General features: G+C 61.0%; 51 protein-coding genes, 3 tRNA genes and 1 pseudogene (2 of these 55 cut by a window edge). 37 read left to right on the top strand and 18 right to left on the bottom strand.

Annotated features, from left to right (window positions below):
* The 3 genes and pseudogenes from HGP31_RS21630 to HGP31_RS21620 form a co-directional block, all read right to left on the bottom strand.
* A pseudogene (locus tag HGP31_RS21630) lies at positions 1 to 39 on the bottom strand (PAAR domain-containing protein); it reaches 1,425 nt to the left of the window's first position.
* A gap of 273 nt (positions 40 to 312) precedes the next feature.
* A complete protein-coding gene (locus HGP31_RS21625; protein ID WP_020795492.1) occupies positions 313 to 3,591 on the bottom strand; it encodes a PAS domain S-box protein in 3,279 nt (1,092 codons plus the stop codon).
* Positions 3,592 to 3,656: 65 nt separating this feature from the next.
* On the bottom strand, positions 3,657 to 4,547 hold the full coding sequence (locus HGP31_RS21620; protein WP_020795491.1) for a LysR family transcriptional regulator: 891 nt from the start codon (positions 4,545 to 4,547) through the stop codon (positions 3,657 to 3,659).
* Positions 4,548 to 4,695: 148 nt separating this feature from the next.
* On the opposite strand from HGP31_RS21620, the gene leuC reads away from it, so the two are divergent.
* From leuC to HGP31_RS21525, 19 genes are all read left to right on the top strand, one after another.
* Complete coding sequence (gene leuC / locus HGP31_RS21615) at positions 4,696 to 6,114, top strand: 3-isopropylmalate dehydratase large subunit (RefSeq protein ID WP_020795490.1); 1,419 nt, start codon at positions 4,696 to 4,698, stop codon at positions 6,112 to 6,114.
* An 11-nt stretch (positions 6,115 to 6,125) separates the two neighbouring features.
* Entirely contained in the window at positions 6,126 to 6,770 is a 645-nt protein-coding gene (gene leuD, locus HGP31_RS21610; protein WP_008056361.1) for a 3-isopropylmalate dehydratase small subunit, read from the top strand.
* 138 nt (positions 6,771 to 6,908) lie between these two features.
* Positions 6,909 to 7,676 (top strand): class I SAM-dependent methyltransferase, encoded by a 768-nt coding sequence (locus HGP31_RS21605; protein WP_020795489.1) that lies wholly within the window; start codon positions 6,909 to 6,911, stop codon positions 7,674 to 7,676.
* Positions 7,677 to 7,738: 62 nt separating this feature from the next.
* The gene (gene leuB, locus HGP31_RS21600) at positions 7,739 to 8,821 is read left to right on the top strand and encodes a 3-isopropylmalate dehydrogenase (protein WP_020795488.1); all 1,083 of its coding nucleotides are present in this window, start codon (positions 7,739 to 7,741) and stop codon (positions 8,819 to 8,821) included.
* 69 nt (positions 8,822 to 8,890) lie between these two features.
* Positions 8,891 to 10,003: an aspartate-semialdehyde dehydrogenase gene (gene asd, locus HGP31_RS21595; protein WP_007975660.1), complete on the top strand. Its 1,113-nt coding sequence runs from the start codon at positions 8,891 to 8,893 to the stop codon at positions 10,001 to 10,003.
* Between the two features lie 254 nt (positions 10,004 to 10,257).
* A complete protein-coding gene (locus tag HGP31_RS21590; protein WP_020795487.1) occupies positions 10,258 to 11,268 on the top strand; it encodes an aspartate-semialdehyde dehydrogenase in 1,011 nt (336 codons plus the stop codon).
* A gap of 177 nt (positions 11,269 to 11,445) precedes the next feature.
* Complete coding sequence (locus HGP31_RS21585; RefSeq protein ID WP_020795486.1) at positions 11,446 to 14,133, top strand: motility hub landmark protein FimV; 2,688 nt, start codon at positions 11,446 to 11,448, stop codon at positions 14,131 to 14,133.
* A 285-nt stretch (positions 14,134 to 14,418) separates the two neighbouring features.
* Positions 14,419 to 15,243, top strand: coding sequence for a tRNA pseudouridine(38-40) synthase TruA (gene truA, locus HGP31_RS21580; protein ID WP_033039317.1), 825 nt, complete (start codon positions 14,419 to 14,421; stop codon positions 15,241 to 15,243).
* A gap of 63 nt (positions 15,244 to 15,306) precedes the next feature.
* Positions 15,307 to 15,933 (top strand): phosphoribosylanthranilate isomerase, encoded by a 627-nt coding sequence (locus tag HGP31_RS21575; protein WP_020795484.1) that lies wholly within the window; start codon positions 15,307 to 15,309, stop codon positions 15,931 to 15,933.
* Positions 15,934 to 16,118: 185 nt separating this feature from the next.
* Positions 16,119 to 17,039, top strand: a complete 921-nt coding sequence (gene accD / locus HGP31_RS21570) for an acetyl-CoA carboxylase, carboxyltransferase subunit beta (protein ID WP_020795483.1) — start codon at positions 16,119 to 16,121, stop codon at positions 17,037 to 17,039.
* Positions 17,036 to 18,343 (top strand): bifunctional tetrahydrofolate synthase/dihydrofolate synthase, encoded by a 1,308-nt coding sequence (gene folC, locus HGP31_RS21565; RefSeq protein ID WP_168758622.1) that lies wholly within the window; start codon positions 17,036 to 17,038, stop codon positions 18,341 to 18,343. Before accD ends, folC begins: the two co-directional genes overlap by 4 nt.
* Entirely contained in the window at positions 18,327 to 18,995 is a 669-nt protein-coding gene (locus HGP31_RS21560) for an SPOR domain-containing protein (protein WP_020795481.1), read from the top strand. The genes folC and HGP31_RS21560 overlap by 17 nt, the downstream gene beginning before the upstream one ends.
* A 98-nt stretch (positions 18,996 to 19,093) precedes the next feature.
* Positions 19,094 to 19,654: a CvpA family protein gene (locus HGP31_RS21555; RefSeq protein WP_020795480.1), complete on the top strand. Its 561-nt coding sequence runs from the start codon at positions 19,094 to 19,096 to the stop codon at positions 19,652 to 19,654.
* A 41-nt stretch (positions 19,655 to 19,695) separates the two neighbouring features.
* On the top strand, positions 19,696 to 21,201 hold the full coding sequence (purF, locus tag HGP31_RS21550) for an amidophosphoribosyltransferase (protein WP_020795479.1): 1,506 nt from the start codon (positions 19,696 to 19,698) through the stop codon (positions 21,199 to 21,201).
* Between the two features lie 73 nt (positions 21,202 to 21,274).
* Positions 21,275 to 22,486 (top strand): O-succinylhomoserine sulfhydrylase, encoded by a 1,212-nt coding sequence (locus tag HGP31_RS21545; RefSeq protein ID WP_168758620.1) that lies wholly within the window; start codon positions 21,275 to 21,277, stop codon positions 22,484 to 22,486.
* Entirely contained in the window at positions 22,483 to 23,256 is a 774-nt protein-coding gene (locus HGP31_RS21540) for an SDR family oxidoreductase (RefSeq protein WP_020795477.1), read from the top strand. The genes HGP31_RS21545 and HGP31_RS21540 overlap by 4 nt, the downstream gene beginning before the upstream one ends.
* A 215-nt stretch (positions 23,257 to 23,471) precedes the next feature.
* Positions 23,472 to 23,547 (top strand) — tRNA-Val (locus HGP31_RS21535).
* A gap of 53 nt (positions 23,548 to 23,600) precedes the next feature.
* Positions 23,601 to 23,677, top strand: a tRNA-Asp gene (locus HGP31_RS21530).
* Positions 23,678 to 23,769: 92 nt separating this feature from the next.
* Positions 23,770 to 23,846 (top strand) — tRNA-Asp (locus tag HGP31_RS21525).
* Between the two features lie 232 nt (positions 23,847 to 24,078).
* Here the strand turns inward: HGP31_RS21525 and aldA are convergent.
* The 4 genes from aldA to HGP31_RS21505 are packed head-to-tail and all read right to left on the bottom strand — an operon-like array spanning position 24,079 to position 28,841.
* Complete coding sequence (gene aldA, locus HGP31_RS21520) at positions 24,079 to 25,509, bottom strand: aldehyde dehydrogenase (protein WP_168758619.1); 1,431 nt, start codon at positions 25,507 to 25,509, stop codon at positions 24,079 to 24,081.
* A 19-nt stretch (positions 25,510 to 25,528) separates the two neighbouring features.
* On the bottom strand, positions 25,529 to 26,329 hold the full coding sequence (locus HGP31_RS21515) for an HpcH/HpaI aldolase family protein (protein ID WP_020795475.1): 801 nt from the start codon (positions 26,327 to 26,329) through the stop codon (positions 25,529 to 25,531).
* Positions 26,330 to 26,343: 14 nt separating this feature from the next.
* Positions 26,344 to 27,528 carry an L-rhamnonate dehydratase gene (gene rhmD, locus HGP31_RS21510; RefSeq protein WP_168758618.1) on the bottom strand — a complete coding sequence of 395 codons (1,185 nt, stop codon included), beginning with the start codon at positions 27,526 to 27,528 and terminating at the stop codon, positions 26,344 to 26,346.
* A 17-nt stretch (positions 27,529 to 27,545) separates the two neighbouring features.
* On the bottom strand, positions 27,546 to 28,841 hold the full coding sequence (locus tag HGP31_RS21505; protein ID WP_020795473.1) for an MFS transporter: 1,296 nt from the start codon (positions 28,839 to 28,841) through the stop codon (positions 27,546 to 27,548).
* A 124-nt stretch (positions 28,842 to 28,965) separates the two neighbouring features.
* On the opposite strand from HGP31_RS21505, the gene HGP31_RS21500 reads away from it, so the two are divergent.
* The 6 genes from HGP31_RS21500 (at position 28,966) to HGP31_RS21475 (ending at position 36,238) form a co-directional block, all read left to right on the top strand.
* The gene (locus tag HGP31_RS21500) at positions 28,966 to 29,907 is read left to right on the top strand and encodes a LysR family transcriptional regulator (protein WP_020795472.1); all 942 of its coding nucleotides are present in this window, start codon (positions 28,966 to 28,968) and stop codon (positions 29,905 to 29,907) included.
* A 175-nt stretch (positions 29,908 to 30,082) separates the two neighbouring features.
* Complete coding sequence (locus HGP31_RS21495; protein WP_168758616.1) at positions 30,083 to 32,914, top strand: xanthine dehydrogenase family protein molybdopterin-binding subunit; 2,832 nt, start codon at positions 30,083 to 30,085, stop codon at positions 32,912 to 32,914.
* Entirely contained in the window at positions 32,907 to 33,446 is a 540-nt protein-coding gene (locus HGP31_RS21490) for a (2Fe-2S)-binding protein (RefSeq protein ID WP_007982256.1), read from the top strand. The genes HGP31_RS21495 and HGP31_RS21490 overlap by 8 nt, the downstream gene beginning before the upstream one ends.
* A 2-nt stretch (positions 33,447 to 33,448) precedes the next feature.
* The gene (locus HGP31_RS21485; RefSeq protein ID WP_168758614.1) at positions 33,449 to 34,684 is read left to right on the top strand and encodes a c-type cytochrome; all 1,236 of its coding nucleotides are present in this window, start codon (positions 33,449 to 33,451) and stop codon (positions 34,682 to 34,684) included.
* Position 34,685: 1 nt separating this feature from the next.
* Complete coding sequence (locus HGP31_RS21480) at positions 34,686 to 35,657, top strand: XdhC family protein (protein ID WP_033042444.1); 972 nt, start codon at positions 34,686 to 34,688, stop codon at positions 35,655 to 35,657.
* Between the two features lie 272 nt (positions 35,658 to 35,929).
* Positions 35,930 to 36,238: a hypothetical protein gene (locus tag HGP31_RS21475; RefSeq protein ID WP_020795467.1), complete on the top strand. Its 309-nt coding sequence runs from the start codon at positions 35,930 to 35,932 to the stop codon at positions 36,236 to 36,238.
* A gap of 14 nt (positions 36,239 to 36,252) precedes the next feature.
* On the opposite strand, the gene greB is transcribed toward HGP31_RS21475, so the two are convergent.
* From greB to HGP31_RS21460, 3 genes are read right to left on the bottom strand one after another with little or no spacing between them, the layout of a single operon-like run.
* The gene (greB, locus tag HGP31_RS21470) at positions 36,253 to 36,750 is read right to left on the bottom strand and encodes a transcription elongation factor GreB (RefSeq protein WP_020795466.1); all 498 of its coding nucleotides are present in this window, start codon (positions 36,748 to 36,750) and stop codon (positions 36,253 to 36,255) included.
* 36 nt (positions 36,751 to 36,786) lie between these two features.
* The gene (locus HGP31_RS21465) at positions 36,787 to 39,291 is read right to left on the bottom strand and encodes an ABC transporter permease (protein WP_168758613.1); all 2,505 of its coding nucleotides are present in this window, start codon (positions 39,289 to 39,291) and stop codon (positions 36,787 to 36,789) included.
* Positions 39,291 to 39,974, bottom strand: a complete 684-nt coding sequence (locus HGP31_RS21460) for an ABC transporter ATP-binding protein (protein WP_020795464.1) — start codon at positions 39,972 to 39,974, stop codon at positions 39,291 to 39,293. The genes HGP31_RS21465 and HGP31_RS21460 overlap by 1 nt, the downstream gene beginning before the upstream one ends.
* Positions 39,975 to 39,984: 10 nt before the next feature.
* Between HGP31_RS21460 and HGP31_RS21455 the strand changes: the two genes are divergently transcribed.
* From HGP31_RS21455 to HGP31_RS21440, 4 genes are all read left to right on the top strand, one after another.
* Entirely contained in the window at positions 39,985 to 40,590 is a 606-nt protein-coding gene (locus HGP31_RS21455) for an arylesterase (RefSeq protein ID WP_020795463.1), read from the top strand.
* 56 nt (positions 40,591 to 40,646) lie between these two features.
* Positions 40,647 to 40,940 (top strand): hypothetical protein, encoded by a 294-nt coding sequence (locus HGP31_RS21450; protein ID WP_008055299.1) that lies wholly within the window; start codon positions 40,647 to 40,649, stop codon positions 40,938 to 40,940.
* A 1,062-nt stretch (positions 40,941 to 42,002) separates the two neighbouring features.
* Positions 42,003 to 43,172: an IS4 family transposase gene (locus HGP31_RS21445; RefSeq protein ID WP_168757130.1), complete on the top strand. Its 1,170-nt coding sequence runs from the start codon at positions 42,003 to 42,005 to the stop codon at positions 43,170 to 43,172.
* 541 nt (positions 43,173 to 43,713) lie between these two features.
* Positions 43,714 to 44,685 (top strand): L,D-transpeptidase family protein, encoded by a 972-nt coding sequence (locus HGP31_RS21440; RefSeq protein WP_020800381.1) that lies wholly within the window; start codon positions 43,714 to 43,716, stop codon positions 44,683 to 44,685.
* Between the two features lie 124 nt (positions 44,686 to 44,809).
* Here HGP31_RS21440 and oprI read toward each other — a convergent pair whose 3' ends face one another.
* Positions 44,810 to 45,061 (bottom strand): outer membrane lipoprotei OprI, encoded by a 252-nt coding sequence (gene oprI / locus HGP31_RS21435; protein WP_003183784.1) that lies wholly within the window; start codon positions 45,059 to 45,061, stop codon positions 44,810 to 44,812.
* A gap of 640 nt (positions 45,062 to 45,701) precedes the next feature.
* Between oprI and HGP31_RS21430 the strand changes: the two genes are divergently transcribed.
* A complete protein-coding gene (locus HGP31_RS21430) occupies positions 45,702 to 45,989 on the top strand; it encodes a GNAT family N-acetyltransferase (RefSeq protein WP_020800382.1) in 288 nt (95 codons plus the stop codon).
* A 72-nt stretch (positions 45,990 to 46,061) separates the two neighbouring features.
* On the opposite strand, the gene HGP31_RS21425 is transcribed toward HGP31_RS21430, so the two are convergent.
* Both HGP31_RS21425 and HGP31_RS21420 read right to left on the bottom strand, forming a co-directional pair.
* Positions 46,062 to 47,138: a 3-deoxy-7-phosphoheptulonate synthase gene (locus tag HGP31_RS21425; RefSeq protein ID WP_020800383.1), complete on the bottom strand. Its 1,077-nt coding sequence runs from the start codon at positions 47,136 to 47,138 to the stop codon at positions 46,062 to 46,064.
* Positions 47,139 to 47,265: 127 nt separating this feature from the next.
* Positions 47,266 to 47,709, bottom strand: coding sequence for a PilZ domain-containing protein (locus tag HGP31_RS21420; protein WP_020800384.1), 444 nt, complete (start codon positions 47,707 to 47,709; stop codon positions 47,266 to 47,268).
* Here HGP31_RS21420 and HGP31_RS21415 point away from each other — a divergent pair.
* The 5 genes from HGP31_RS21415 to cysB all read left to right on the top strand — a co-directional run bounded on the left by HGP31_RS21415 (position 47,708) and on the right by cysB (position 51,663).
* The gene (locus tag HGP31_RS21415) at positions 47,708 to 48,094 is read left to right on the top strand and encodes a thioredoxin family protein (RefSeq protein ID WP_033041854.1); all 387 of its coding nucleotides are present in this window, start codon (positions 47,708 to 47,710) and stop codon (positions 48,092 to 48,094) included. The two genes, HGP31_RS21420 and HGP31_RS21415, sit on opposite strands and share 2 nt — an antisense overlap.
* The gene (locus tag HGP31_RS21410; RefSeq protein ID WP_020800386.1) at positions 48,091 to 49,047 is read left to right on the top strand and encodes a putative 2-dehydropantoate 2-reductase; all 957 of its coding nucleotides are present in this window, start codon (positions 48,091 to 48,093) and stop codon (positions 49,045 to 49,047) included. Before HGP31_RS21415 ends, HGP31_RS21410 begins: the two co-directional genes overlap by 4 nt.
* Before the next feature lie 25 nt (positions 49,048 to 49,072).
* Positions 49,073 to 49,978: a 5'-nucleotidase gene (locus HGP31_RS21405; protein WP_020800387.1), complete on the top strand. Its 906-nt coding sequence runs from the start codon at positions 49,073 to 49,075 to the stop codon at positions 49,976 to 49,978.
* A 94-nt stretch (positions 49,979 to 50,072) separates the two neighbouring features.
* Entirely contained in the window at positions 50,073 to 50,576 is a 504-nt protein-coding gene (locus HGP31_RS21400; protein ID WP_020800388.1) for a universal stress protein, read from the top strand.
* A gap of 112 nt (positions 50,577 to 50,688) precedes the next feature.
* Positions 50,689 to 51,663, top strand: a complete 975-nt coding sequence (gene cysB / locus HGP31_RS21395; protein ID WP_008057010.1) for an HTH-type transcriptional regulator CysB — start codon at positions 50,689 to 50,691, stop codon at positions 51,661 to 51,663.
* Positions 51,664 to 51,696: 33 nt separating this feature from the next.
* On the opposite strand, the gene HGP31_RS21390 is transcribed toward cysB, so the two are convergent.
* Positions 51,697 to 52,179, bottom strand: a complete 483-nt coding sequence (locus HGP31_RS21390) for a GreA/GreB family elongation factor (RefSeq protein WP_168758611.1) — start codon at positions 52,177 to 52,179, stop codon at positions 51,697 to 51,699.
* Positions 52,180 to 52,181: 2 nt separating this feature from the next.
* Positions 52,182 to 52,592, bottom strand: a complete 411-nt coding sequence (locus HGP31_RS21385; RefSeq protein WP_168758609.1) for a hypothetical protein — start codon at positions 52,590 to 52,592, stop codon at positions 52,182 to 52,184.
* Positions 52,593 to 52,716: 124 nt separating this feature from the next.
* Between HGP31_RS21385 and earP the strand changes: the two genes are divergently transcribed.
* Positions 52,717 to 53,859, top strand: a complete 1,143-nt coding sequence (earP, locus tag HGP31_RS21380; RefSeq protein ID WP_168758608.1) for an elongation factor P maturation arginine rhamnosyltransferase EarP — start codon at positions 52,717 to 52,719, stop codon at positions 53,857 to 53,859.
* 48 nt (positions 53,860 to 53,907) lie between these two features.
* Positions 53,908 to 54,477 (top strand): elongation factor P, encoded by a 570-nt coding sequence (gene efp / locus HGP31_RS21375; RefSeq protein ID WP_008057003.1) that lies wholly within the window; start codon positions 53,908 to 53,910, stop codon positions 54,475 to 54,477.
* Between the two features lie 77 nt (positions 54,478 to 54,554).
* Here efp and HGP31_RS21370 read toward each other — a convergent pair whose 3' ends face one another.
* From HGP31_RS21370 to HGP31_RS21360, 3 genes are all read right to left on the bottom strand, one after another.
* Entirely contained in the window at positions 54,555 to 55,565 is a 1,011-nt protein-coding gene (locus HGP31_RS21370; protein WP_168758607.1) for an alpha/beta hydrolase, read from the bottom strand.
* 36 nt (positions 55,566 to 55,601) lie between these two features.
* Complete coding sequence (locus tag HGP31_RS21365) at positions 55,602 to 56,021, bottom strand: organic hydroperoxide resistance protein (RefSeq protein WP_033041858.1); 420 nt, start codon at positions 56,019 to 56,021, stop codon at positions 55,602 to 55,604.
* 270 nt (positions 56,022 to 56,291) lie between these two features.
* Positions 56,292 to 56,640 carry the 3' portion of a MarR family winged helix-turn-helix transcriptional regulator gene (locus tag HGP31_RS21360; protein ID WP_020800394.1) on the bottom strand. The gene runs 113 nt beyond the window's last position, so the window shows 349 of its 462 coding nt (coding positions 114-462); the start codon falls outside the window, past its right edge; the stop codon is at positions 56,292 to 56,294.

Genomic DNA, 56,640 nt, shown 5'->3' with positions numbered 1-56,640 from the left:
GGTCTTGTCACCCTTGCGAATGAAATATCCCTTAGCCATAGCTGCAACTCCTTGTCTGTTGACCATCAAATTGCGCCTGCCTCCGAAGGATTGGAGACAGGGCAAAGTGCAGAGCAAGGGTTCTACACGAAGCTGTCAGGCGTAAATCAGACGTTTCCGGAATGTATGTAGGAAAGGGGGATTGAATCGAAGGTGGGGATTTTTGTAGGAGCGAGCATGCTCGCGATGAACCTGAGAGCGCCACGGGGCGTCAGGTTTCCCGCATCATCGTTGACGACCATCGTCGGAACGCCGCCCGGAGCATGCTCGCTCCTACAACAGGAGCTTTTGCAGTTCCTCCACCGGCAGCGGCCGGCTATGCAGGTACCCCTGATAGAGATGGCAGCCCAGCCCCTGCAGGAATTCCAGCTGTTCCGAGGTCTCCACCCCTTCGGCGATGATTTTCAGCCCGAGGCTGCGGGCCATGGCGACGATGGCGCGGATGATCTCGGCGTCGTTGGGGTCGGTGGTAGCGTCGCGAATGAATGACTGGTCGATTTTCAGGGTGTCGACCGGCAGGCGCTTGAGGTAGGTCAGCGAGGAATAACCGGTGCCGAAATCGTCCATGGCAAAGCTCACGCCGAGCTTTTTCAGGCGCAGCATCTTGTTGATGGTGTCTTCCAGGTTCTGGATGACGATGCCTTCGGTGATTTCCAGTTTCAGCAGCGAACTGGGCAGGCCGTAGGTGGCGAGGCTGTTTTCGATGCGCTCGACGAAGTCATTCTGGCGGAACTGGCGCGGGCTGATGTTGACGCATAGGCTGAATTTCAGCGGGTCCACCCGGCCATCGGCGATCAGTTGCCTGAAGGCCTGGCAGGCTTCGTCGACGATCCAGGTGCCAACTTCCAGGATCAACCCGCTGTCTTCCAGCACCTTGATGAACTCGGTGGGCGACTGCGCGCCGAGCTCCGGATGGTTCCAGCGCACCAGCGCTTCGGCACCGACAATGCGGTTATCCCGGGCGTCCACCTGGGGTTGGTAGTGCACGCGAAACTCGCCGCGCGAAAGCGCCAGGCGCAGGTCGGTTTCCATGCGCAGGCGCTCGCTCGCCGCTTTCTGCATGGTGTTGTGGTACATCTGCGCGGTATTGCGTCCTGAATCCTTGGCGCGATACAGGGCGATATCGGCACGCTTTAGCAGGTCGGTCGGCGTGGACCCATGGTCGGGAATCAACGCAATGCCGATACTCGGTGTCACCTGCAGGCGCTGACCGTCGAGGAACATCGGTTCAGACAGCAGCTCACGAATGGTATCGGCCAGTTCACAGACCTGAGCGCTGACCTCGTTGCGCGAGCCTTCGAGGCCGCTGAGCAGCACCACGAATTCATCGCCGCCCAGGCGCGCGACGGTGTCTTCCATGCGCACGCTGGCTTCCAGGCGTGCGGTGATGATTTTCAGCACCGTATCGCCCACCGGATGACCGAGGGAATCGTTGATGTGCTTGAAGTGGTCGAGGTCGAGGAACATCAAGGCGCCGCGCAGGTTGTGGCGCTTGAGCAGGGCGATCTGCTGGCTCAGGCGATCCATCAGCAGTGCGCGGTTGGGCAGGTTGGTCAGCGGGTCGTGGTAGGCCAGGTGGCGGATCTGCGCCTCGGCATTTTTCAGCAGGCTGACGTCCCGCGCGGTCAATAGTAGGCACGCGGTTTCGTTGAGGGTGATCGGCTCTACCGACACTTCTACCGTCAGCAATTCGCCGCGCTTGTTGCGCCCGAGCATTTCCTGGTGATGTACCCGGCCCTTGATCTGCAGTTCGGCCAGCAACGCCGAGCGTTGTTTTTCTTCAGCCCAGATCCCTACCTGATACACGGTACGGCCGATCACTTCATCGGCGCGGTAGCCGGTCAGGCGGCAAAAGCCGTCGTTGACCTCCAGATAGCGTCCGGTATCGCGTTCGGTGATGGTGATGGCGTCGGGGCTTGAGTGGAAGGCCTTGGCGAACTTCTCTTCGCTGGCCTTGAGCGCCGCTTCCGAGCGTTGCTGTTGGGTGATGTCGCGCAAGGTGGTGACGATGCAGGGCTGTTCGCTGACGCTGATCTGACGGCTGGAAATCACGCAAGTCAGCGACTGCCCATCCTTGTGCTGGACGAGGATTGCCACATTGTTCAGGCCTTGTTCGCGGATCACCTGTTCGATCCGCTGCAGGCTTTTTGCCGAAGCGTCCCACAGGCCGATTTCGTCGGCACTGCGGCCGATCACGTCGGCGGCGCTCCAGCCAAAGGTCTGGGTGAAGCTGGAGTTGATCTCGATGAATTGCCCGGTGTCCTGGCGCGTCACGCAGATCGGGTCCGGGCTGACCTGGAACAGGGTAGCGAATTTCTCTTCGGAAGCTATCAGGCGCTGTTCGCGCTCGACCTGGTCGGTGATGTCGAGCAAGGTGCCGGCCATGCGCAGGGGGACACCGTTTTCATCGCGGTAGAGGCGGGCGCGGCTCTCCAGGTAGCGAGAGCTGCCATCCGGCATTTGCACCCGATAGGTCAGCTGATAGTTGCCGGCGGGGCCTTCGCGCAGGCTGCGGTAGGCATCGCGCATGGTGTCGCGTTCTTCGCCGGGCACGCCTTCGAAAAAGTCGTCGAAGGATTCATGGAATGGAATGGGCTCCATGCCGTGTAACTGGGCGGCGCGCGCCGAGCCATACAGCATGCCGCTGGGGATGTGCCAGTCCCAGGTGCCCAGTTGTGCCGAGTCCAGGGCCAGGTCGAGGCGCTCCTGGCTGTCTTTGAGGGCGTGTTCGGCCGCTTTGCGTTCGGTGGTGTCGAGGAAAGTGCTCAGCAGGTAGGGCTGGCCTTCGAGTTCGACCTTTTGCGCACTGAGGATGCCATCGTGGACCTGCCCGTTGCTGGCGCGAAACTGCACCTCCATATTGGTCAGCTCGCCCTTGGCCTTGGTCGCCTTGACCAGTTGCGCGCGTTGCTCGGGGTGCACCCAGAGGCCCAGTTCCAGCGTGGTGCGGCCGATCGCGTCCTGCACCGGCCAGCCGAACAGGCTTTCGAAATACTGGTTGGCTTCGGTGATCAGGCCGTCTTCCTGGCGCGTCAGCAGGACCATGTTCGGACACAAGTGAAACAGCGTCGCGAAGCGTTTTTCCGAACTGCTCAGCGCCTGTTCGCGCAGACGCTGGTGGGTGATTTCGCGGATCACGCCAATCATTCGGGGACGGCCGAGCTTGTCCGGCAGCAGGCTGCCGCTGATCTCCAGCCAATGCAGGCTGCCGTCGGGCCAGCGAACGCGGTGGTGCATCGCTTGCTCGAGCGGTGCGCCTGCGATCACGGCATGGAAGGCGCGAAGGGTCTTTGCCCGATCTTCGGCAGGCAACAAGTCGAGGTATTCCAGGTCGGCCGGCAACGGTTGCCGGGGGTCGAAGCCAAACAGCGCCTGCGTGCCCCGGGACCAACTGATCTGCCCACGCTCGATATCCCAATACCACGCGCCCAGCCGCGCGCCATTGAGCGCGGCCAGCAATTGCGAGGCACTTTCCCAGCTTTGTTCGGAGCTTTTCGGGTCAAGCGCCTGGATGCGCGGCATCGGCGGAATACGGTCAACAGATTTCGGCATTGGCAAGCCTTGAGCTGAATTGGGTCTCGGGTACAGAAATTCGGGCTCTATAGGAGTAGCACAAGTTAGCCTTGAGTCCCTGGCAGATCGATCTGGGCATCTAGTAAGGCCATGAAGGCCCGCGCTGCATTCGATAGCGTCCTTTCTGTGTGCAGGATATAGCCTAGCTGGCGAGTCAGTTGTATGCCCGGTAAAGGTATTCGCGCAACCTGGTCGTCGAGCATGGTGCGTGGCAAGACACTCCAGGCCAGGCCGATCGACACCATCATCTTGATGGTTTCGAGGTAATTGGTACTCATGGCGATGTTCGGCGTCAGGCCTTGGGCCTCGAACAGGCGTTGGACAATGTGATGGGTGAACGTGTTGCCGCCGGGGAACACCGCCGGGTGTCGGGCGATGTCCGCGAGGCTGACCTTGCCGTTGCCGAGCAACGAATGCTCCGGGGCGACCACAAAGTCCAGCGGGTCGTCCCACACCGGTGTGGCCTTGACCAAGGCATGGGGCTCCGGCGCCAGGGTGATGACCGCCAGTTCAGCCCGACCATGGAGGATTTCTTCGTAGGCCACTTCCGAATCGAGAAACTGGATATCCAGCGCCACCTCGGGATAACGCCGAGTGAACTCTCTCAATAAAGGCGGCAAACGGTGCAGGCCGATATGGTGACTGGTGGCCAAGGTCAGACGACCGGTCACCTCCCCGGTGAGGTTGGTCAGGGCGCGGCGCGTATCATCAAGGACATTCAGGATCTGATAGGCCCGGGGCAGCAGGGCGCGGCCGGCCTCGGTCAGGCCGACTTCGCGGCCCAGCCGATCGAACAGGCGCACCTTCAATTGCTGCTCCAGGCCAGCGATGCGCTTGCTGATCGCCGGTTGGGTCAGATGCAGTCGCTCGCCGGCGCCGGAGAAGCTTCCGGTCTCGGCGATGGCAATAAAGGCATTGAGATTGGCGAGGTCCATTGCTGTATTCCAGTTGGTTATCCAAAGCATAAAAAATATGAATTTGAGTTATTTAATCTAACCCCATAGGATCAGCCTCACAAGCCAAAGGGTTATTGAACCACTCAAGACCCAGGGCATAGAAACAAGCTGATGAGGAAACCGTCTGATGGCCGGCAAAACGCTCTACGACAAGCTCTGGGATTCGCATTTGGTCAAACAGCGCGACGATGGCTCGGCGCTGATCTATATCGATCGTCACATCATCCACGAAGTGACTTCGCCGCAAGCTTTCGAAGGGCTGCGACTGGCCGGGCGCAAGCCATGGCGCATCGATGCCAACATCGCGACCCCGGACCACAACGTACCGACCACCCCGGAGCGCAAGGGCGGCATCGCAGCCATTGCCGACCAGGTCTCGCGTTTGCAGGTCCAGACCCTCGACGATAACTGCGATGAATACGGCATCGTCGAATTCAAGATGAATGACGTCCGCCAAGGCATCGTCCACGTCATCGGCCCGGAGCAGGGCGCTACTTTGCCGGGCATGACCGTGGTCTGCGGCGACTCCCATACCTCGACCCACGGCGCGTTCGGTGCCCTGGCCCATGGTATCGGCACTTCCGAGGTCGAGCACGTGCTCGCCACCCAGTGCCTGGTCGCCAAGAAAATGAAGAACATGCTGGTTCGCGTCGAAGGCCAATTGCCGTTTGGCGTGACTGCCAAGGACATCGTGCTCGCCGTGATTGGCAAGATCGGTACCGCCGGTGGTAACGGCCACGCCATCGAATTCGCCGGCAGCGCGATTCGCGACCTGTCCGTTGAAGGCCGCATGACCATCTGCAACATGTCCATCGAGGCCGGTGCTCGCGTTGGCCTGGTAGCCGCCGATGAAAAAACCGTGGCTTACGTGAAGGGCCGTCCATTCGCCCCGAAAGGCGCGGAATGGGATTTGGCCGTCGAAGCCTGGAAAGACCTGGTATCCGATGCCGACGCGGTGTTCGACACGGTTGTCGAACTCGACGCGACCCAGATCAAGCCGCAAGTCAGCTGGGGCACTTCGCCCGAGATGGTCCTGGCGGTCGACCAGCACGTTCCGGACCCTGCGAAGGAAATGGACCTGGTCAAGCGCGGTTCCATCGAGCGCGCCCTGAAGTACATGGGTTTGACCGCCAATCAGGCGATCACCGACATTCAGTTGGACCGTGTGTTCATCGGCTCCTGCACCAACTCGCGGATCGAAGACCTGCGCGCAGCGGCGGTGATCGCCAAGGGCCGCAAGGTGGCCTCCACCATCAAGCAGGCCATCGTGGTGCCGGGTTCGGGCCTGGTGAAAGCACAGGCCGAATCGGAAGGCCTGGACAAGATTTTCCTCGAAGCCGGTTTCGAATGGCGCGAGCCGGGTTGCTCGATGTGCCTGGCGATGAACCCGGACCGCTTGGAGTCTGGCGAGCATTGCGCTTCCACGTCGAACCGCAACTTCGAAGGCCGCCAGGGTGCCGGTGGTCGTACCCACCTCGTGAGCCCGGCCATGGCCGCCGCCGCCGCGGTGAACGGTCGTTTCGTCGACGTCCGTGAATTGATCTAAAGGAGCGCAGCATGAAAGCTTTTACCCAGCACACTGGACTTGTCGCGCCTCTGGATCGTGCCAACGTCGACACCGACCAGATCATCCCGAAACAATTCTTGAAGTCGATCAAGCGCACCGGTTTCGGTCCGAACCTGTTCGACGAATGGCGTTACCTGGACGTGGGTCAGCCCTATCAGGACAACTCCAAGCGCCCATTAAACAAGGACTTCGTCCTCAACGCCGAGCGTTACCAAGGCGCCAGCGTGCTGCTGGCCCGCGAGAACTTTGGCTGCGGCTCCAGCCGCGAGCACGCGCCATGGGCGCTGGAAGAGTACGGTTTCCGCAGCATCATCGCGCCGAGCTATGCCGACATTTTCTTCAACAACAGCTTCAAGAACGGCTTGCTGCCGATCATCTTGAGCGACGCTGAAGTCGACGAGCTGTTCCAGCAGGTCGAGGCCAATCCGGGCTACCAGCTGCAGATCGACCTGCAGGCCCAGACTGTGACCCGCCCGGACGGCAAAGTGCTGAGCTTTGAAATCGACGCGTTCCGCAAGCACTGCCTGCTCAATGGCCTGGACGATATCGGTTTGACCTTGCAAGACGGTGATGCGATCGCGGCGTTCGAGGCCAAGCACCGGGCGAGCCAGCCGTGGTTGTTTCGCGACGCTTGATTTTGCGTAGGACGTGATGACGCCTTCGCGAGCAGGCTCGCTCCCACATTTGAAATGCATTCCACTGTGGGAGCGAGCCTGCTCGCGAAGAGGCCCGAACAAACACCACAAGACTCAACCCCAAAAAGGAAGTCCCCCATGACCAGCACCGCCCAGCACAGCCAGGTAGTCCAAAAGCAATTCGGTGAACAGGCCGCGGCCTACCTGAGCAGCGCCGTACACGCTCAAGGCACCGAATTTGCGCTGCTACAGGCCGAACTGGCGGGACAGGGCGAGGCGCGGGTCCTGGACCTGGGGTGCGGCGCCGGTCACGTGAGTTTTCAGGTGGCCTCGCTGGTCAAGGAAGTGGTGGCCTACGACCTGTCGCAGCAAATGCTCGACGTGGTCGCCGCCGCAGCCATTGATCGGGGCCTGAGCAATATTTCCACGATCAACGGCGCCGCCGAGCGCCTGCCGTTCGCCGATGGCGAGTTCGATTTCGTTTTCAGCCGCTATTCGGCGCACCATTGGAGCGATCTCGGCCTGGCCTTGCGGGAAGTGCGCCGGGTGCTGAAACCGGGTGGCGTAGCGGCTTTCATCGACGTGTTGTCACCAGGCAGCCCATTGTTCGACACTTACCTGCAAAGCGTCGAAGTGCTGCGCGACACCAGCCATGTGCGCGACTATAGCGCCGGTGAGTGGTTGCGCCAGGTCAGTGAGGCGGGGCTGCATACCCGCAGCACTAGCCGCCAGCGGCTGCGCCTGGAATACAGCTCCTGGGTCGAGCGCATGCGCACGCCAGAGGTGATGCGCGCGGCGATCCGCGAGTTGCAGCAGTCGATGGGTAACGAGGTGCGCGAATATTTTGAGATTGAAGCCGATGGATCGTTCAGTACCGATGTGCTGGTGCTGATGGCTGAAAGATAAGCGACTAACAGACTTTTTCCGGGAGCGCCCGAGGGCGCACCGACTGATGACATGAGGAACGCATGAGCAAGCAGATTCTGATTCTCCCAGGTGACGGTATTGGCCCGGAAATCATGGCCGAAGCGGTCAAGGTGCTGGAACTGGCCAACGACAAGTACGCCCTGGGCTTCGAGCTGAGTCACGACGTGATCGGTGGCGCGGCCATCGACAAGCACGGCGTACCTTTGGCCGATGAAACCCTGGAGCGTGCCCGCGCGGCGGACGCCGTACTGTTGGGCGCGGTGGGCGGCCCGAAATGGGACACCATCGAGCGTGATATCCGTCCTGAACGCGGCCTGCTGAAAATTCGTGCGCAACTGGGCTTGTTCGGCAACCTGCGTCCGGCGATCCTGTACCCGCAACTGGCCGAGGCTTCCAGCCTGAAACCGGAAATCGTTGCCGGCCTGGACATCCTGATCGTTCGCGAGCTGACCGGCGGTATCTACTTCGGCGCGCCACGTGGCACCCGGACCCTGGAAAACGGCGAGCGTCAGTCCTACGACACCCTGCCATACAGCGAAAGCGAAATCCGCCGCATCGCCCGTGTCGGTTTCGACATGGCCATGGTCCGCGGCAAGAAGCTCTGCTCGGTGGACAAGGCCAACGTGCTGGCCTCCAGCCAGCTGTGGCGTGAAATCGTCGAGGAAGTGGCCAAGGATTACCCACAAGTCGAGCTGAGCCACATGTACGTCGACAACGCTGCCATGCAACTGGTGCGGGCACCGAAGCAGTTCGACGTGATCGTCACCGACAACATGTTCGGCGATATCCTGTCCGACCAGGCGTCGATGCTCACCGGTTCCATCGGCATGCTGCCGTCGGCATCCCTGGACACCAATAACAAAGGCATGTACGAGCCGTGCCACGGTTCGGCACCGGACATCGCAGGTAAAGGCATCGCCAACCCGTTGGCGACCATTTTGTCGGTGTCGATGATGTTGCGCTACAGCTTCAACCAGCAGGCCGCCGCCGATGCCATCGAAAAAGCGGTAAGCCTGGTATTGGACCAGGGCTTGCGCACCGGTGACATCTGGTCGAACGGTTGCACTAAAGTCGGTACGCAGGAAATGGGCGACGCAGTAGTCGCCGCGCTGCGGAATCTGTAATCTCTCGGGCCCGCTGCCTGATTTCACCCCCTAAAGCAGCGGCCCACATTTCAAGAAGGTGTAGTTGCGATGAAACGTGTAGGTCTGATCGGTTGGCGCGGTATGGTCGGTTCCGTGCTCATGCAGCGGATGCTGGAAGAGCAGGATTTCGATCTTATCGAGCCGGTGTTTTTCACCACTTCCAATGTCGGTGGCCAAGGCCCGTCCGTGGGCAAGGACATTGCTCCGCTCAAGGACGCTTACAGCATTGAAGAGCTGAAGACCCTCGACGTGATCCTGACCTGCCAGGGTGGCGACTACACCAGCGAAGTCTTCCCGAAACTGCGCGAAGCCGGCTGGCAGGGTTACTGGATCGATGCCGCCTCCAGCCTGCGCATGCAGGATGACGCCGTCATCGTGCTGGACCCGGTGAACCGCAAGGTCATCGATCAGCAGCTGGACGCGGGCACCAAGAACTACATCGGTGGCAACTGCACCGTCAGCCTGATGCTGATGGGCCTGGGCGGCCTGTTCGAGGCTGGCCTGGTGGAGTGGATGAGCGCCATGACTTATCAGGCGGCCTCCGGTGCCGGCGCGCAGAACATGCGTGAACTGATCAAGCAAATGGGTGCGACCCATGCCGCTGTTGCCGATCAACTGGCCGATCCGGCCAGTGCGATCCTCGACATCGATCGTCGTGTGGCGGAAGCCATGCGCAGCGACGCGTACCCGACCGAAAACTTCGGCGTACCGCTGGCTGGCAGCCTGATCCCGTGGATCGACAAGGAACTGCCGAACGGTCAAAGCCGTGAAGAGTGGAAGGCCCAGGCCGAGACCAACAAAATCCTCGGTCGCTTCAAGAGCCCGATCCCGGTGGATGGCATCTGCGTGCGCATCGGCGCCATGCGCTGCCACAGCCAGGCGCTGACCATCAAGCTGAACAAAGATGTACCGATCGCCGATATCGAAGGGCTGATCAGCCAGCACAACCCTTGGGTCAAGCTGGTGCCGAACAGCCGTGAGACCAGCATTCAGGAACTGAGCCCGAACAAGGTTACCGGCACCCTGAACATCCCGGTTGGCCGCCTGCGCAAGCTGAACATGGGCTCGCAGTTCGTCGGCGCGTTCACCGTCGGCGACCAGCTGTTGTGGGGCGCGGCCGAGCCGCTGCGTCGCATGCTGCGGATCTTGCTCGAGCGTTGATCGATTGAAGCCATTAAAGAACCCGCGCCTTGAAAGAGGTGCGGGTTTTTTTATTCCGGCAATCTGATGTTGATGGGGTGTTTATACCGACCCCTTCGCGAGCAGGCTCGCTTCCACATCAGACCGCAATCAACTGTGGGAGCGGGCTTGCCCGCGAAGGGGTCGGTACAGCCACAGCAAAAATCCGGCAGAATTGCCTGCATGCCCCCCACCCGGTAAAGTGCCGCTCCCCCCGTTTCGCCAGAGGTAAAACCATGAGCCAGACCCTTGATATTGCCGTGATCGGCGCCACCGGTACTGTCGGCGAAACGCTGGTGCAGATCCTCGAAGAACGTGATTTTCCGATCGGCAGCCTGCATCTGCTGGCCAGCAGTGAATCCGCCGGCAGTTCGGTGCCGTACCGCGGCAAGAACGTACGGGTGCGTGAAGTCGATGAGTTCGATTTTGGCAAGGTCCAGTTAGTATTTTTTGCCGCCGGTCCAGCGGTGACATTGAGTTACACCGCGCGTGCCACGGCGGCCGGTTGCTCGATCATCGATCTGTCTGGCGCCTTGCCGGCCGAGCAAGCGCCACAGGTGGTCCCGGAAGCGAATGCTTCAGTGCTGGCCGGCCTGAAAAAGCCCTTCCAGGTCAGCAGCCCGAGCCCGGCGGCCAGCACCCTGGCGGTGCTGCTCGCACCCCTGCTGGGGCTGCTCGATTTGCAACGCATCAACCTGACCGCCTGCCTGGCAGTATCGGCCCAGGGCCGCGAAGCCGTGACAGAGCTGGCCCGGCAAACCGCCGAATTGCTGAACGTTCGCCCACTGGAGCCAACCTTCTTTGACCGGCAGATGGCTTTTAACCTGCTGGCCCAGGTCGGCAAGCCGGACGAACAGGGCCATACCCTGCTGGAAAAGCGCCTGGTGCGTGAACTGCGTCAAGTCATGGCGTTGCCTTCATTGAAGATTTCCGTCACTTGCATTCAAGCCCCGGTGTTTTTTGGCGATAGCTATAGCGTGACCTTGCAGTGTGCGAGCGATATCGACCTGGCAAAGGTCAACGCCGCGCTCGAGGACGCTCCCGGCATCGAGTTGGTGGAAGCCGGCGATTACCCGACGGCGGTCGGCGATGCGGTAGGGCAGGATGTGGTCTACGTTGGTCGGGTGCGCTTGGGGATCGACGAACCGTCGGAACTTAATGTGTGGCTGACGTCAGATAACGTACGCAAAGGCGCGGCGCTCAATGCTGTGCAGGTCGCCGAGTTGTTGATAAAAGACCTGCTGTAAAAGATACTTCCAAACGAGCGTCATGCTTGGCCGTAATGTCGAAGGCGAGCCGCCCTGAAGGGCTTTGCAGGGCATGCATGAAACGATCGCGCGCGGCGACCTTCGCCCGCGCGCAATGCCTTACGGCAGCGGCTATCTGCCTCGCTGGCCGAGGAATGTGAAAACTAAGGATAAGCTATGGTTCAAGTTCGCAAACTGGTGTTAGCAATAGCGGCCGCCTCGGCGCTGTCCTCCGGTATGGCGCATGCCCTCGGGCTCGGGGAACTGACCCTGAAGTCGACGCTGAACCAGCCGCTGGTGGCGGAAATCGAGTTGCTCGACGTCAAGGAACTCACCGCTGCCGAAGTGGTGCCGAGCCTGGCTTCTCCTGACGATTTCGCCAAGGCCGGTGTCGACCGCCAGGCGTTTCTCAACGACCTGACCTTTACTCCGGTACTCAACGCCAGCGGCAAAAGCATCCTGCGCGTCACCTCCAGCAAACCCCTGACCGAACCGATGGTGAAATTCCTGGTTCAGGTGATGTGGCCCAACGGTCGACTGCTGCGCGATTACAGCGTGCTGCTCGATCCGTCCAAATTCTCGCCGCAGACCGCTGACGCGGCTGCGCAAGCTGCACCTGTTCAAACCGGTACCACGCCCGTCACTGGCGCGACCAAACCGTCCGAATACACCACCACGCGGCGCGACACCCTGTGGGAAATCGCCGCGAAGGCGCGTAATGGCGGTTCGATTCAACAAACCATGCTGGCCATCCAGGCGCTGAACCCGGATGCCTTCATCGATGGCAACATCAACCGGCTCAAAACCGGCCAGGTATTGCGTCTGCCCGATCAGGCGCAAAGCACGAGCTTGCCGCAATCGAAGGCCATCGCCGAAGTGGCTGCACAAAATACCGCCTGGCGTCAGGGGCGTCGTTATGTCGCCAAGCCTGGAGCAGGCCAGCAGCAGCTTGACGCCACCAATCGGGGTCGCGGTGAAGCCACTTCATCGCAAGCTGGCCAGGATAAGCTGAGCCTGGTTTCCGCCGAATCCGGAAAAGCCAAGGGCAAGGGCGTCGCAGGCGATGCCAAGGCCTTGAACAACCAGTTGGCGGTAACCCAGGAAAGTCTCGATACCAAGCGCCGCGACAGTGCTGAGCTGAAAAGCCGCATGACCGATCTGCAAAGCCAGATGGACAAGCTGCAACGCCTCATTGAGCTGAAGAACAACCAACTGGCCAAATTGCAGGCCGAAGGTGCGGCAGGAGCGCCTGCGACAACTGCGACCGCTGCGGCGATCCCGGCTGAGCTGCCCGCTGATCCTGCGGCAACGCCTGCCGAAGCGCCGGCTCCGGTTCCGGCCGAAGCAACGGCCCCCGCGCCTGTTCCGGCTGAAGCGACGCCTGCTGCGGCTCCGGCAGAAACACCGATCGAATCGAAACCTGCAGCCTCCGATGAGCAGAAATTCAATGAGTTGCTGACCAATCCGTGGCTGCTGGGTCTGGCGGGTGGCGGGGCAGTGGTGGTGTTGCTGTTGCTGCTGTTGCTGGCCCGTCGCCGCAAAGCCCAGCAGGAAGCCGAGAAACATCTGCGCATGGCCCGCGCCCTGGCCGAAGAGCAGGCGTTTTCCTCCGAGCTTGACCTGTCAAAAGGCATCTTCGATGACCTGGAGGATGCGCCACCGAGCCCGAAACTGGCCACTGCACCGACTCCAGCGCCAGCTCCCGCCCCCGCCCCCGCTCCGGTGATTGCTCCGGTCGTGGTCACGCCGCCGATTGCCGCGCCACTGGTATCGCCCGCCGCCGAGCATTCCGACGATGTGTTGGGTCGCGCGCAGTCGCACATCGACGGCGGTCGGTTGAACCAGGCTGCCGCGCTGCTTGAAGAGGGCGTCAAGCAGGAGCCTCAACGCAGCGATTTGCGCCTCAAGCTGATGGAAGTCTACGGTTTGCAGGGTGATCGCGACGCGTTCGTGGTCCAGGAGCGGCAGTTGGTCGCCAATGGCGACAATTATGCCCAGGTGGAAAAACTCAAGAGCCGCTTCCCGGCCATGGCGCTGGTCGCTGCGGGCGGTATCGCCGCTGCCGCCGCTGCTGCCGAGCTGGACGCACAGTACGTCAAGGACCTGTTGCTCGACGAGCCTCAGGCGCCGGCTGCATTCGATGACGATTTTGACAGCGCGTTCGACTTGAGTCTGGATGACCTGGAAAATGTCACGCCGGTAACGCCGGTCGCGGTTGAGCCGGCACCCGTACCAGCGCCTGAGCCTGAGCCTGAGCCGGAAACAACCCTGGCCGATCTGGAAGATTTCCCGCTGGACGATGACCTGAGCTTCGAGTCGGTCTTGCAGCAGCAGACTGAAATCAAGGAAAACCTCGATGACCTGTCGGAGTTCGATCTGGATATGGACCTCGGTGGCGAGCCAACGCCCGCGATCCTGGCCGAGGACGACTTCCTGCTGAGCCTGGATGAAGATGTCAAGGACCTGCCGGCGGCGCCAGCGCCGGACGTGCCACAAGTGACCCTGGACGATCTGGACCTGCCGGCGGATTTCGATTTGTCGCTGGCCGATGAGATGGACGTTCCGGCGCCTGAGCAGGCATTTGGTACTGAGCTGGATGACGTCAGCGCCGAATTGGAAAGCCTGTCCCAGAGCATCAGTGAGCCAAGCTTCACGGTGGATGACGCCCTGGCAACCGTGGATGATGAGCCGGAATTCGATTTCCTGTCCGGTACCGACGAGGTCGCCACCAAGCTCGATCTGGCCCAGGCCTACATCGACATGGGCGATAACGATGGCGCGCGTGACATCCTCAACGAGGTGGTGACCGAAGGCGACGACGGGCAGAAGAGCGAAGCGAAGGAGATGCTTGCGCGCCTGGCTTGAGTGATTGAGCGGTTGGTTGTAAGCAAAGCGGCAGCCCATTGAGGCTGCCGTTTTTGTTTGCCGCGGTGATGCGATGGCGTCTGCGAGGCCGCTTTCGCGAGCAGGCTCGCTCCCACAGACACCAATCCCCCTGTGGGAGCGAGCCTGCTCGCGAAGGCGACAGCCGATTCGCCACAGTACCTGCTGTTGTACTGGCGTCCCCGCTCGGCAGCCTTATAATGCCCCCCTTTGCGTACATCAGCAGGCTGTCACTCCTTGGCAAACATAGATAACCCGGCCGCCGAAATGGCGGCCGACGGCTTTTTCCGGATCGCGTTGGGCGTTGAATACAAGGGCTCGCGTTATCGTGGCTGGCAGCGCCAGGCCTCCGGCGTGCTCACGGTGCAGGAAACCCTCGAAAACGCCTTGTCGAAGGTGGCCGACTCTCCCGTTTCGCTGCTGTGCGCCGGGCGTACCGATGCCGGCGTGCATGCGTGTGGCCAAGTGGTGCACTTCGATACGCAAGTCGAGCGTTCGATGAAAGCCTGGGTCATGGGCGCCAATATCAATTTGCCGCACGATGTCAGCGTCAGTTGGGCCAAGGTCATGCCGGCGCATTTTCATGCCCGGTTCAAGGCCATTGCCCGGCGATATCGGTATGTGATCTACAACGACCAGATCCGTCCGGCGCACCTGAACGAGGAAATCACCTGGAACCACCGTCCACTGGACGTCGAGCGCATGGCCGAAGCGGCCCGGTACCTGGTGGGCACGCACGATTTCAGCGCTTTCCGAGCCGGCCAGTGCCAGGCCAAGTCGCCGATCAAAGAGCTGCATCACCTGCGAGTCACGCGCCACGGCAAGATGATCGTGCTGGATATTCGCGCCAGCGCCTTCCTGCACCACATGGTGCGCAACATCGCCGGCGTGCTGATGACCATCGGTGCTGGCGAGCGTCCGGTGGAGTGGATGAAGGAAGTGCTGGAGAGCCGGATTCGCCGTTCCGGCGGGGTGACGGCGCATCCGTTCGGCCTGTATCTGGTGCAGGTCGAGTACCGCGACGAGTTCCAGTTGCCCGAGCGTTACATCGGCCCACATTTCCTTACCGGTTTCAGCGAACTTGACGGCTGACGCCTTCGAACGCTTTTGTTACCATCCGGGACTTTCCCGGATTTACCGTGAGGATTTATCGACATGCCAGCCGTTCGCAGCAAGATTTGCGGGATTACCCGCATAGAAGATGCGTTGGCGGCGGTCGAGGCCGGGGCCGATGCCATCGGCTTTGTGTTCTACGCCAAGAGCCCGCGGGGCGTGACGTTCCAGCAGGCGCGCGCGATCATCAAGGCGTTGCCGCCGTTCGTCACCACCGTGGGCTTGTTCGTCAACGCCAGCCGCTGCGAGCTGGGAGAAATCCTCGACGCCGTGCCACTGGACCTGCTGCAGTTCCATGGCGATGAAAGTGCAGCGGATTGCGAGGGCTGGCATCGTCCTTACATCAAGGCGCTGCGGGTCAAGGCGGGGGATGATATCGCGGCCGCTTGCGCTGCTTATCCGAGTGCCAGCGGTATTTTGCTCGACGCCTATGTCGAAGGTGTTCCCGGTGGAACCGGCCAGGCGTTCGACTGGTCATTGATACCGCAAGGCTTGAACAAGCCGATTATCCTGGCGGGCGGCCTGACTCCGGAAAACGTCGCCGAGGCGGTGGCGCGGGTTCGACCTTATGCCGTGGATGTGAGTGGCGGGGTAGAGTCGAGCAAGGGCATCAAGGATCACGCAAAGATTCAGGCGTTTATCAAGGCAGTCCGTGGCAGCTTGATGTGACGGCTGGCAGACTGCCGCCGTCCACTGCACTGTACAAAACGGCTGAGGATTGATGGGTTGTACGCAGGTCACGCTGCACTGACCCGGCACCCATCGAACATCGCCGCACACATGAATTTAGCTCAAGGGCATACGCGGGGCTGCGAACCAGAGCGTTCGGGCCGCCGGTACTGGAGAAAGAAAGCATGAGCAACTGGTTAGTAGACAAACTGATCCCTTCGATCATGCGTTCCGAGGTCAAGAAGAGCTCGGTGCCTGAAGGTCTTTGGCACAAATGCCCGTCTTGCGAGGCTGTGCTGTATCGTCCGGAGCTGGAAAAAACCCTGGACGTTTGCCCCAAGTGCAATCATCACATGCGCATCGGCGCGCGCGCGCGCATCGACATTTTCCTCGACGCCGAAGGTCGTACCGAGCTGGGCGCTGACCTGGAGCCGGTTGACCGCCTGAAGTTCCGCGACGGCAAGAAGTACAAGGATCGCCTGACCGCGGCGCAGAAGCAGACTGGCGAAAAAGACGCGCTGATCTCGATGAGCGGCACCCTGCTGGGCATGCCTGTCGTGGTATCGGCGTTCGAATTCTCGTTCATGGGCGGCTCGATGGGCGCCATCGTCGGTGAGCGCTTCGTGCGCGCGGCCAACTACGCGCTGGAAAAACGCTGCCCGATGATCTGCTTCTCCGCCTCCGGTGGCGCGCGGATGCAGGAAGCCCTGATCTCGCTGATGCAAATGGCCAAGACCTCCGCGGTGCTGGCGCGTCTGCGTGAAGAAGGCATTCCGTTCATTTCCGTGCTGACCGATCCGGTCTACGGCGGTGTTTCCGCCAGCCTGGCGATGCTGGGCGACGTGATCGTCGGCGAGCCCAAGGCCCTGATCGGCTTTGCCGGTCCGCGCGTGATCGAACAAACCGTTCGCGAAAAACTGCCCGAAGGCTTCCAGCGCAGCGAGTTCCTGCTGGAGCACGGCGCGATCGACATGATCATTCACCGTCAGGAGCTGCGTCCGCGCCTGGGTAACCTGCTGGCGCAAATGATGGGCCTGCCGACGCCGAAGTTCGTCGCTGCGCCAATCGAGCCAGTCGTGGTTCCACCGGTACCTGCCAACCTATGACCGAACGTACCCTTGGCGAGTGGCTCGCCTACCTTGAGCAGTTGCACCCTTCGGCCATCGACATGGGGCTTGAGCGCTCGCAGCAGGTAGCGTCCCGTATGGGACTGGGCAAGCCGGCGCCTCGGGTGATCACGGTCACCGGCACCAATGGCAAGGGCTCTACCTGTGCGTTCGTGGCTTCATTGCTGCGGGCGCAGGGCCTGCGCGTCGGTGTCTACAGCTCTCCGCACCTGCTGCGTTACAACGAGCGGGTGCAGGTCAATGGCGTCGAAGCCACTGACGCCGAGCTTTGCCAGGCTTTTGCTGCGGTCGAAGCCGGTCGCGGCGATACCTCCCTGACCTATTTCGAGATGGGGACCCTGGCGGCGTTCTGGCTGTTTCAACAGTCCGGGCTTGACGCCGTGGTCCTGGAAGTGGGTCTGGGCGGGCGCCTGGACACCGTCAATGTGGTAGACGCCGACATGGCGTTGGTCACCAGCATTGGCGTGGATCATGCGGATTACCTGGGTGATACCCGCGAGTCCGTGGCCTTCGAGAAGGCTGGCATCTTCCGTCAGGACGCGCCTGCGCTCTGCGGCGACTTGAATCCTCCGCAACCCCTGCTGGACAAGGCGCGCGAGCTCAATTGCCCGTTTTTCCTGCGTGGGCGCGATTTCGACCTGGGTGTTACCGATCAGCATTGGCAATGGCGCGGCGTCGATGCCAGGGGGCAAGTGGTCGAATTGCACGACCTGCCGCTGCTCGACCTGCCGATGGAAAACGCCGCCCTGGCGCTGCAAGCCTATCTGTTGCTCGGGTTGCCTTGGGTAAACGCGCAGATTGTCCAGGCGCTGCAAGCGACGCGGATAGTGGGTCGACTCGATCGCCGGCAGGTCGACTGGCAGGGTAAGCGCCTCAATTTGTTGCTGGATGTGGGGCATAACCCCCATGCCGCAGAGTATCTGGCCCGGCGCCTGGCCAGTCGTCCACCGGCGGGCAAGCGTCTGGCGGTATTCGGGTTGCTGGCTGACAAGGATCTGGAGGGTGTCATTGGCGAATTGAGTGCTAGTGTCGAGCATTGGGCCGTCGCGCCGCTGGATTCGCCCCGGGCGCGACCGGTGACCGACTTGCGTGAAGCGCTGGACAAGCGCGGTGCTTCGGTGACGTCGTATGATAGTGTGGCCACCGCTCTGGAAGGGCAGTGTGCGCAGGCGACGAGTGACGACGAGATTCTGTTGTTCGGATCATTCTATTGTGTTGCCGAGGCCCTTGAGTGGCTGGCCCGGCACTCCACGGAGGAAGCGGCAAATGGCATTGCTGGATAAGGCTTACAAGCAACGCATGGTCGGTGCCCTGGTCCTGGTCGCCCTGGCCGTGATTTTCCTGCCGATGCTGTTTTCTCGCCAGGATGAACAGCGCCAGGTGGAGGTCCAGGCTCCGGCCGCGCCACAAGCGCCGGCGATGCCGCAAGTGCAGGTGGAGTCCGTGGTGGTGCCTGAGCCCCAGGCCCTGCCGCAGGAACCTGTGCCGAGCGACGAAGAAATCGCCCAGCAGGAAGCGCCGGTTGCACCGGTTGCGCCTGTCGCTCCGGCACCCGCCGCCAAGCCGGTCACGCCGCCCCCTGCGCCAGCCCCTGTTCCGGCGCTGGCGGCCAAGCCCGCCACGCCACCGTCGCAACCGATCAGCGCCGCACCCGGCAAGCCGGATACCAGCCAAAGCCGCGTCGACGCCAATGGCCTGTCGGTCAGTTGGTCGGTGCAATTGGCCAGCCTGGCCAATCGCGAAAGCGCGGAAAAGCTGCAAAAAAACCTGCGCAGCCAGGGTTATAATGCCTATATCCGCACAGCCGACGGCAAGAATCGCGTGTTTGTCGGGCCACTGATCGAGCGTGCAGAGGCTGATCGCCTGCGTGACCTGTTGAACCGCCAGCAGAACCTCAAGGGGTTTGTCGTGCGCTTTCAACCAGAGCGTGGCTAAATCTATCGCCGCGATTTGAAATGCACTGACAATCGCAGCTTACCGATAAGCATGGGCTCTGCTAAAATGCGCCGCCTTATCCGTCTGTAGGCTGCACTGTGCCATTTACCTGGGTTGACTGGGCGATCGTTGCAATCGTCGCCATCTCCGCTTTGATCAGTCTGAGCCGCGGCTTCGTCAAGGAAGCACTGTCGCTGGTGACCTGGATCATCGCAGGAGCCGTTGCCTGGATGTTCGGTGGCTCATTGTCCGAGTACCTCGTCGGATATATCCAGACCCCATCGGCTCGTATAATCACGGGCTGTGCCATCATGTTTGTCGCCACGCTGATCGTAGGCGCAATGATCAATTATCTTATCGGCGAGTTGGTTCGCGTCACCGGGTTGTCCGGGACCGATCGATTCCTCGGCATGGCTTTCGGCGCAGCGCGTGGCGTGCTGCTGGTGGTCGTGGCGGTCGGGCTGTTGAGCCTGGGGCCGGTACAACAGGACGAGTGGTGGAAACAGTCGCAGCTCGTGCCAAAATTTCTATTGGTCGCAGATTGGTCCAAAAACCTGATTCTTGGGTGGAGCAGTCAGTGGCTTGCCAGCGGTATCAGCGTACCCGCTGATATTCCGTTCAAGGAGCAGCTCTTGCCGATGGCCAAAACGCCTCAGTGAGTGTTGTTCAGTTCAGATCCATTAAGTAGGGGTTGCGTCGCATGTGTGGCATCGTCGGTATCGTCGGTAAGTCGAACGTCAATCAGGCGCTGTATGACGCGCTAACCGTCCTCCAGCACCGCGGCCAGGACGCTGCCGGTATCGTGACCAGCCATGATGGCCGGTTATTCCTGCGCAAGGACAATGGCCTGGTGCGTGACGTGTTCCATCAGCGTCACATGCAGCGCCTGGTCGGCCACATGGGCATTGGCCATGTGCGCTACCCGACCGCGGGCAGCTCGACCTCGGCCGAAGCTCAACCGTTTTACGTCAACTCGCCTTACGGCATCACCCTGGCGCATAACGGTAACCTGACCAACGTTGAACAACTGGCCAAGGAGATTTACGAATCTGACCTGCGCCACGTCAACACCAGTTCCGATTCGGAAGTACTGCTGAACGTGTTCGCGCACGAGCTGGCCCAGCGCGGCAAGCTGCAGCCGACTGAAGAAGACGTATTTGCTGCCGTCACCGACGTGCACAATCGTTGCGTCGGTGGCTATGCGGTCGTGGCCATGGTGACCGGTTACGGCATCGTCGGTTTCCGTGACCCCCACGGCATCCGTCCGATCGTGTTCGGCCAGCGTCACACCGACGAAGGCGTCGAATACATGATCGCCTCCGAGAGCGTGTCCCTGGACGTGCTCGGTTTCACGCTGATTCGCGACCTGGCACCGGGCGAAGCGGTCTACATCACCGAAGACGGCAAGCTGCACACTCGTCAGTGCGCAACCAACCCGTCCCTGACCCCTTGCATCTTCGAGCACGTCTACCTGGCGCGTCCGGACTCGATCATCGACGGCGTGTCGGTGTACAAGGCCCGCCTGCGCATGGGTGAGAAGCTCGCCGAGAAGATCCTGCGCGAGCGTCCGGATCACGACATCGACGTGGTCATCCCGATCCCGGACACCAGCCGCACCGCGGCCCTGGAGCTGGCGAACCACCTGGGCGTGAAGTTCCGCGAAGGTTTCGTGAAGAACCGCTACATCGGCCGCACCTTCATCATGCCGGGCCAGGCGGCACGGAAAAAATCCGTACGCCAGAAGCTCAACGCCATCGAGCTGGAATTCCGCGGCAAGAACGTGATGCTGGTGGACGATTCCATCGTGCGCGGCACCACCTGCAAGCAGATCATCCAGATGGCACGCGAAGCAGGCGCCAAGAACGTTTACTTCTGCTCCGCAGCCCCGGCCGTGCGTTTCCCGAACGTCTACGGCATCGACATGCCGAGCGCCCACGAGCTGATCGCCCACAACCGTTCGACCCAGGACGTTGCGGACCTGATCGGTGCCGACTGGCTGATCTATCAGGACTTGCCTGACTTGATCGAAGCGGTCGGTGGCGGCAAGATCAAGATCGACAAGTTCGATTGCGCGGTGTTCGACGGCCAGTACGTCACCGGCGACGTCGACGAGGCTTACCTGAACAAGATCGAGCAGGCGCGTAACGATGCCTCCAAGGTCAAGACCCAGGCAGTCAGCGCGATCATCGATCTGTACAACAACTGAGTAACTACCGGCCCTGAGGGGCCGGTTTTGTATCTGGCTTTTAATTTACGAGAATAGGGAAAGGAGTGACAGCATGAGTCAGGATTGGGATGCCGGTCGGTTGGACAGCGACCTCGAAGGCGTAGCGTTCGATACCCTGGCCGTTCGTGCCGGTCAGCACCGTACGCCGGAAGGCGAACACGGTGATCCGATGTTCTTCACTTCGAGCTATGTATTCCGTACCGCCGCCGATGCGGCCGCGCGTTTTGCCGGGGAAGTGCCGGGTAACGTTTATTCGCGCTACACCAACCCCACCGTACGCGCCTTCGAAGAGCGTATTGCCGCTCTGGAAAACGCCGAGCAGGCCGTGGCAACTGCCACCGGCATGGCTGCGATCATGGCGGTTGTGATGAGCCTGTGCAGTGCCGGCGATCACGTGCTGGTGTCGCGTAGCGTGTTCGGCTCGACCATCAGCCTGTTCGAGAAGTACTTCAAGCGCTTCGGCATCGAAGTCGACTACGTACCCCTGGCGGATTTGTCCGGCTGGGATGCGTCGATCAAGGCCAACACCAAATTGCTGTTCGTCGAATCGCCGTCCAACCCGTTGGCTGAGCTGGTGGATATCGCCGAACTGGCGAAAATCGCTCACGCCAAGGGCGCGATGCTGGTGGTCGACAACTGCTTCTGCACCCCGGCGCTGCAACAGCCGTTGAAAATGGGTGCGGACATCGTCGTGCACTCGGCAACCAAGTTCATCGACGGCCAGGGCCGTTGCATGGGCGGTGTCGTGGCCGGACGCAGCGAGCAGATGAAAGAAGTGGTCGGCTTCCTGCGCACCGCCGGGCCGACTTTGAGCCCGTTCAACGCCTGGATCTTCCTCAAGGGCCTGGAAACCCTCAACCTGCGGATGAAGGCCCATTGCGCCAACGCCCAGCAATTGGCCGAATGGCTGGAGCAGCAGGACGGCATCGAGAAAGTCCATTACGCCGGCCTCAAGAGCCATCCACAGCACGAGCTGGCCCTGCGTCAGCAAAAGGGCTTCGGCGCGGTGGTGAGTTTCGAGGTCAAGGGCGGTAAAGAGGGCGCCTGGCGCTTTATCGATGCGACCCGCCTGATTTCGATCACTGCCAACCTGGGCGACAGCAAGACCACCATCACCCACCCGAGCACCACCTCCCACGGCCGCCTGACGCCGCAAGAGCGTGAGGCTGCGGGCATTCGTGACAGCCTGATCCGCATTGCGGTCGGCCTGGAGGACGTGGCAGACCTGCAAGCCGACCTGGCGCGCGGTTTGGCTGCCCTGTGATCGAGTTGTCCACGCCATCGGGCACCAATGGCCGCGTGGCACTGGTGACCGGTGCGGCGCGGGGCATTGGCCTGGGAATTGCGGCCTGGTTGATCAGCGAAGGCTGGCAGGTGGTGCTGACGGACCTGGACCGGGTGCGCGGGTCGAAAGTGGCGAAGGTACTGGGCGACAACGCCTGGTTCATCGCCATGGACGTCTCGAACGAAGGGCAGGTGGCGCTGGGTGTTGCCGAGGTGCTGGGGCAGTTCGGGCGCCTGGACGCGCTGGTGTGCAATGCCGCGGTTGCCGATCCGCACAACATCACCCTGGAAAGCCTCGACCTGGCTTACTGGAACCGGGTACTGGCGGTGAACCTCAGTGGGCCGATGCTGTTGGCCAAGCACTGTGCGCCGTACCTGCGGGCCCATAGCGGGGCGATCGTCAACCTGGCCTCGACCCGTGCTGCACAGTCGGAACCCGATACCGAGGCCTACGCCGCGAGCAAGGGCGGCCTGCTGGCCTTGACTCACGCGCTGGCCATCAGCCTTGGCCCGGAGATTCGGGTCAATGCGGTCAGCCCTGGCTGGATAGATGCGCGGGACCCGTCGGTGCGCCGTGCCGAGCCGCTGACCGATGCCGACCATGCCCAGCATCCGGCGGGCAGGGTAGGGACAGTCGAGGACGTGGCGGCGATGGTGGCCTGGCTGCTGTCGAAGAACGCCGGGTTTGTCACCGGCCAGGAGTTCGTGGTCGATGGCGGCATGACCAAGAAGATGATCTACAGCGAGTAGGGCGAGCCGGGCATTGATGTTGAGTGCGCCATCGTCTTCGCGAGCAGGCTCGCTCCCACATTGGAAGTGCTATCCACTGTGGGAGCGGGCCTGCTCGCGAAAGCGGTCGACACGGTATCGATTGAAAGAATTTTGTCTTTTTCAGAAAAACTTCAATCCTGCTATTGACTTAGGTTCGCTACCTGCGTAAATTTCGCGGCCTCGGAGATGCAAACGGGTGATTAGCTCAGCTGGGAGAGCGTCTGCCTTACAAGCAGAATGTCGGCGGTTCGATCCCGTCATCACCCACCACTCCCGAGAAACTTGCGAAAGCAAGAGGTAGGCTGAGATGCCTCCACCGACGCGCAGCGGTAGTTCAGTCGGTTAGAATACCGGCCTGTCACGCCGGGGGTCGCGGGTTCGAGTCCCGTCCGCTGCGCCATATTCAACGAATCGGATTCATCCGGTTCGCGGTTGAAAAGCACCGAAGCTTTCGACCAAACGAGTTACTTGGACGCAAGTCCACAGCGATACGCAGCGGTAGTTCAGTCGGTTAGAATACCGGCCTGTCACGCCGGGGGTCGCGGGTTCGAGTCCCGTCCGCTGCGCCATATCTGCCCCGAGGCCCACTGAACGCCTTGGAGCTACGAAGAAAGCCACTGCTTTACTTCGCGTCGATAGCAAAGACCCTGGTCGAAAGGCCGGGGTTTTTTGTGTCTGAAATTTGAGCGGAAGCCCGTACCCGCAAGGGTTGAGTGTTGTTCATTGAATCAATGTAACAATCAGATCCAATGGGGGAACGGGCTTGCTTGCGAAGGCGCCATCAGCAGCACCGCCCGATTTTCAGCCTTGCAGATACACCGCGTGGGTATGGGTGTACTCATACAACCCATGCTTGCCATCCGCACCGCCGATCCCGGATTTACGCACCCCGGCATGGAAACCCTGCATCGCTTCGAAGTTCTCGCGGTTGACGTAGGTTTCGCCAAAATCCAGCTCGCGCATGGCGTGCAGGGTCTTGCTCAGGTCACGGGTGTAGATCGACGAGGTCAGGCCATAGTCGCAGTCGTTGGCCAGGGCGATGGCTTCATCCAGGTCGTCGACGATCTGGATTGGCAGCACGGGACCGAAGATCTCCTCGCGCATGATCTCCATATCGGCGTGGCAGCCGGCCAGAACGGTAGGCTGAAAGTGAAAGCCGGGGAGGTCGGCAATCTGCCCGCCACTGATCAGGCTCGCGCCCTGGCTCAATGCCGTACGGACTTTTCGATTGACGCTGTCCAGGCCCTGGCGATTGATCAGCGGGCCCATCTCCACATCAGGTTGCGCAACCGGGTCGCCATAACGGGTGGCATTCATGGCGGTGGCGATGCGCTCGATGAATTGATCGGCCACCTTGCGCTCGACATAGACCCGCTCGGCGCAATTGCACACCTGGCCGCTGTTGATGATGCGCGAATCACGAATGGCCTTTACCGCCAACTCCAGGTCGGCATCCGCCAAAACAATGGCCGGGGCCTTGCCACCCAGTTCCAGATTGAGCTTGGTGATATTCGGCGCCGCGGCGGCCATGATCCGTGAACCGGTGGCGACGCTACCGGTGAAACTGATCATGTCCACGCGCTTGTGCGCGCTCAGTGCGGCACCGACCTGACCATCGCCACAGACCACATTGAACACGCCGGGTGGCAAGTCGGTTTGCGCGACCAATCGTGCGAATTCGAAGCAGTTGTTGGGTGTTTCTTCGCTGGGCTTGATGACGATGGTGTTGCCGGTGAGCAGCGCTGGGGCCATCTTGCGAGCGATCAGGAAGAACGGGAAATTCCACGGCAGGATCCCGGCCACCACGCCCAGCGGTTTGCGGAACAGGAAGATGTTTTCATCCTGGCGGTCGCTGGTGATGATTTCACCTTCGATGCGCCGCGCCCACTCGGCCATGTAGTCGAGATAGTCGGCGGTGAAGTTGACTTCGACTTCGGCCAGGGCGCTGATCTTGCCTTGTTCCAGGGTGATGGTGCGCGCCAGGTGCGCCACGTTTTCCCGCAGTTTGGCAGCGATGCGGCGCAAGTAGCCGGCGCGGTCATTCGCCGGTTTGTGCGCCCAGTCCTTTTGCGCGGTGCGTGCAGCAGCGAGTGCGCGATCGACATCTTCGGCATTCGACGCTGGCACCTTCGACAGCAGGGCGCCGGTGGCCGGGTTGATCACATCGAGGTGGGCAGCGCTGGCCACGAACTGGCCGTTGATGAAGTTTTGGTAAACAGGCACGGATGACATGGAGCGACTCCTGGGCTGATCAGTAGGTGCGCGACGGCGCTTGTTCGGTAGCCGGTGTGCGGTAACGGGCGAGGGTGGCCATGGCGCTGTGGCGCAACAGGCTGATATCGATCGCCACGGCGATGAACTGGCAGCCCCAGTCCTGATAGCGGCGCGCGTCTGCTTCATTCGGCGCGAGGATGCCGCAGGCCTTGCCGGCCGCCAGCGTCGCGTCGACCGCGTATTGAATGCGCTCCTGAACGTCCGGATGGCCGGGATCGCCGGCATGGCCCAGGCCAATGGACAGATCCGCCGGCCCGATGAATACCGCATCGACGCCTTCGACGGCGGCAATGGCGGCGACGTTTTCCACGCCGAGCCGCGATTCCACTTGCACGATCAGGCATAGCTGTTCGTGGGCGGTAGCCAGATAGTCCGGCACGCCGTCCCAGCGCGTGGCGCGGGTCAGGCCACCGCCGACGCCACGAATGCCGTGGGGCGGATAACGCATGGCGCGAACCAGGGCCTGGGCTTGCTCGGCGGTCTCGACCATCGGGATCATCAGCGTTTGCGCGCCGATATCCAGCAATTGCTTGATCAGGCTGGCATCGCCATTCACGGCGCGCACGATGGGTGCGGTGGCATAGGGCGCCACAGCCTGTAACTGGGCGAGTACGCCGGGCACGGTGTTCGGCGCGTGTTCGCCGTCGATCAACATCCAGTCATAACCGGTGGTGGCGACGATCTCGGCGGCGTAGCCCGTGGCGAACCCGGCCCAGATGCCATATTGGGGCGCATTTTTTTTCAGTGCGGCCTTGAAAGTGTTGTGCGGCATGTTCATCACGAACTCCTGGCTCAGCGGCTATACGGCCGATGCAGTTGGCATTCCGGGTTGAGGGTCACGCCGAATCCGGGCTGGTCGAGTGCCGACAGGCGCATGAGCCCGTTGACCGGTACCGGTTCGCCGAGCAATTGCGGATGGAACATCGGCACCACTTCGTCCGCCTTGGGCGCCATCATCAGGAATTCGGCGAACGGGCTGTTATGCCGGGTGGCAACGAAGTGATAGCTGTACACCGACGAGCCGTGGGGAATGACCAAGGCATTGTGGGCGTCGGCCAGGGCCGAGATCTTCACCAGTTCGGTGAGGCCGCCGCACCAGCCGACATCCGGCTGGATGATGTCGCAGCAACCCATCTCCAGCAGCATGCGGAAGCCCCAGCGGGTTGCTTCGTGTTCGCCGGTGGTCACCAGCATGCCTTTGGGCACGTTGTTGCGCAGGGCGGCGTAGCCCCAGTAATCGTCTGGCGGAAGGGCTTCTTCGATCCACTTCAAGCCGTGTTCGTGGGCGCCGACCGCCAGTTTGGTGGCGTAGTTGAGGTCCAGGCTCATCCAGCAGTCGAGCATCAACCAGAAATCCGGGCCGACCCGTTCGCGCATGGTCGCCAGTTCTTCGAGGTTCTTGCGCAGGCCTTCCTCGCCTTCGGCCGGGCCGTGGTGCAACGGCATCTTGCCGCCGATGAAGCCCATTTTCTGGGCCAGGTCCGGGCGGGCGCCGGTGGCGTAGAACTGCAATTCATCGCGTACCGCACCGCCGAGCAACTGGTGCACCGGTTCCTGGCGGATCTTGCCGAGCAAGTCCCACAGCGCCAGGTCGACGCCGGAGATCGTATTGATCACGATGCCCTTGCGCCCGTAATACAGGGTCGATTGGTACATCTGGTCCCAGATCTTTTCGATGTCGGTGACTTTCGCGCCCTCGAGGAACCGCGCCAGGTGTTTCTCGACGATGTAGGCAGCCGGTTCGCCGCCCGTGGTCACGGCGAAACCGACAGTGCCGTCGCTGGCTTCAATCTCCACCACCAGGGTGCCGAGTACGTTAATGCCAAAGGTGCGGCGGCTTTGGCGGTACTCCGGATATTTGCTCATTGGCGTGGCAATGTGATCGTCGATCCAGTGGCCGTCCGCCTGATCGTGATAATCCGCGCCACCGCCTCGCAGGGTGAAAGCGCGTACGTGTTTGATGGTTGGAATGCCCATGGTGTGACTCCTCAGGTTTAAACGGTGGCCGGTTTATTCGAAGCTTCATGGCCGGGCGAACGCACGCCCAGCACCAGCAACGCGGCGATGACGGTAGTAGCGGACAGCAGGTACAGGCCGGCTGCCGGAGAGTGGAAGGCGCCTTCGGCCCAGTTTTTCAGCACCGGGGCGATGAAGCCGCCGAGGGCGCCGAACGAGTTGATCAGGGCGATCCCGGCCGCCGCGGCGCTACCAGCGAGGTAGCTGGAAGGGAAGGTCCAGAACACCGGTTGCACGGCGATGAAACCGGATGCGGCGAAGCACAGGGCGACGATGCCGAGGAACGGACTGCTGAAGGTTACCGAGCAGGCGATACCGGCGGCGGCCATCAGCAGGGTCAGGCTGGCAGTGCGGCGGCGTTCGCCGGTGCGGTCGCTGTAGCCAGGAATCAGATAAGCCGCCACCAGTGCGCAAATCCAGGGAATCGCCGAGACCAGCCCGACCATCAGCCCGACCTTGGTGCCCAGCAACCCGCCGACCTGGGTGGGCAGGTAGAACACCACGCCGTAGACGCTGGCCTGGATCAGCAGGTAGATCAGGCACAGGTACAGCACCGACGGCTGGCAGATCACGTTGAGCAGGCTGCGGCCGTGGTTCTGTTTGTGGCTGTCTTCCTGGTCGAGGAGGCTCTGTACTTGTTGGCGTTCCTCGACGGTCAACCATTTGGCGTCCGCCGGGCGATTGTCCAGGTAAAAGTAGGCCCAGATGCCCACCGCCGTGGCCATCAGGCCTTCCACGGCAAATAGCCACTGCCAACCGTGGAAACCGGCAAAGCCGTCCAGTTCCAGCAGCAGGCCGGACAACGGACTGCCGAAGATGAAGGCCAGCGGCGCGCCGAAGTAGAAAAATCCCATGGCCTTGCCGCGCACGGCGCTGGGGAACCAGTAGGTGAGGTACAGGATCACGCCGGGGAAGAATCCGGCTTCGGCCACGCCCAACAGGAATCGCAGGATGTAGAAGCTGGTTTCAGTGTGAGCGAAGACCATGGCCGCGGAGACCAGGCCCCAGGTGACCATGATTCGGCACATCCACAGACGGGCGCCGACGCGGTGCAGGATCAGGTTGCTCGGCACTTCGAGCAGCGCGTAACCGACGAAGAACACCCCGGCACCGAAGGCGAAGGCGGCGTCGCTGATATTGGTGTCGGCCTGGAAGGCTTGCTTGGCGAACCCGACGTTGGCGCGGTCGAGGAAGGCCATGATGTACATCAGCAGGAGGAACGGGAGCAGCCGCCAGGAAATCTTGGCGAGCAGGGGCGCGGGTAGAGTCTTCATCGCGGTTTTCCTTTGGTAGGGCATTTGTTCTTATGGGGAAGACTGTACGGCCGCTTATCGATGCGTTACAAATCGAATCTAGCTCACAACTGATACCTTCAAGGTATCGATAACAAGGCCCTCCATGACCACGCCAACCATCTCGCGCAGTCTGCTCAACCGCCTGCGCTACAAGCACCTGCACATGCTGGTGACGCTCAATTCGAGCCAGAACCTGCATCGTGCCTCGCAAAGCCTGAACATGTCGCAACCGGCTGCCACCCGTATGCTCCATGAAATCGAAGACATGTTCGGTTGCGACCTGTTCGAGCGGTTACCCAGGGGCATGCGACCGACAGCGCTGGGCCAGGAGCTGGTTCGCTTTGCCGAATCGGCCCTCAGTGGCCTCGACCGCTGCGCCGAGGATCTGATAGCGCGGCAACAGGGCGGTTACGGCTATCTTTCGATCGGTACCATCATGGGCGCGGCGCCGGACCTGGTGATGGATTCGATTGCCGAGATCAAGGCGCTTAACCCGCAGCTGCGCATTCGCATCATGGGCGACACCAGCGACCAGGTGATCCAATTGCTGGAGCAGGGCCGCATTGACCTCGCCATCGCCCGGCGCAATGCCGCCACCGACAGCGAGCATTACGTTTTCGAACAACTGGGCAACGAACGCTTGCTGGTGGTGGTGCATGCCGGCCACCCGTTGGCCCGGCGCAAGAAACTGCAGATGGCGGAGCTGGTCAGCGGCTGGCCGTGGATCCTGCAACCGGAAACCAGCCCGGCGCGTATTGGTCTTGATCAGGCCCTGCAGCGCCTGGCCTTGCCGTTGCCGGCCGACATCATCGAATGCAGCTCGGTGTATTCGATGCAGCAGCTGATTCAACTGACCGACGCGATCATGGTCCTGTCGGAGACCGCGTTACGCGACTACCTGAAAATGGGCCTGGTGGTGGCGCTACCGGTTGAGCTCGATGTGCAACTGGCTCCGTTCGGCTTGCTGCTGCGCAAGGGTGAGCACATCAGTCGGGAGCTGGGGGTGTTCATCGATCTGCTGCGTCGAAAAGTCGCGGTTTTTTGATTTCCTGGTCAGTTTTTTGTTTTCCGCGAGCGAATAAACCTTTAAAGTTAACCTTTCGGTCAGCTTCGCATTGTCATCACGGCCCCTTGCATCGTCAAAAGGGGCTTCTGCACGACTCGAGATTTCCAGAACATAACCAGAAGGGTGGCCTCCATGACCGCCCATAGGATGATCCATGTCCAACCGTGAAATATCCCGGCGCTCGTTCCTTCAGGGCGGGCTGGTGGCGGGTGTGAGCGTGACGCTTGCACCGCTGAGCAGTCAGGCGCTGGCAGCCTTGATGGAAAACAGCGTCACCGTGCCGTCCGAGCAATGGCTTGGTAACAACGGCAAGGCGCGGGCCCGTAACGATGCCTTGTCCAAGGTTTGCGGCAGCAAGGTCTTTGCCCGCGACATCCGTGCCAAGGACATGCCGGGCTGGCCGCAGCAGCAAGGCCACGCCATGCTGCTGAAAACCATCAAGGCCGACCGTATCTATGACGGCTATGACCTGTCGTGGCTTGGTGCCGACCTGCAGCCTGATCGCATCGTCACCGCCGACGACCTGGTCAAGGACGGCATCGTCTTCCCCGAAGAGCACGCCCCCGACCCACTGTTGCCGGCCGGCAAGGTGCCGATGTTCATCGGTCACCCGGTGGCGATCCTGATCTGGAACGACTTCGAACGTTTCCGCCAGGCCAAGGCTCAGCTCAAGTTCAATGACAAAGCAATTCGTTACGGTGCCCAGGTACCGTTCTACGAGGGCGATCCCTACGGCAGCTTTCGCTACGTGCGCGTCGGCGGCGCTACCTCGGCGGACGAAGACGAATTCGCCAGCCTCAAGGACTCGATCCTGTTTCCGATGCTGAAAAACCGTCGCCCGGTGTGGAATTCCCAGCCCAACCTGCACGGCAACCTGACCGAGCGCGGCCTGTTCTACGCCGACCGCATGAAGCAGCAGATCGATACGCCGCCAGACAACTGGCTGGTGTTCGACGAGCGCTACAAGACCCCGTCGATCGAACCTGCGGCGATGGAACCGGACAACGGCAACGGCTGGTACGACCCGGTGACCAAGACCCTGCACTTTGTCGTTGCGACACAGTGCCCGCTGGAGACCGCAACCGAGACCGCGAAGATGATCGCGCCGTCGCGTTTCGGCCTGGCGAACCTGAACATGCACCCTGGCTACACCGTCGGCTACGGCTCGAAAGACCACAACATTTTCGTCTACTACGCGGCCTTGGCGGCGTTGTACGGCGCCGGCGTCCCGGTACGCCTGGCCAACGACCGCTACGAGCAATTCCAGAGCGGCATCAAGCGTCACCCGTTCGATATCCGCTATCAGTTGGCGGTGGACAAGACCGACCACAGCTTCAAGATCTTCCGCGCCGAGATGAGCGTCGACGGCGGCGGGCGGGTCAACTACAGCCCGTCGGTAGCGGCAGTAGGCGCCACGGCGGCGCAGTCGATCTACTACATGCCGCAGAACGATCTGCAGGTCACCGCCTATCATTCGCGCGCGGTGGAAGCCGGGTCGATGCGCGGCTACGGCACGTTGCAGAGCATGGCGGCCACCGAAATGATGGTCGATGAAATTGCCGATCGCCTCGGGGTCGATGCCATTGAACTGCGGCGCAAGAACGCCCTGCGTTCGGGCATGAAAAACACCCAGGGCGCGATCCCGGCCGGTGCCCTGCGCCTGCACGAGATTCTCGACAAGGCCGCGGTCAACGAAGTCTGGAAAAACCGTCTCGCGATCAAGCAACAACGCGAATCGGCGGACCCGGACCACTGGTATGGCGTCGGTTTCGCCATTTGCCAGAAAGACTTCGGCACCGGCTCCGAAGCGCCGATGGCCAGCATCGAATACACCGTTGACGGTCGCATCACCCTGCGCCACATCGGTATCGAAATCGGTACCGGCATGTCCACCTCGCAGGCGATGGTAGTGGCCGATTTCCTCGGCAGCCCGGCGCACGAAGTGAAGACCGGTGAAACCGAATGGGAAGAGTTGCAGCTAATCAGCGGCGGCAACCCGTACATCATGAGCCAGGCCGAGCAGGACAACTTCCTGCGCAACCCGCGCTGGGTCGGCAAGGTCGCTTCGGCGTCGTCGGCGACCAACTCCGCCTATTACTTCAGCCATGCCACCCGTGAAGCGGCGCGCGTGCTGTTCAATCACGGCCTGTGGCCGGCGGCGCTGGAGATCTGGCGCCAAGGCCCCTACGGCGGCCAGGCCAACCCTTACGTGGTGCGCCGCGAGGACGCCCATTGGGTCGACGGCAAGCTCACCGCCAACGGCATGGAACCCTTGCCGTTCGCAGTATTGGCCAAGCGTGCCCACGAACGGGGCCTGGTCACCGGTGCCACGGTGCACGGCTTCAACCGCTGGAGCTGGGCTGAGGCCGAGTACAGCATCGACGGTGTGCGTGAGCGTTTGCCGCTCGATGGCCTGGCGGTCAAGTACGGCGACGGTGCGCCGAAGGCGAAGAAAGCGCAGATGAGCAGCGCCGGTTTCCATCTGCTGGATCGGCAGAACATCGCCTATCCGCCAACCCAGTTGAACAACGCGGCGGTGACTTACTACAGCCCCGTGGCGACGCTGGTGGAAGTGAAGGTGAACAAGGGTTCGAACGAAGTGTCGGTGCTCAATCACCACTCGTGGGTCGAGTGCGGTCGGGTGCTGGTGGAAGAGTTGGTCAAGGGCCAGGTCGAAGGTGGCATCGCCATGGGCATCGGCCACGCGCTGATGGAAGAAATGCCGCTGTACGAAGGCGGACCGGGGGAGGGCGACTGGAACTTCAACCGTTACCGCTTGCCGATGGCGCGGCACGTGGCGGTGTGGAAACAGACCGCGGAGATCCTGCCGCCGCTGTCGCCGAGCGATCCGTCCAAGGGCATCGCCGAGGTGGTGATGATCCCGGTGGTCGGTGCCATTGGCAACGCCGTGGCCCACGCCATTGGCAAACGTGTCCGCGACCTGCCTATCACTTCTGCACGCATCAAGGAGGCCCTCAATGGCTAACCGTCCGCTTCAACTGACCCTCAACGGTCAATCCGTCGGCCCGGTGGACATCCCTGATGACCTGCCGATGATCGACTACCTGCACGAGTACAAGAACCTCACTGGCTCGCGCCTGGGCTGCGGCCAAGGTATTTGCCACGCCTGCGTGGTGATCGTCGACAACCCCGACGGCACCAGTGAAGAAGTGCGCACCTGCATCACCGGCGCACACTATTTCGAAGGCAAGAAGGTTCGGACCATCGAAGGTCATGCCACCCGTGACGAGCAGGGCAAGGTCACCGAGCTGAACCCGATCCAGCAGCGCTTCGTCGATGAGTTCGCCTTCCAGTGCAGCTACTGCGCGCCAGGTTTCGTGAATGCCGCGACGGTGCTGGTGGAAAAGCTGCAGCGTCAGCCGATCGTCAAGAGCCAGCTGGAAAAAGTCATCGAGGACAGCCTCGGTCATCACATCTGCCGTTGCACCGGATACGTGCGCTACTACAGCGCCACGCGCAACGTGCTGACCGATCTCGGCCTGGTCAAGGAGGGCTAAGCATGAAGCAATTACTTACCCGCCTGACCCTGGCGGTCGGCCTGGCTGCGCCCGTGTTGCTGGCGCAGGCGGATGATCAGGTCAAGCGCGGCGAATACCTCGCCCGCGCGGCTGACTGCATGGCTTGCCACACCGCACCGGGTGGCGCGCCCTATGCAGGCGGCCTGCCGATCGTCTCGCCGTTCGGTACGATCTACGGCACCAACATCACCCCGAGCAAAGAGCACGGCATCGGCTTGTACAGCGATGATGAATTCTTCGCGGCGCTCACCGAAGGCAAGCGACGTGATGGCGCCAACCTGTACCCGGCGATGCCCTACACCTCGTATCACCTGGTGCCGCGTGAGGATTCCGACGCGATCCACGCCTACCTGAAAACCGTCGAGCCGATTGAGCGCGCCGCGCCGGTCACAAGCCTGAGTTTTCCGTTCAACGTGCGCCTGGGCCTGATGGGCTGGAACATGATGTACGGCAAGGACGTGAAGCTGGCTCCGACCGAAGGCAAAAGCGAAGCCTGGAAGCGCGGCCAGTACATGGTCGACGTGCTCGGTCACTGTGGCGAATGCCACACCCCACGCGGTCTGCCGGGTGCGATGCAGCAGGATAAACGCATGACCGGCGGTATTCTCAACGGCTACCTGGCGCCAAGTCTCTTGGCCACTGACCTGGCGGCCCGTGGCTGGAATCACCAGGACCTGAGCTCGTTCCTCAAGCACGGCATGAGCGCCCAGGGCACCATGTTCAACGAGATGTTCCCGGTGTTCCACAACAGTACCCAGGGCCTCAGCGATCCGGACCTGGCGGCGATGGCAACCTTCCTCCTCGGCGACCAGCCGCCAACGGCGAAAGTCTTGACCGACGTCCCGCTGGACCAGCTCAGTGCCAGCGCACAGCGCGGTCGGCAGGACTACCTGAACGTCTGTGCCGGTTGCCACGCGCCGGGTGGCGAAGGCAAACCGCATATTGCCGTCGCCATGCGCGGCAATACCACCCTGCGCCTGGAAGATCCGCGCAACCTGGTTCGGGTGATCGACGATGGCATCGGCGAGCAGAAATTCGCCGGCTTCGAACACATGCAACCCATGCCCGGTTTCGCGCAAAAGCTCACCGACGAGCAGCTTGCGGACCTGTTGAACTACCTGCGCCAGGCGTGGGGCGGTCAACCGGGTGACCTGGCCTTGAACGATGTGCAGAAGCTGCGGGCTGACGCGCCGCCGCTCGAGCACAAGGCGCACTGACATGCAGCATCTGGATCTGCAGGTAGTGCGGCGCGCGCTGGCATGGTCGGCGGCCGGACAGCGTGTGTGGCTGTGCAGCGTACTGGCCACCTACGGCTCGGCGCCTCGAGCGCCGGGTTCGTTGCTGGCGGTGAATGCTGACGGGCAGTGGATCGGATCGCTGTCCGGTGGGTGTGTCGAGGAGGACTTCCTCGAACGCGTCGCCGAAGGTGCATTCGAGCAAGCGGTCAGCGTCGTGCGCTACGGCGAAGGCGATGACCCGCGCTCGCGGGTCAGCCTGCCCTGCGGTGGAGTGCTCGATGTGCTGGTGGAAAAGCTTGAGCCTGTCTGTGAGGTGCAGGCGCATCTGCGGGAGCTGGAGTCGGCGCTATTGGGCCGGCGCCGGCTGATCCGTGAAGTCGACCTGGCCAGCGGCGTGCGCAGTCTGTTCGATGATCGCGAGCAGGGTGTGCGCGTCGAGCGCGAGATTGATCGCGTCAGGCTGCGCATCGGCGCGGCACAGCGCCTGTTGCTGGCCGGGTACTCCAGTGTCGCGCAGGCCTGCGCGGAGTTCGCCATAGGCCTGGGCTTCGAGGTGATTCTTTGCGATCCGCGGGACGAAGTGCTGGAAGGCGTGGTGCTGGATAACGTGGAGATTCGTCGTCAATTGCCCTCGGTGTTCATCGCCGACGGGGGCTGCCACAGCGACACGGCGGTGGTGGCGCTGACCCACGATCCGCGCATCGATGACCTGGCGATGATGGAAGCGGTGCGTACCGACGCGTTCTACATCGGCGTGATGGGATCACTGCAGACTTCGCAAAAGCGCTTCGAGCGCTTGCGGCGCATTGGTGGGCTGGGTGAAGCGCAACTGGCGCGGATCCATGCGCCCATCGGGCTGAACCTGGGCAGCAAGACCCCGGCGGAAATCGCCCTGGCGGTACTTGCCGATATCCTGCGAATTCGCAGCGGGATCCCTCGCGATCGGCTGTGATGCAGTCCCTGTCAGGGCTAAGGCTTGTTCGAAAGGAGGCTCGTCGCTTGATTGGACGAGCCTTTTTTGTTGTGCGTCATTCTTGACACTGTCCGGTCAGCTTCTCTAGGATGCTGCCCATGCGCCGATTTAAACAGCTACTTGCGGGGCGCCAGGTAACTCATTGAGTTACCGACAGAAGCTTGAAGCAGGCTTCGAAATACCGCTAAAGCGCTGGTTCGGTGTTGCCTCTCACCTGCCATGCAGACTTTTTGAGGCTGAGACACGACTCGATGAATGCACTAAGCCCTGTTGTACGTCCCGCGCCGATCACGGCACATCTCACCCAGCGCAATCCAAAAATCCTGCTTGGCGGTAAACATCAGCCGACGCTCCTGCGTTATCTCGATGGTTGGCCACGTCGTACCGGTGGGCCAGCAGCTTTCCTGATCCAGTTTGTCGAAGACGGTGAATCCCTGGCGCGCTTTGCCGCGGACAGTTTTGACCTGGCAGTGATTCAGTCGCCAAGCGTCGAAGACGCCCCGGAAATGATCAGGCAACTGACCCGCGTCGCCCGGCAAGGGCTGATTACCCGTCGCTGAGGCCCGTTGAAGCCTCAGGGATAGTCGATCTCGACGATGTACACACACTGCTCACCCGTCGGTGTCTGGACCCGTACTTCGGCGTCCAGGGCCTTGCCGATCAGGGCGCGGGCCAAGGGCGAGTCGATGCTGATCAAGCCCTGTTTCAGGTCCAGTTCATCCGGTCCGACGATGCGATAGCGTGATTGCTTGCCATCCTCGTCTTCAATCGTGACCCAAGCGCCAAAATAAACTTTGTTCGGATCGCTGGGCTTTTCGCTGACGACCTTGAGGGCTTCCAGGCGTTTGGTCAGGAAGCGCACGCGACTGTCGATTTCGCGCAGCATTTTCTTGCCATAGGTGTATTCGGCGTTTTCCGAACGATCGCCCTGGGCTGCCGCTTCGCTGACTGCTTGCGTCACCTGGGGGCGGCGTACGTGCCACAGTTCATGAAACTCGGCGCGCATCCGCGCTTCACCTTCAGGGGTGATCAGCGCGGTTCCGGCGGTACGGGGAGGGCGATAACGGCTCATGGCAACTTTTCTTCGAATCAGGAGCGCTTGAGTCTATCAACCCTCGCGCAGGACTGTCAGGGGGCTGGCATTCAGGGCGCGCCGGGTGCCGAACACACCAGCACCGCCGATCAGCACGGCGCCGATCAGCGGCAGCACCAGCAGCCATGGGTGCGGATGCCAGGGCAGGTCAAAGGCGTAGCGGTAGAGCACCAGGCTGACGACTTCCGAACCGAGTGCCGCGAGCAGGCCGCTCACCGCGCCAAGCAACCCGAACTCGATCCGTCGTGCCTTCACCAGCAGTTGCCGTTCGGCCCCCAGTGCGCGCAGCAGGGCACCCTGGCGGATGCGTTCGTCCAGGGTCGCCTGCAGGCCGGAAAACAACACCGCCATCCCTGCCGCCAGGACAAACAACAGCACGTATTCCACAGCCAGGGTGACTTGGGCGAGGATGCTGCGCAATTGCGCCAGCAGCGCTTCGACCTGCAGGATCGTCACCGCCGGAAAACTGCGCGACAGGTCGACGATCTGCTGGTCATGCCCTGCCGCCAGATAGAAGCTGGTCAGGTAGGTGGCGGGCAAATCCTTCAGGGTGCCTGGCTGGAAAATCATGAAGAAGTTCGGCTGGAAATTATCCCAGTTGATCTCCCGCAGGCTGGTGACTTTCGCCTCGCGATTGGCCCCGCCGACGGTAAAGACCAAATGGTCGCCGAGCTTGAGCTTCAGGCTTTCGGCGACCTTGCCCTCCACCGACACGCCGGGGATATCATCCGGCGGTTGCTCTGGCCACCAATGACCGGCGGTGATCTTGTTGCCCGCAGGCAGGTCTGCCGCCCAGGTCAGGCTCAGGTCACGCTGGATCGCCCGGTCGCCTGCCGATTCCTTGGTGACGATTTGCTGCACCGGTTCGCCATTGATGCTGATCAGCCTTCCGGGGACTACCGGATACAGGGGGGCCGATTGCGCCGACAACGAGATCAGGCGGTCGGTAAACGCCTGCTTGTCCGCGGGCAGGATGTTCAGGGCAAAATAGTTCGGTGCGTTCCTGGGCAGCTGGTTCTGCCAGGTGTCCAGCAACTCGCCGCGCAGCAGGGCGATCAACGCCATCGACAGCAGGATCAGGCCGAATGCCAGGGACTGCCCTGCGGCTGCCAGCGGATGACGCAGCAATTGGCCCAGCCCCAGGCGCCACGGCAGGGAGGCACGAGCCAGCAGGCGTCGCAGGCTTTTCAATAGCAGCAACAGCAAGCCACCCAATATCAGTGCCGCGACCACGCCGCCGCCGAGCAGGGCGAAGGTCAGTAGCAAGTCCAGGCTCAGGCGCCACATGATCAGCCCGAGGGCACCCAATGCGGCGCCGTAGACCATCCAGGTGCTGGAGGGTATCGGCAGCATGTCCCGCCGCAATACGCGCAAGGGTGGAACCCGACCCAGCGCCGCCAGCGGTGGCAGGGCAAAACCGGCCAGGGCCACCAGTCCGGTGCCGATACCGGCGATGGCCGGGAACAGGCCGCCCGGTGGCACGTCGGTCGGCAACAAATCATGCAGCAGGGCAAACAGTCCCAGTTGCGCCAGCCAACCGATGGCGGCGCCAATGAGGCTGGCGAGCAGGCCGAGTATGGTCAGCTGCAGGCTGAACAGCACCATGGTTTCCCGGCGGGACAGGCCAAGGCAGCGGAGCAGCGCGCTGGCATCGAAGCGGCGGGTGGCGAAGCGCGTCGCTGACAACGCTACGGCCACCCCGGCCAGCAATACCGCCACCAGGCTGGCCATGTTCAGGTAGCGCTCGGCCTTGCCCAGTGCGCCGCCAATCTGCCGGTTGCCGTCGCGGGCATCCTGGATGCGCTGGTTGGCGGCCAGGCCGGGCTTGATCAGTTGGCGATAGGTCTCCAGGGCCGAGGCATCGCCGCGCCAGAGTTCGCGGTAGCTGACCCGGCTGCCAGGTTGCACCACGCCAGTGGCTTGCAGGTCACTGAGGTTGATCAACACCCGGGGTGTCAGGCTGTAGAAGTTGCCGGCGCGGTCGGGCTCGTAGGTCAGTACCCGTGCCAGCTTCAGGGTTTTCATGCCGACATCGATGCTGTCGCCGATCTTCAAGTCCAGCGCCGTCAGCAATCGCGCCTCGACCCAGGCCTCACCGGGTTTCGGCCCGCCGCCGGATTCTTCCGGGGCGAAAGGCGCAGGGGCGCTTTTCAGTTCCCCGCGCAGTGGGTAGACGTCGTCTGCCGCCTTGATGCTGGAGAGCTGTATGCCGTTGTCCGTGGCGATAACACTGGAAAACTCCACCACCCGGGCGTGTTCGAGGCCAAGCTCGGTACCGCTTCTTACTTGCTCGGGGCGCGCTGGCGAGCTGCCTTCGAGCAGCAGGTCGGCTCCGAGAAACTCCGTGGCGCGCAACATCATCGCGCCATTCAGGCGCGCGCCGAAATAGCCGATGGCGGTATTGGCCGCTACCGCGACCACGAGGGCAAAAAACAGCACGCGCAGTTCACCGGCGCGGGCATCGCGCAACAGTTGACGGAGGGCGAGACTGAACAGGCGCAACAGCGGCAGGCGTGCCATCAAGGCTCCAGAGGGGCGACCAGCAGGCCGGCTTCAAGGCGGATCAGGCGCCGGCAGCGGTGTGCCAGGCGTTCATCATGGGTCACCAGCACCAGGGTCGTGCCGCGTTCCTGGTTGAGTTCGAACAGCAGGTCGCTGATGCGCTCGCCGGTATGGCTGTCGAGGTTACCGGTGGGCTCGTCGGCAAACAGCACGTCGGGTTCGGCCGCGAACGCCCGGGCAATCGCCACGCGCTGCTGTTCACCGCCGGAGAGCTGGCGTGGCGAGTGAGTCAGGCGTTGCCCCAGGCCGACCCGTTGCAACAGCTCGGTGGCGCGGCCACGGGCGTCCTGGCGGCCATCGAGCTCCAGCGGCAACATGACGTTTTCCAGGGCGTTGAGACTGTCGAGCAGTTGGAATGACTGGAAGACGAAACCCACGTGTTCGGCGCGGATGCGCGCACGTTGATCTTCATCGAGGTTGCTCAGGTCCTGGCCGGCGAGGGTGACTTCGCCGCTGCTCGGCAAGTCGAGGCCGGCGAGCAGGCCGAGGAGGGTGGACTTGCCCGAACCGGAGGCGCCGACGATGGCCAGGCTGTCGCCCTTGTTCAGTTCCAGGCTGAGTTGGTGCAGGATGGTCAGTTCACCTTCCGCGCTGGGAACCACTTTGCTAAGGTTCTTCGCGGTGAGAATGCTTGCGCCCATGGAGAATCCGATGCGTGTGTGGTTTTTGAGTGCTGGCCTGGCCTTGATGTGCATGGCCCAGAACGCAGCGGCGGGTACAGTCCTGATCGTTGGCGATAGTATCAGCGCCGGTTTCGGACTGGATACCCGCTTGGGGTGGGTGTCGTTGCTCGAGCAGCGGCTCAAGCGCGAAGGTTTCGACGATAAGGTGATCAATGCGTCCATCAGCGGCGACACCAGTGCCGGCGGCCAGGCACGCCTGCCAGCGCTGCTTGCAGAGCATAAGCCTGAGTTGGTGATCCTCGAATTGGGGGGCAATGACGGCCTGCGTGGCTTGCTGCCAACACAATTGCAACAAAATCTTGCGTCGATGATTCAGCAGTCGCAGGACGCGGGCGCCAAGGTGCTGTTGCTCGGCATGCAATTGCCACCCAATTACGGTGCTCGATACACCAAGGCCTTTGCCGACGTCTACAGCAACCTGGCCGATGAGAAAAACATCCCGTTGGTGCCGTTTTTCCTCGACGGCGTGGGCGGTCATCCGGACCTGATGCAGGCCGATGGCATTCACCCGGCAGCCGGGGCTCAGGACAAGTTGCTGGAAAATGTCTGGCCTACGCTAAAACCACTGTTATGACACTTTTCTAGGAGCGGGCTTTCGGCTAAGGTGGCGCCCCCGATTTGGAGCCCCCGATGCCGCGTTCTGCCTGGTCACTTTATGCCTATCAACTGATCGAGCCTGACGAACAGCTGGATCTGTTCGCCTGCCAGGAAGTGCGGGTACACCTGGTGACCCGACAACTGGAGCTGGGCGGCTCGGCGGACCGGACCCTGTGCGGCAGCCTGCTGCCGGCTCAACCGCGTTGGTCGAACGTCGATCGCCGGGTGTTCCAGGACCAGCGCCTGTGTTCGTTGTGTCGGGCCATTCTTGAGTCGCAAAAGCGCGGCACGTCGCCGATCTGGCCGGAGTTGCGGTTCGAGCTTTGATCGTTTCTGCTTTGCTGTGGCTTGGGCATCGGATGAAAACCTGTGGGAGCTGGCTTGTCGGGTCGCCGCATCGCAGCGATGGCGGCCTGACAGCCGACCTGTATCCCGCAGATGTACTCCAATCAAACTGTGGGAGCGGGCTTGCTCGCGAAGGCGGCCTTATAGCCGACCTATGTTTTGTTGACTGCGTACATATCCATTGCTGCGGTAACGGCCGCTTATGGTTTCGCCCTTACGGCGAGTCCCTTTTTCAAGCGCCGGAGTGCCGGCCCAGCAAAAAAGCACCAAAAGGCTTTGCCCCACCACTCGGTCCCTCGCTAGGGCTCGGCATGCCCTCTCTCCGGCATTGCTCCGTGGGTCGCCGCGATGGGCCGTCCCTGGCCCAGCGCGGCTAAACCGGCGTCCTGCCGGTTTCCCCACTGCGCAATGCCTGCGTTCGGCCATCGTGGTTAACGGGGCGCCTGCGATCAACAGCAAAGCGAGGCAGCCTGGCTTGAAGTGAACTCGCTGATCGTTCCCACGCTCTGCGTGGGAATGCCGCCAGGGACGCTCTGCGTTCCGCCGACGACGTATTAATTGAGCCGTGCGCGACGGTGATGCGGGGCGTCACAGGAAGCCCTGTGTGAAATTGGTTGCCTGCGTACATATCCATTGCTGCGGTAACGGCCACTTATGGTTTCGCTTTTACAGCGACTCCCTTTTTCAAACGCCAAAAAGGAAGCAAAAGGCTTTGCCCCACCACTCGGTGCCTCGCTTGGGCTCGGCATGTCCTCTCTCCGGCATTGCTCCGTGGGTCGCCGCGATGGGCCGTCCCTGGCCCAGCGCGGCTAAACCGGCGTCCTGTCGGTTTCCCCACTGCGCAATGCCTGCGTTCGGCCATCGTGGTTAATGGGGCGCCTGCGATCAACAGCAAAGCGAGGCGGCCTGGCTTGAAGTGAACTCGCTGATCGTTCCCACGCAGAGCGTCACTAGTGTCCGGTAAAAACCGAAGGGGGAGCTTGCTCCCCCTTGCTGTTGGCGGCCGTCAGTCATAATCGGATTTTTCAGACTCGATTTTGGCTCATGTTTACCAGCACCCGTTTAGCCCACCTGCTCAGTGCGATCCCGCGCCAGTTCTTTCGGCAATCCACCGAAAGGCACCAGGCTGATCGCTACGTCAAACGCTGCACGTCCTGGCAATTGCTGGTGACACTGGTCAGCGGTCATGTAACCCAAGCCTTAAGCCTGCGGTCCTTGGCGACTTTCTCCGAAACTCTAAGCCCGCATAGCTACCATCTTAAAGCGGGTCCCGTCGCCCGCTCGACCCTGTCGGATGCCTTGAACAAGCGTGACTACCGGCCATTCCAGGACCTTTGCGAGTTGCTGTTGCGCGGCATCAGCCGCCAGCAGCGCAAAGAAGTCGGTGCCATGGTTAGCCTGCTTGATTCCACGTCGATCACTTTGCGCGGACCTCACTTCGATGGCTGGACAGCCGCCACGAAAACCCGCATTACGCAGGGCTTGAAAGTACATGTCGGGCTAGATTTGGCACAGTTGGCCCCGGTGTACGTCAACATCACTCCTGCCAACGTCAACGACCTGAGCGATGCACTGGAAATGCCGATTCAGGCCGGCATGACGTATGTCTTTGACAAGGGCTATTGCGATTACAACTGGTGGCACCAGTTGCAGACCAAAGGCGCTTTTTTCGTCACCCGCCTGAAGAAAAACGCCAATATCAAAGTGCTGCACAAGCACTCGACCGTAGCCGAGCAAAGCCCGGTCATGACCGATGAAGTCATTCTGTTCGGCAAAAAGCATCTGGGCGGTAAGCGTCTGAATGACTACCGAGAAACGCCGGTAAGACGCGTGGTGGTTGAGCGCGAGGGACATGCCACGCCATTAATCCTAGTGACCAACGACTTCGCAAGAACAGCTGAAGAAGTCGCGGGCTTGTACAAAGATCGCTGGAAGATCGAGCTGTTTTTCAAGTGGATCAAGCAACATCTGAAACTCAAACGCTTCTATGCCTTCTCTGAAAACGCCGTGCGCCTGCAGATTTACAGTGCCTTGATCAGCTACTTGTTACTGCACCTTTTCCATCGTCGTTCAGGATTTACCGGTTCGTTGTTCGAGCTGACGGTTCGCATATCTCACGTCCTGCACGAACGGCCCGCTACTCCAGAACTGAGGGATCGACGAAGGCAGGAGCGAGAAAAGCTGAAGGCTGCCCAAGGCAGCCTTCAGCTATGAAACATGTTTACCGGACACTAGTGACGCAGAGCGTGGGAACGATCACATTGCGGACAGCCCTGCAATCAGGTCGGTTTTAAGGCCGCCTTGCTCTGCTTTTGCTCTGCTTTTGCTCTGCTTTTGCTCTGCTTTGGCTTTTGATGTTCTTGCCCCCTCGAGAGGCCGAGTGGAGGTTTTGCGCAGTGGGTAAACCGGCAAGGATGCCGGTTTAGCCGCGCTGGGCCAGGGACGGCCCATCGCGGCGACCCACGGAGCAGGACCGGAGCGAGGGCATGCCGAGCATTAGCGAGGCACCGAACGCCAGGGGCAAGAGCCCTTGGTTACTTGGGGCTTTTCCAAGTGACTCGCTGTAAAAGCGAAACCCTAAGTGGCCGTTACCGGAGGAATGGATATGTACTCCGTTAACAAACAATAGGTCGAATGGCAGGCGACACGAAATGCCTTGCATCGCCTACACCCCCCGCAACCTCCCCGAAATAACGGCCAGCGGTGTACAATCGCGTTCTTATACCCTATGTCGATCATGCAAAGGATTTTCCGGATGTTGCCGCGCTTTCCCGCCGTCACCCGCTGCCTGACACTTGCCGCCCTCTGTGTAGCGGGTCCCGTCGCAGCATTGGAGCTACCCCTGCCACCACCTGGTGAAGACATCGTTGGTCAGGTACAGGTGATCAAGGCCAAGTACGAAGATACCTTCGCCGACCTGGGCACGACCTACGACCTGGGTTATTCGGAAATGGTGGCCGCTAACCCTGGCGTCGATCCATGGTTGCCTGGTGCCGGCACTGAAATCGTGCTTCCAACCCGCTTCATCCTGCCACCAGGACCACGTGAAGGTATTGTGATCAACCTGGCCGAGTACCGCCTCTACTACTTCCCGAAAGGCCGGAACGTGGTGTACACCTACCCGCTGGGTATCGGTCGTGAAGGTTGGGGCTCGCCGATTGCCCACACCAGCATCACCGCCAAGACGCCGAACCCTACCTGGACGCCTCCAGCATCGATCAAGGCCGAACATGCCGCCGATGGTGATCCGCTGCCCAACGTGGTGCCGGCCGGCCCTGACAACCCGCTGGGGCCGTTCAAGTTCACCCTGGGGACTCCGGGCTACCTGATCCACGGCTCGAACAAGAAGTTCGGCATCGGCATGCGCACCAGCCATGGCTGCTTCCGCATGTTCAACAATAACGTGCTGGAAATGGCAGGCATGGTGCCGGTTGGAACGTCGGTGCGGATCATCAACGACTCCTACAAGTTTGGCGTGAGTGGCGGCAAGGTCTACCTGGAAGCGCACACGCCGCTGGATGACAAGGGCAACCCGTCGGTGGTCGACAAGCACACTGCGGTGATCAACGCGATGCTCAAGCGTGAAGACATCACCAATAACCTGCGTATGAACTGGGATGTGGTACGTGATGTAGTGGCTGCCGAAGATGGCCTGCCGGTGGAAATCGGCGTGCCGAACACTACCGCGGCCATGGTGACGAGTGCGCCGATCGACCCGCTGCAGTAATGCCTGAAAAAAACCCGCCGACGCAGGCCGCGTCGGCGGGTTTTTTATTGGCTGCAGGAAACAGCAGGCAATAAAAAAGCCGACCCAAAAAATGGGTCGGCTTGATAATAATCCCGAAGGACTATTACTTGCGGCTAGCTTTTTCCAGCATGCGCAGAGCACGCTCGTTAGCTTCGTCAGCAGTCTGTTGTGCTTTTTGAGCAGCAGCCAGAGCTTCATCAGCTTTACGGTAAGCTTCGTCTGCACGAGCTTGGGAGCGAGCTGCTGCGTCTTCAGTAGCGGTCAGACGTGCTTCGGTTTCTTTCGATGCGCTGCTGCAACCGGTAGCCAGAACTGCGGCCAGGGCCAGAGCAGAGAATTTCAGAACGTTGTTCATCGTGTTCCCCTTCAAGGACTTTCTATTAAGTGGCTGTCTCCTCCGAGTGAGGAAATAGCCGGCGTACATACTACCCATTACTTGTCGTAAGTAAACTGACGTGAAGCAAGAAGCAAAAAAAATTGTAGGCGTTGATTCTTTTTCGAGCAACTTTTAACTGCGTTGTATAAAAAATATCCAGCTGCAAGGCCCGAGATGAGCGAGCCGCCAAGGAAAAGTTCCCCAGGCTCAAAGCTCTTTTTCCGGTCTTGGCTAAAGTCCTTCTAGATGCATTCGTCTACACTTTTGTTCGGAAATTGCGCAGTGTCCCTCATATCTTTCTCGATGTTCAGGTGACTTTAACGAGGGGCGCTCGTCTTATGTCTCAACATCCGGCAATGTTCAGGCTACCGATCGCTGCAAGACCTTTCGGTCGAGCTGTTTCCTGCGTTATCCACAGCAGCACCTGCCAACCAGCATGATGACGAGCGAACCTTGAGCATTTCTGCCAATGGTGCCTACTATTTGTACGTGCTCGGTTGCGCGAGATCGGTGTAGCTCTTCTCGGTGTCGATTCAGGCACGGGGTGGCGTAGTTGTTCCTTCGCCGGAAAAACATCGGTAAGGTAGGGGTCAGAATTCCAGACCCGCGAGGAGTAGTGATGAGCGAGGCGTTGTCCATCCACCATGACCAGGCTGGTCATCAATTCGAGACCAATGTGGACGGTCATCGTGCCTACCTGACCTATATGGATCTGGGGAAACAGACCCTGGATATCTATCGCACATTTGTGCCCAATGCATTGCGCGGTCGCGGCATCGCCGCGGCCCTGACCGAACAGGCGCTGCAGTACGCCGAGGAAATGGGCTATACCGTCATTCCCTCGTGCTCCTATGTCGAGCGCTACATGGAGCGTCACCAGCGCCATGCTGCCAAGCTGAGCCAGTGACCCTCGAGAAAATCGCTGCATAAAAAAACGCCGGGCTCAGCCCGGCGTTTTTTTGTCTGCGGCAAGCGCCAATCAGGTGCGTTGGCGTTTTGGCAGTACTTCCTTGAGCTTGGCATGCATGCTGCGCAAGGTGTTTTCGGTAGCAGTCCAGTCGATGCAGGCATCGGTGATCGACACGCCGTATTGCAGGTCGGCGAGGTCTTTCGGGATGGCCTGGCAACCCCAATTCAGGTGGCTTTCGACCATCAGGCCGATGATCGACTGATTGCCTTCGAGGATCTGGTTGGCGACGTTTTCCATCACCAGCGGTTGCAGGGCCGGGTCCTTGTTGGAGTTGGCGTGGCTGCAATCGACCATGATGTTGGGCTTGATCTTCGCTTTGTTCAGCGCTTGTTCGCACAGGGCTACGCTGACCGAATCGTAGTTCGGCTTACCGTTGCCGCCGCGCAGTACGACGTGACCGTAGGCATTGCCCTTGGTGGTAACGATCGACACGCCACCTTCCTGGTTGATGCCCAGGAAGCGGTGCGGGCTGGAAACCGATTGCAGGGCGTTGATCGCAACGGTCAGGCCGCCATCCGTACCGTTCTTGAAGCCGACGGCCGAGGACAGGCCGGAGGCCATTTCACGGTGAGTCTGGGATTCGGTAGTACGCGCGCCGATGGCCGACCAACTGATCAAATCCTGCAGGTATTGCGGGGAGATCGGATCGAGTGCCTCGGTAGCGGTTGGCAGGCCCATTTCGGCCAGGTCCAGCAACAGCTGGCGACCAATATGCAGGCCGTCCTGGATCTTGAACGAGTCGTCCAGGTAGGGGTCGTTGATCAAGCCTTTCCAGCCAACGGTGGTGCGTGGCTTCTCGAAATACACACGCATGACCAGATACAAGGTATCGGACACTTCCGCCGCGAGAACCTTCAGGCGCTCGGCGTACTCGTGGGCCGCCTTGATGTCGTGGATCGAGCAAGGCCCGATGACCACGAACAGGCGATGGTCGGTACCATCGAGAATGTTGCGAATGACTTCGCGGCCCTTGGTGACGGTGCGCAGGGCGGCATCGCTCAGGGGGATATCACGCTTGAGCTGGTCAGGAGTGATCAGCGTCTCGTTGGAAGCGACGTTTAGGTCGTTGATCGGTAAATCAGCCATCGTTTACTCGTCAGGTCACGGGTGCCGGCCGCCAGCGAACCCGCGCGGCGGAGCACAGCAAATTAAGCGCGTCGGGGAGCAGAACCTTAGCGCGTTACACCGTGGCTAGACAATGGGCTGGCCCGGTTTAATCCAGCACGGCCTGTGCAAATGCCTGGTGAACCTTGTCGTGGGAGAACTCGTCGGCATGCTGCTGGACCCACTCCAGGGCCAGGGCCTGGATTTCCTGCAGGTCGTTGTGGGCGTCATGCTGGCGGCAGTAACGCTCGATCTGGCACACCTGCTCGCCCATTCTTGCGCTGAAAAGTGTCTGTTCGTCGACGAAGGCAATACCCACCAGGTAGCCTCGCTTTCGTCGCAGGCACCAGGCCACATAGCCCAGAAAGCGCAGGTCCGGGTTCAGGGTCGGCATGCGTACCTCCAGCGCGGTGCCATGGCGCCAGGCGCGGTGATAATTGCAAGCCATGCCCCCGAGGCTGATAGTGTGCAGCTGTTGCCTGGAGATGCACTCAGGTTTGAGCAACGTCAACTCGACAGGTATATCGTCAGGATGAGGAAGAAAACGTCCCATGAGCACGGACTCCATGTGTCGGCCATCTGACATTGTTCCACCCAGTATAGTGGTCGAATTGGAACTGACCGATTTCGACGCCGACCAACGGCTGCTGGCAATGAGCGGCGTATCGCTGGTGATTTTCACCAGTGTCGGCTGCGCCTCCTGTCGTTTTGCCCGTGAGCAGCTGCCTGCGCTCGACCTGGACGTCGATCGCCTGTGCTGGATCGATGCCGGCAACAATGGCGGGGTGGTCGAGCGATATCAGGTCTTTCACTTGCCGGCGCTGTTTGTGGTACGCGACGGCGAATTCTTCGGGGCACTAAAATCGCGCCTGACCGGCGCCGAGCTCAACGCCGCTCTGGGGCAGGCGCTGGGTCGAACAGCAGAGGAGTTGCCATGACGGGTGCAGTTGCGAAACCGACAATCGGAATTATCGGGACCGGGGCCATCGGCGGGTTCTACGGGATGATGCTGGCGCAGGCCGGCTACGATGTGCATTTTCTGTTGCGCAGCGAGTTTCGTGCGGTGGCCGAGCGCGGGCTGCAACTGCACAGCGCTGTACATGGAGCGCTGACGCTGAATCCGGTGCAGGCCTACTCGGCGGCCGAAGACATGCCACCTTGCGACTGGTTGCTGGTTGGCGCAAAAACCACCAGCAACCGCGATCTCGCGCCCGCCATCGTGCAAGCCGCTGCACCGAATGCCAGGGTGCTGCTGTTGCAAAATGGCCTGGATGTCGAAGACAGCCTGCGTGAACTGCTGCCCGATGCGCTGCATGTGCTGGGCGGGCTCTGCTATATCTGCGTCCATCGCCAGGGCCCCGGTGTCATCACTCATCAGGCGCTGGGGGCGGTACATGTCGGCTATCACAGCGGGCCGGCGTCCGATGATCCATCGCGTGCCGCGATTGTCGAGGAGGGGGCCGGGTTGTTTCGTGCGGCTGGTATCGACGCCCAGGCCATGGCTAACCTGCACCAGGCGCGCTGGCAGAAACTGGTCTGGAATATTCCGTACAACGGCCTGTCCGTGCTGCTCGGGGCGAGTACCACGCCGCTCATGGCCGACGCCGACAGCCGTGAGCTGATCACCTCGCTGATGGCCGAAGTGATCCAGGGCGCAACCGCCTGCGGTCACGAAGTGCCCGCCGGTTATGCCGAGCAGCTTTTGCAGGTGACGCAGAGAATGCCGGACTACTGGCCGAGCATGTACCACGATTTTTTGCACAAGCGTCCGCTGGAACTGGAGGCCATCTACGCTCGGCCTCTGGCCGCGGCGAAGGCCGTCGGCTGTGAATTGCCACGGATCGAGGCGATGTATCGCAGTTTGAGTTTCATCGATCGACGTAATACCTGAGTCGATCAACCGGAGGGGGAAGGGGATGCCAAAGTCCATAGACGACAAGTTGGTGCTGGCGATTTCTTCGCGAGCGTTGTTCGACCTGAGTGAAAGCCACAAGGTCTATCTGTCGAGTGGTGTCGAGGCCTACCGGCAATATCAGATTGAACACGAAGAAGAAATACTCGAGCCCGGTGACGCCTTCCCGCTGGTGCAAAAACTCCTGAACCTCAATGCCCACCTCGGCCGGGCACGGGTCGAGGTGATTTTGGTCTCGCGCAACAGCGCCGACACCGGACTACGCGTGTTCAACTCGATCCATCACTATGGACTGGCGATTTCCCGTGCGGCGTTTGTCGGAGGGCGCAGTCCGTATCCCTACCTCAAGGCCTTTGGCTGCGATCTGTTTCTTTCAACCCACGCCGAAGACGTACGCAGTGCGCTGGACGCCGGATTCGCCGCGGCGACCATTCTGTCCGGCGGCGCCAGCCGTGCAGCCAGCGATGAACTGCGCATTGCCTTCGACGGTGATGCCGTACTGTTTTCCGACGAATCCGAACGCGTCTATCAGGCCGGTGGGCTGGAAGCGTTTCAGGCCAGCGAGCGCGAAGCGGCCCGCGAGCCTCTGCGCGGTGGGCCGTTCAAGGGCTTCCTCGCTGCCCTCAATCTGTTGCAGCGCGAGTTCCCGGATGACGCTTGTCCGATTCGCACGGCACTGGTCACGGCACGCTCGGCGCCAGCCCATGAGCGGGTGATCCGTACGTTGCGGGAGTGGGATATTCGCCTGGATGAATCGCTGTTTCTCGGTGGCCTGACCAAGTCGGCCTTTCTCGAAGCCTTTGCCGCCGATGTGTTTTTCGACGATCAGGCCGGTCACTGCGAGTTGGCGCGCGAAGTGGTTGCTACCGGCCATGTGCCGCATGGCATAAGCAACGAGCAAAAGGTTTAAGCCCGCCGTTCAACGTGTTACGCCAGATGTCGCTCTCGCCAAGGCACTGCTAAGCTGAATCAATCTCCGCCATGTCGGCACGCGAGGAGGTCATATGATTCGTTCGATGCTGTATGCCACTGACCTCGGGCTGTACGCACCCGTGGTGATGCAGCATGCCCTGGAATTGGCCCGAACATTCGATGCCGACCTGTACGTGGTGCACGCCGTCGAGCCCATGGGGCTGTTTGCCGAATCGGTGCTGCAGAGTTATCTCGATGAGCAGGCATTGAACGAATTTCACAGTCAGGGTCTTAACACGGTGATTGCCAGCATCGAGCAGCGGGTGCTCGACAATTTTCGCGAAGAGTTGGGTGACGAGGGGGAGCAGGATCTTTTGCGGATCAAGGCGGTACGGGTGCTGCAGGGTGATCCATCGCAGGTGATTCTCGACCAGGCGCAGAAACTCTCGGTGGATTTGCTCATCGTAGGGAGCCACAGTCACGGTGCTGGAGCTGAAACGCCTTTGGGCCGGACCGCAGCGCGTGTGTTGCAACTGGCCAAGGTACCGGTCTACCTGGTGCCGCTGGTGCAGCGTCGTCGCCAAGGGGATCGCTAGAACACGAATAATAGCGTTTTGACAAAAAGTTCTAGATTTATTCTTCAAACCATTAATATAGTTATATACCGTCGCTGATGCCCGTGGCGTCTACCTGCTTTGAGGGATTCATATGAAGCTCCAACAATTGCGCTACATCTGGGAAGTGGCGCACCACGACCTCAACGTTTCCGCTACCGCCCAAAGTCTCTACACCTCTCAGCCGGGCATCAGCAAGCAGATACGTTTGCTGGAAGACGAATTGGGCGTCGAAGTGTTCGCCCGCAGCGGCAAGCACCTGACGCGCGTTACTCCGGCCGGTGAGCGCATTATCACCACCGCTGGCGAGATCCTGCGCAAGGTCGAAAGCATCAAGCAGATCGCCCAGGAATTCTCCAACGAGAAAAAAGGCACCCTGTCGATCGCCACCACCCACACCCAGGCGCGCTACGCGTTGCCGCCGGTGATCAGCAATTTCATCAAGCAGTATCCGGACGTTGCCCTGCACATGCACCAGGGCTCGCCGATGCAGATCGCCGAGATGGCCGCCGATGGCACCGTGGATTTCGCCATTGCCACCGAAGCCCTCGAGCTGTTTGGCGACCTGGTGATGATGCCTTGCTATCGCTGGAATCGCTGTGTGGTCGTGCCCCAGGGGCATCCGTTGACCAAACTCTCGAAGTTGACTCTCGAAGCCCTGGCCGAATACCCGATCGTGACCTATGTGTTCGGTTTCACCGGCCGTTCCAAGCTCGACGAAGCCTTCAGCCACCGTGGCCTGACGCCCAAGGTGGTGTTTACCGCCGCGGACGCCGACGTGATCAAGACCTACGTGCGCCTGGGCCTGGGTGTGGGCATCGTGGCGAAAATGGCGGTCGATACCAAGCTCGACAACGACCTGGTGGTGCTCGATGCCAGCGAGTTGTTCGAATCCAGCGTGACCAAGATCGGTTTCCGTCGCGGCACCTTCCTGCGCGGTTTCATGTGTGACTTCATCGAGAAGTTCGCCCCGCACCTGACCCGCGAAGTCATGGCCAAGGCCATCCAGTGCCACAACAAACAGGAGCTGGAAGAGCTGTTCGACGGCGTCGAACTGCCGGTTCACTGATAGAGCGGCCCGCCGCGTTGGCGGGGCAGCCGGTCAAACCACCTCGGTGACAGCAAACTGTTGCCGAGCGCCCGCCACCAGGATCTCCACCTCGTCGCCTGCGAGCTTGCCCAGCAGGCTTTTGCCCAGCGGTGAGCGCGGGGTGATGACGGTAATCAGTTGCCCCACCAGGTCAACCTTCAGGCCCGCCGCATCCGGCGCCAGGAACAACCATTGCTCGCGGCCCTTTTCGTCCTCCAGGCCGAGCAGCGCACCTATCTCGATACCCCGTTGCTCGTCATACGCACGCAATGCCAGGTTCTGGCAAAGCGCCAGTGACTGGCGAATCTCCTCGACCCGCCTGGCTTGGCCTGCAGCCAGGTAAGACGCCTCCAGGCCCAGGGTGTCGTACTTGTTTTCAGCGATGTTTTCTTCGTGGGTCGCGGTTTCGTAGGCGGTTTGCGCCGCGCGCTCGGCAATGTCGAGATCGACCCGCAATTTGTCGAGAATCAGTTGGTGGACAGTGTGCTTATTCATGATCAATCGCAGAATTGCAGGACGTTGGCGCGGCTTTTTTCGCTCGGTGCCGTCTGATCCTGTTGTAACCAGAATTGGCAGCGGGGGTTCGACAGGTTGCGGTTGCTGCCGCGCGCCTGGTCGAGTCGTTGCGCCTGCTCGTTCTTGCGCAGGTTTTCTTCATACTGCTCGAACAACGGGCTCTGTGCGGGATTGTCCGGCACCGGGCGTGCCACCACTGGCGGCTTGGCCAGTTGTTCCACCGCGGCTGCGACCGGCGCCAGTTGTTCGCTGAAAAACAGCCGGGCCACCAGCCAGCCGGTCAACGCGATGGCGATGAAACCCAGCCACAGGCCCAGGGCGATGCTGCCGGTCAGTTGCAGGACGCTGAGGTGAATCGCAATGGGTCGGCGCGGAGTAGGGCGGTAGGGCATGGTTGCCTCCTGGCGAAGGGTCGCGGGCGATTGCCGATTGTCGCACGAAGATTAATCGGCGTCGGCTCTTCTGCGCGGGCTGATTTATGCGGACAATTGGCACCTTTGCCAACGGGAGCCTGGAATGCCTGATATGAAAACCCGCTGGGATATTTTTTGCACCGTGGTCGACAATTTTGGCGACATCGGCGTGACGTGGCGGCTGTCCCGGCAACTGGTGGCCGAGCACGGGGTGGAGGTGCGTTTGTGGGTCGATGATCTGCGTGCCTTCGAGCGCCTGTGTCCGCAGATCGACATTCACGCTGGTCGGCAATGGCACCAGGGTGTCGAGGTATGTCAATGGTCGGCCGACTGGCAACCGGTAGAAGCGGCCGATGTGGTGATCGCCGCGTTTGCCTGCCAGTTGCCAGGCGCCTACATGGACGCCATGGCGCAGCGGGACAAAACGCCGCTGTGGATGAACCTCGATTACCTGAGCGCCGAGGACTGGGTGATCGGCTGCCACGGCTTGCCGTCGGTAAAATACAAACACGTCCAGAAGCACTTTTTCTTCCCCGGGTTCCACAAAGGTACGGGCGGCCTGCTGCGTGAAAGCGGATTGCTCGAGCGGCGCCGGCAATTCCAGCAGAGTCCCGAGGCTCAGCAAACCTTCCTGCAAGGCCTGGGAGTCGACCGCGCGCCCGGTGCGCTACTGATTTCACTGTTTGCCTATGAAAATTCCGGGTTGGCCAGCTGGCTGGACACCTTGGCGAGCGACTCGATGCCCACTCATCTGTTGGTGCCGCAAGGGCGTATCCTGGGTGACGTCGAGCGTTGGCTGAGCGTGCAGGACCTGCAGGCGGGGGCATTGCATGTGCGCGATGCCTTGACCGTGCAGGTGCTGCCGTTCGTCCGACAGGACCAGTATGACCAGCTGCTCTGGTGCTGTGATTTCAACGCCGTACGCGGCGAAGATTCCTTTGTCCGCGCGCAATGGGCGGGACGGCCGATGTTGTGGCACATCTATCAGCAGGAGGAAGATGTTCATCTGGACAAGCTCGAAGCCTTCCTCTCTCTCTACACCAAAGACCTTTCGCCTGCGGCTGGCGAGGTGATCAGCGGTCTCTGGCGGGCCTGGAATGCCGGTGAGACAATGACCGACCACTGGCAATCAACCCGCAAACACTGGCCGCAGCTGCAAAATCACGCCGAGACGTGGTGTCTGGAACAGGCCTTGCACACCGATCTTGCCGCGGCGCTGGTACAGTTTTATGTAAATTGGATATGATACGCGGCCTAGATTTTTGTAAATCCCATCCAAATTCGGATATTCGCAATGAAAACTGGTAAAGAACTCAAACCCGGTACCGTGATCCGTATCGACAACGATCCTTGGCTGGTTCAGAAAGCTGAATTCACCAAGTCGGGCCGTAACAGCGCGATCATGAAGACCAAGCTGAAAAACCTGCTGACCGGCTACAAGACCGAAACCGTCTACAGCGCCGACGACAAGCTGGACGACGTGATCCTGGACCGTAAAGAAGCGACCCTGTCCTTCATCAGCGGTGACAGCTACACGTTCATGGACACCACCGACTACACCATGTACGAACTGAACGCCGAAGACATCGAAAGCGTTCTGCCGTTCATCGAAGAAGGCATGACCGACGTTTGCGAAGCCGTGTTCTTCGAAGGCCGCCTGGTTTCCGTAGAGCTGCCGACCACTATCGTGCGTCAGGTTGACTACACCGAAGGTTCCGCTCGCGGCGACACTTCCGGCAAGGTGATGAAGCCTGCCAAACTGAAGAACGGTACCGAGCTGTCGGTTGCTGACTTCATCGAAATCGGCGACATGATCGAGATCGATACCCGCGAAGGCGGTTCCTACAAAGGCCGTGCTAAATAAGCACTGCTTCAGGAATGAAAAAGCCCGACCATCGAGTCGGGCTTTTTTGTGCCTGTCGGAAACACACAGGGGGGGTGTTACTTCAGGTGTTGCTTGAGCTCTTGCGACGCCTGCAACATCGCCGAACGCACTGCCGGCACCTGGCTGACCACGTTGAGCAAACCATAGTCGTGGATCATGCCGTTGTAGCGTACCGAGGTCACCGCCACGCCGGCCTCGTCGAGTTTGCGGGCGTAGGCCTCGCCTTCATCGCGCAGTACGTCGGCTCCGGCGGTTTGCACCAACGCAGGTGGCAGGCCCTTGAGTTGCGCCGGGGTCGCCCGAAGCGGCGAAGCGTAGATCTCGTTACGCTGCTTGGGGTCGGTGGTGTAGTTGTCCCAGAACCACTTCATCATGTTGCGAGTCAGGAAGTGCCCTTCGGCATACTGGTTATAGGAACCGGTGTCGAAGTTGGTATCGGTCACCGGCCACAACAGGACCTGGAATTTGATTGCCGGTGTACCTTTGTCTTTTGCCATCAGCGCGACCACTGCCGCCATGTTGCCGCCAACACTGTTGCCGGCCACCGCCAGGCGTTTGCCATCGACGTTGATCTCCTTGCCGTGCTCGGCCACCCATTGGGTCGCGGCGTAAGCCTGGTTGATCGCCACCGGGTAGTGCGCTTCCGGTGACGGCGTGTAGTTGACGAAAACCGCTGCCGCCCCCGAGCCCGCTACCAGATCCCGAACCAGACGCTCGTGCGTCGGGAAGTCCCCCAGCACCCAGCCGCCGCCGTGGAAGAACATGAACACCGGCAGCTCACCCTTGACCCCGGCCGGCCGGACGATGGTCAGGTCCAGCGGTTGGCCATCGACCTGGATGGTCTTCTGGCTGACATCGGCTTTTGGCAACGTCAGCTTCACCCCGGATTGCGCGCCCACCAGCACGGCGCGAGCATCTTTGGGCGTCAGCTGTTCCATCGGTTTGCCAGTGCCGGCATTCAGCACATCGAGAAACGCCTGGGTGTTGTGTTCAACGTCGCCGGCGAATGCACTGTGGACAGACAGGGCGAGAAGGGTACCGGTCAAGACTTTGCTGAAAGTGTTCATGTTCATTTCCTGTTCGGGCCTGAGTGGAAAGCGACGTTAGACAGTTACGTGCAGACGCACTTCGACGTTGCCGCGGGTGGCGTTGGAGTACGGGCAGACCTGGTGGGCAGCCTCGACCAATGTTTGTGCGTCGGCTTGTTCAAGGCCCGGCAAGCTGATGTGCAAGTCGATATCCAGGCCGAAACCGCCAGGGATCTGGCCGATGCCGACGTGGGCCGTGATCGACGCGTCATCCGGAATTTTGCGTTTGGTCTGGCTGGCGACGAATTTCAGCGCGCCAATGAAGCAGGCGGAGTAACCGGCGGCGAACAGTTGCTCAGGATTGGTCGCCGCCCCGCCAGCACCACCGAGTTCTTTCGGGGTGGCGAGCTTGACGTCGAGAACGTTGTCGCTGGAGATCGCACGACCGTCGCGGCCACCGGTGGATGTTGCGATAGCGGTGTAGAGAGTTTGCATGGTGAAAGCCTCGTTCGGGTTTGGATGTTTGCGCTAAATGTTTGCGCGCTAAGTAAGTGCGAGATGAATGTATCGCGCTAATGTTTAGCGCGCAAGATATTTTTATGAAAAAATTCGGATCAGTTGAATTTTCACCGCAAACGCAAAACGACTGTGGGAGCGAGCCTGCTCGCGAAAGAGGGTGTGCCAGGCAACATCAATATCGCCTGACATGCCCTCTTCGCGAGCAGGCTCGCTCCCACAGGGGAGGATTTTCGGGAGGTTTGAAAATCAGAGGCTGTCTTGCAGATGCCGGCGCAGTTCCTGAAGTTCTGCCTGGAGTTTCTGCAAACGTTCCAGCGTCATGCCGCTGGCACCGAGGATGCATTGCGGAATGTCACGGGCCTTGTCGCGCAAGGCGCGGCCTTGTTCGGTGAGTTCGACGATCACCACGCGCTCGTCCTCACGGCTGCGGGTGCGGCTGAGCAGACCCTCGGCCTCCAGACGCTTGAGCAATGGCGTGAGCGAGCCGGGATCGGTCAACAGGCGCGCACTGATTTCACCTACGGTCAAACCGTCCTTCTCCCACAGCACCATCATCGCCAGGTATTGCGGATAGGTCAGGCCCAGCGCCTGCAGC

The sequence above is a fragment of the Pseudomonas umsongensis genome (genome assembly GCF_012647205.1).
GTDB lineage: Bacteria > Pseudomonadota > Gammaproteobacteria > Pseudomonadales > Pseudomonadaceae > Aquipseudomonas > Aquipseudomonas umsongensis.
Note: the sequence above shows the minus strand (reverse complement) of the source record. Positions and strands in the feature narration are given on the sequence as shown.

Coding starts and splice junctions, on each gene's coding strand:
- HGP31_RS21460 (WP_020795464.1), bottom strand. CDS start 39,974: ATGGGCGCAAGCATTCTCACCGCGAAGAACCTTAGCAAAGTGGTTCCC.
- HGP31_RS21425 (WP_020800383.1), bottom strand. CDS start 47,138: ATGGCTGATTTACCGATCAACGACCTAAACGTCGCTTCCAACGAGACG.
- HGP31_RS21420 (WP_020800384.1), bottom strand. CDS start 47,709: ATGGGACGTTTTCTTCCTCATCCTGACGATATACCTGTCGAGTTGACG.
- HGP31_RS21400 (WP_020800388.1), top strand. CDS start 50,073: ATGATTCGTTCGATGCTGTATGCCACTGACCTCGGGCTGTACGCACCC.
- rhmD (WP_168758618.1), bottom strand. CDS start 27,528: ATGGGCATTCCAACCATCAAACACGTACGCGCTTTCACCCTGCGAGGC.
- HGP31_RS21440 (WP_020800381.1), top strand. CDS start 43,714: ATGTTGCCGCGCTTTCCCGCCGTCACCCGCTGCCTGACACTTGCCGCC.
- HGP31_RS21415 (WP_033041854.1), top strand. CDS start 47,708: ATGAGCACGGACTCCATGTGTCGGCCATCTGACATTGTTCCACCCAGT.
- accD (WP_020795483.1), top strand. CDS start 16,119: ATGAGCAACTGGTTAGTAGACAAACTGATCCCTTCGATCATGCGTTCC.
- HGP31_RS21490 (WP_007982256.1), top strand. CDS start 32,907: ATGGCTAACCGTCCGCTTCAACTGACCCTCAACGGTCAATCCGTCGGC.
- HGP31_RS21605 (WP_020795489.1), top strand. CDS start 6,909: ATGACCAGCACCGCCCAGCACAGCCAGGTAGTCCAAAAGCAATTCGGT.
- aldA (WP_168758619.1), bottom strand. CDS start 25,509: ATGTCATCCGTGCCTGTTTACCAAAACTTCATCAACGGCCAGTTCGTG.
- HGP31_RS21575 (WP_020795484.1), top strand. CDS start 15,307: ATGCCAGCCGTTCGCAGCAAGATTTGCGGGATTACCCGCATAGAAGAT.
- HGP31_RS21405 (WP_020800387.1), top strand. CDS start 49,073: ATGCCAAAGTCCATAGACGACAAGTTGGTGCTGGCGATTTCTTCGCGA.
- efp (WP_008057003.1), top strand. CDS start 53,908: ATGAAAACTGGTAAAGAACTCAAACCCGGTACCGTGATCCGTATCGAC.
- HGP31_RS21545 (WP_168758620.1), top strand. CDS start 21,275: ATGAGTCAGGATTGGGATGCCGGTCGGTTGGACAGCGACCTCGAAGGC.
- HGP31_RS21620 (WP_020795491.1), bottom strand. CDS start 4,547: ATGGACCTCGCCAATCTCAATGCCTTTATTGCCATCGCCGAGACCGGA.
- HGP31_RS21625 (WP_020795492.1), bottom strand. CDS start 3,591: ATGCCGAAATCTGTTGACCGTATTCCGCCGATGCCGCGCATCCAGGCG.
- HGP31_RS21515 (WP_020795475.1), bottom strand. CDS start 26,329: ATGAACATGCCGCACAACACTTTCAAGGCCGCACTGAAAAAAAATGCG.
- HGP31_RS21505 (WP_020795473.1), bottom strand. CDS start 28,841: ATGAAGACTCTACCCGCGCCCCTGCTCGCCAAGATTTCCTGGCGGCTG.
- HGP31_RS21480 (WP_033042444.1), top strand. CDS start 34,686: ATGCAGCATCTGGATCTGCAGGTAGTGCGGCGCGCGCTGGCATGGTCG.
- HGP31_RS21485 (WP_168758614.1), top strand. CDS start 33,449: ATGAAGCAATTACTTACCCGCCTGACCCTGGCGGTCGGCCTGGCTGCG.
- HGP31_RS21465 (WP_168758613.1), bottom strand. CDS start 39,291: ATGGCACGCCTGCCGCTGTTGCGCCTGTTCAGTCTCGCCCTCCGTCAA.
- leuB (WP_020795488.1), top strand. CDS start 7,739: ATGAGCAAGCAGATTCTGATTCTCCCAGGTGACGGTATTGGCCCGGAA.
- HGP31_RS21475 (WP_020795467.1), top strand. CDS start 35,930: ATGAATGCACTAAGCCCTGTTGTACGTCCCGCGCCGATCACGGCACAT.
- HGP31_RS21365 (WP_033041858.1), bottom strand. CDS start 56,021: ATGCAAACTCTCTACACCGCTATCGCAACATCCACCGGTGGCCGCGAC.
- HGP31_RS21430 (WP_020800382.1), top strand. CDS start 45,702: ATGAGCGAGGCGTTGTCCATCCACCATGACCAGGCTGGTCATCAATTC.
- HGP31_RS21590 (WP_020795487.1), top strand. CDS start 10,258: ATGAGCCAGACCCTTGATATTGCCGTGATCGGCGCCACCGGTACTGTC.
- HGP31_RS21495 (WP_168758616.1), top strand. CDS start 30,083: ATGTCCAACCGTGAAATATCCCGGCGCTCGTTCCTTCAGGGCGGGCTG.
- leuD (WP_008056361.1), top strand. CDS start 6,126: ATGAAAGCTTTTACCCAGCACACTGGACTTGTCGCGCCTCTGGATCGT.
- greB (WP_020795466.1), bottom strand. CDS start 36,750: ATGAGCCGTTATCGCCCTCCCCGTACCGCCGGAACCGCGCTGATCACC.
- HGP31_RS21450 (WP_008055299.1), top strand. CDS start 40,647: ATGCCGCGTTCTGCCTGGTCACTTTATGCCTATCAACTGATCGAGCCT.
- earP (WP_168758608.1), top strand. CDS start 52,717: ATGCCTGATATGAAAACCCGCTGGGATATTTTTTGCACCGTGGTCGAC.
- HGP31_RS21410 (WP_020800386.1), top strand. CDS start 48,091: ATGACGGGTGCAGTTGCGAAACCGACAATCGGAATTATCGGGACCGGG.
- truA (WP_033039317.1), top strand. CDS start 14,419: ATGGCGGCCGACGGCTTTTTCCGGATCGCGTTGGGCGTTGAATACAAG.
- leuC (WP_020795490.1), top strand. CDS start 4,696: ATGGCCGGCAAAACGCTCTACGACAAGCTCTGGGATTCGCATTTGGTC.
- oprI (WP_003183784.1), bottom strand. CDS start 45,061: ATGAACAACGTTCTGAAATTCTCTGCTCTGGCCCTGGCCGCAGTTCTG.
- purF (WP_020795479.1), top strand. CDS start 19,696: ATGTGTGGCATCGTCGGTATCGTCGGTAAGTCGAACGTCAATCAGGCG.
- HGP31_RS21585 (WP_020795486.1), top strand. CDS start 11,446: ATGGTTCAAGTTCGCAAACTGGTGTTAGCAATAGCGGCCGCCTCGGCG.
- HGP31_RS21390 (WP_168758611.1), bottom strand. CDS start 52,179: ATGAATAAGCACACTGTCCACCAACTGATTCTCGACAAATTGCGGGTC.
- HGP31_RS21445 (WP_168757130.1), top strand. CDS start 42,003: ATGTTTACCAGCACCCGTTTAGCCCACCTGCTCAGTGCGATCCCGCGC.
- asd (WP_007975660.1), top strand. CDS start 8,891: ATGAAACGTGTAGGTCTGATCGGTTGGCGCGGTATGGTCGGTTCCGTG.
- HGP31_RS21500 (WP_020795472.1), top strand. CDS start 28,966: ATGACCACGCCAACCATCTCGCGCAGTCTGCTCAACCGCCTGCGCTAC.
- folC (WP_168758622.1), top strand. CDS start 17,036: ATGACCGAACGTACCCTTGGCGAGTGGCTCGCCTACCTTGAGCAGTTG.
- HGP31_RS21370 (WP_168758607.1), bottom strand. CDS start 55,565: ATGAACACTTTCAGCAAAGTCTTGACCGGTACCCTTCTCGCCCTGTCT.
- cysB (WP_008057010.1), top strand. CDS start 50,689: ATGAAGCTCCAACAATTGCGCTACATCTGGGAAGTGGCGCACCACGAC.
- HGP31_RS21560 (WP_020795481.1), top strand. CDS start 18,327: ATGGCATTGCTGGATAAGGCTTACAAGCAACGCATGGTCGGTGCCCTG.
- HGP31_RS21385 (WP_168758609.1), bottom strand. CDS start 52,592: ATGCCCTACCGCCCTACTCCGCGCCGACCCATTGCGATTCACCTCAGC.
- HGP31_RS21455 (WP_020795463.1), top strand. CDS start 39,985: ATGCGTGTGTGGTTTTTGAGTGCTGGCCTGGCCTTGATGTGCATGGCC.